Origin of the sequence: Bradyrhizobium rifense, from assembly GCF_008123425.1 — a bacterium.
GTDB classification, from domain to species: domain Bacteria; phylum Pseudomonadota; class Alphaproteobacteria; order Rhizobiales; family Xanthobacteraceae; genus Bradyrhizobium; species Bradyrhizobium rifense.
This window is the reverse complement of sequence record NZ_VSSS01000004.1, coordinates 1-56,307: the sequence shown is the minus strand read 5'-3', so window position 1 is coordinate 56,307 and position 56,307 is coordinate 1. Positions and strand designations below refer to the sequence as shown.

The 56,307-nt window shown below is 64.5% G+C and carries 54 protein-coding genes (1 of these 54 only partly in view); 32 read left to right on the top strand and 22 right to left on the bottom strand.

Annotated features, from left to right (window positions below; all coding sequences use genetic code 11):
• Positions 1-1,389: the 3' portion of an Rne/Rng family ribonuclease gene (locus FXB40_RS01470; protein ID WP_283812862.1), read on the top strand. Its footprint begins 915 nt before the window's first position; only the last 1,389 of its 2,304 coding nucleotides appear in the window; its start codon lies off the left edge, out of view; it ends in the stop codon at positions 1,387-1,389.
• Positions 1,390-1,458: 69 nt separating this feature from the next.
• Here FXB40_RS01470 and FXB40_RS01465 read toward each other — a convergent pair whose 3' ends face one another.
• Complete coding sequence (locus FXB40_RS01465; protein WP_148770442.1) at positions 1,459-2,139, bottom strand: helix-turn-helix domain-containing protein; 681 nt, start codon at positions 2,137-2,139, stop codon at positions 1,459-1,461.
• 209 nt (positions 2,140-2,348) lie between these two features.
• Here FXB40_RS01465 and FXB40_RS01460 point away from each other — a divergent pair, with 209 nt between their 5' ends.
• The 3 genes from FXB40_RS01460 to FXB40_RS01450 are packed head-to-tail and all read left to right on the top strand — an operon-like array spanning position 2,349 to position 6,359.
• Complete coding sequence (locus tag FXB40_RS01460; protein WP_148770440.1) at positions 2,349-3,845, top strand: amidase; 1,497 nt, start codon at positions 2,349-2,351, stop codon at positions 3,843-3,845.
• 50 nt (positions 3,846-3,895) lie between these two features.
• Positions 3,896-5,110, top strand: coding sequence for an MFS transporter (locus tag FXB40_RS01455; protein ID WP_148770438.1), 1,215 nt, complete (start codon positions 3,896-3,898; stop codon positions 5,108-5,110).
• A gap of 16 nt (positions 5,111-5,126) precedes the next feature.
• Complete coding sequence (locus tag FXB40_RS01450; protein WP_148770436.1) at positions 5,127-6,359, top strand: NAD(P)/FAD-dependent oxidoreductase; 1,233 nt, start codon at positions 5,127-5,129, stop codon at positions 6,357-6,359.
• On the opposite strand, the gene FXB40_RS01445 is transcribed toward FXB40_RS01450, so the two are convergent.
• Both FXB40_RS01445 and FXB40_RS01440 read right to left on the bottom strand, forming a co-directional pair.
• Positions 6,356-8,440, bottom strand: coding sequence for a tetratricopeptide repeat protein (locus FXB40_RS01445; RefSeq protein ID WP_187436592.1), 2,085 nt, complete (start codon positions 8,438-8,440; stop codon positions 6,356-6,358). The genes FXB40_RS01450 and FXB40_RS01445 overlap by 4 nt on opposite strands.
• Positions 8,441-8,501: 61 nt before the next feature.
• The gene (locus FXB40_RS01440) at positions 8,502-9,335 is read right to left on the bottom strand and encodes a helix-turn-helix transcriptional regulator (protein WP_148770434.1); all 834 of its coding nucleotides are present in this window, start codon (positions 9,333-9,335) and stop codon (positions 8,502-8,504) included.
• A 103-nt stretch (positions 9,336-9,438) separates the two neighbouring features.
• Between FXB40_RS01440 and FXB40_RS01435 the strand changes: the two genes are divergently transcribed.
• Positions 9,439-10,323, top strand: coding sequence for an SDR family oxidoreductase (locus tag FXB40_RS01435; RefSeq protein ID WP_148770432.1), 885 nt, complete (start codon positions 9,439-9,441; stop codon positions 10,321-10,323).
• 33 nt (positions 10,324-10,356) lie between these two features.
• Here FXB40_RS01435 and FXB40_RS01430 read toward each other — a convergent pair whose 3' ends face one another.
• From FXB40_RS01430 to FXB40_RS01420, 3 genes are all read right to left on the bottom strand, one after another.
• Positions 10,357-11,691 carry a dicarboxylate/amino acid:cation symporter gene (locus tag FXB40_RS01430; RefSeq protein ID WP_148770430.1) on the bottom strand — a complete coding sequence of 445 codons (1,335 nt, stop codon included), beginning with the start codon at positions 11,689-11,691 and terminating at the stop codon, positions 10,357-10,359.
• An 84-nt stretch (positions 11,692-11,775) separates the two neighbouring features.
• The gene (locus FXB40_RS01425) at positions 11,776-12,333 is read right to left on the bottom strand and encodes a biotin transporter BioY (RefSeq protein ID WP_148770501.1); all 558 of its coding nucleotides are present in this window, start codon (positions 12,331-12,333) and stop codon (positions 11,776-11,778) included.
• 90 nt (positions 12,334-12,423) lie between these two features.
• Positions 12,424-13,611, bottom strand: a complete 1,188-nt coding sequence (locus FXB40_RS01420; protein WP_148770428.1) for a pyridoxal phosphate-dependent aminotransferase — start codon at positions 13,609-13,611, stop codon at positions 12,424-12,426.
• 177 nt (positions 13,612-13,788) lie between these two features.
• On the opposite strand from FXB40_RS01420, the gene FXB40_RS01415 reads away from it, so the two are divergent.
• The 10 genes from FXB40_RS01415 (at position 13,789) to aat (ending at position 23,666) form a co-directional block, all read left to right on the top strand.
• Complete coding sequence (locus FXB40_RS01415; RefSeq protein WP_148770427.1) at positions 13,789-15,192, top strand: M48 family metalloprotease; 1,404 nt, start codon at positions 13,789-13,791, stop codon at positions 15,190-15,192.
• Between the two features lie 96 nt (positions 15,193-15,288).
• Positions 15,289-16,056, top strand: a complete 768-nt coding sequence (locus FXB40_RS01410) for a DsbA family protein (RefSeq protein WP_148770425.1) — start codon at positions 15,289-15,291, stop codon at positions 16,054-16,056.
• Between the two features lie 212 nt (positions 16,057-16,268).
• A complete protein-coding gene (locus tag FXB40_RS01405; protein ID WP_148770423.1) occupies positions 16,269-17,081 on the top strand; it encodes a DUF1236 domain-containing protein in 813 nt (270 codons plus the stop codon).
• A 256-nt stretch (positions 17,082-17,337) separates the two neighbouring features.
• Positions 17,338-17,805: a type II 3-dehydroquinate dehydratase gene (aroQ, locus tag FXB40_RS01400; RefSeq protein ID WP_148770421.1), complete on the top strand. Its 468-nt coding sequence runs from the start codon at positions 17,338-17,340 to the stop codon at positions 17,803-17,805.
• 37 nt (positions 17,806-17,842) lie between these two features.
• Positions 17,843-18,334, top strand: coding sequence for an acetyl-CoA carboxylase biotin carboxyl carrier protein (gene accB, locus FXB40_RS01395; protein ID WP_148770419.1), 492 nt, complete (start codon positions 17,843-17,845; stop codon positions 18,332-18,334).
• A gap of 73 nt (positions 18,335-18,407) precedes the next feature.
• Positions 18,408-19,766 carry an acetyl-CoA carboxylase biotin carboxylase subunit gene (gene accC / locus FXB40_RS01390; RefSeq protein WP_148770417.1) on the top strand — a complete coding sequence of 453 codons (1,359 nt, stop codon included), beginning with the start codon at positions 18,408-18,410 and terminating at the stop codon, positions 19,764-19,766.
• 104 nt (positions 19,767-19,870) lie between these two features.
• Positions 19,871-21,388: a sensor histidine kinase gene (locus FXB40_RS01385; protein WP_148770415.1), complete on the top strand. Its 1,518-nt coding sequence runs from the start codon at positions 19,871-19,873 to the stop codon at positions 21,386-21,388.
• Positions 21,385-21,825: a response regulator gene (locus FXB40_RS01380; protein ID WP_027530890.1), complete on the top strand. Its 441-nt coding sequence runs from the start codon at positions 21,385-21,387 to the stop codon at positions 21,823-21,825. Before FXB40_RS01385 ends, FXB40_RS01380 begins: the two co-directional genes overlap by 4 nt.
• The gene (locus FXB40_RS01375) at positions 21,822-22,925 is read left to right on the top strand and encodes a sensor histidine kinase (RefSeq protein ID WP_148770414.1); all 1,104 of its coding nucleotides are present in this window, start codon (positions 21,822-21,824) and stop codon (positions 22,923-22,925) included. Before FXB40_RS01380 ends, FXB40_RS01375 begins: the two co-directional genes overlap by 4 nt.
• A 60-nt stretch (positions 22,926-22,985) precedes the next feature.
• Positions 22,986-23,666, top strand: a complete 681-nt coding sequence (gene aat, locus FXB40_RS01370) for a leucyl/phenylalanyl-tRNA--protein transferase (RefSeq protein ID WP_148770412.1) — start codon at positions 22,986-22,988, stop codon at positions 23,664-23,666.
• A gap of 7 nt (positions 23,667-23,673) precedes the next feature.
• Here aat and FXB40_RS01365 read toward each other — a convergent pair whose 3' ends face one another.
• A complete protein-coding gene (locus FXB40_RS01365) occupies positions 23,674-24,732 on the bottom strand; it encodes a DUF2155 domain-containing protein (protein ID WP_187436591.1) in 1,059 nt (352 codons plus the stop codon).
• 208 nt (positions 24,733-24,940) lie between these two features.
• Between FXB40_RS01365 and FXB40_RS01360 the strand changes: the two genes are divergently transcribed.
• Positions 24,941-25,888 carry an alpha/beta hydrolase gene (locus FXB40_RS01360; protein WP_148770408.1) on the top strand — a complete coding sequence of 316 codons (948 nt, stop codon included), beginning with the start codon at positions 24,941-24,943 and terminating at the stop codon, positions 25,886-25,888.
• Between the two features lie 14 nt (positions 25,889-25,902).
• Complete coding sequence (locus FXB40_RS01355) at positions 25,903-26,910, top strand: Na+-dependent transporter (RefSeq protein WP_148770406.1); 1,008 nt, start codon at positions 25,903-25,905, stop codon at positions 26,908-26,910.
• Here the strand turns inward: FXB40_RS01355 and FXB40_RS01350 are convergent.
• Positions 26,907-27,845 carry a GlxA family transcriptional regulator gene (locus tag FXB40_RS01350; protein ID WP_148770404.1) on the bottom strand — a complete coding sequence of 313 codons (939 nt, stop codon included), beginning with the start codon at positions 27,843-27,845 and terminating at the stop codon, positions 26,907-26,909. The two genes, FXB40_RS01355 and FXB40_RS01350, sit on opposite strands and share 4 nt — an antisense overlap.
• Positions 27,846-27,936: 91 nt before the next feature.
• Here FXB40_RS01350 and FXB40_RS01345 point away from each other — a divergent pair, with 91 nt between their 5' ends.
• Positions 27,937-28,623 (top strand): DJ-1/PfpI family protein, encoded by a 687-nt coding sequence (locus FXB40_RS01345; protein ID WP_148770402.1) that lies wholly within the window; start codon positions 27,937-27,939, stop codon positions 28,621-28,623.
• A 333-nt stretch (positions 28,624-28,956) separates the two neighbouring features.
• Here FXB40_RS01345 and FXB40_RS01340 read toward each other — a convergent pair whose 3' ends face one another.
• Complete coding sequence (locus tag FXB40_RS01340) at positions 28,957-29,367, bottom strand: NADH:ubiquinone oxidoreductase subunit NDUFA12 (RefSeq protein ID WP_148770399.1); 411 nt, start codon at positions 29,365-29,367, stop codon at positions 28,957-28,959.
• A gap of 246 nt (positions 29,368-29,613) precedes the next feature.
• On the opposite strand from FXB40_RS01340, the gene FXB40_RS01335 reads away from it, so the two are divergent.
• Positions 29,614-30,207 carry a BA14K family protein gene (locus FXB40_RS01335; RefSeq protein ID WP_148770397.1) on the top strand — a complete coding sequence of 198 codons (594 nt, stop codon included), beginning with the start codon at positions 29,614-29,616 and terminating at the stop codon, positions 30,205-30,207.
• A 49-nt stretch (positions 30,208-30,256) separates the two neighbouring features.
• On the opposite strand, the gene FXB40_RS01330 is transcribed toward FXB40_RS01335, so the two are convergent.
• Positions 30,257-30,526, bottom strand: a complete 270-nt coding sequence (locus FXB40_RS01330; RefSeq protein ID WP_148770395.1) for a hypothetical protein — start codon at positions 30,524-30,526, stop codon at positions 30,257-30,259.
• Between the two features lie 257 nt (positions 30,527-30,783).
• Here FXB40_RS01330 and FXB40_RS01325 point away from each other — a divergent pair, with 257 nt between their 5' ends.
• Both FXB40_RS01325 and FXB40_RS01320 read left to right on the top strand, forming a co-directional pair.
• A complete protein-coding gene (locus tag FXB40_RS01325; protein ID WP_148770393.1) occupies positions 30,784-31,197 on the top strand; it encodes a response regulator in 414 nt (137 codons plus the stop codon).
• Positions 31,194-33,452 carry a CHASE3 domain-containing protein gene (locus tag FXB40_RS01320; RefSeq protein WP_187436590.1) on the top strand — a complete coding sequence of 753 codons (2,259 nt, stop codon included), beginning with the start codon at positions 31,194-31,196 and terminating at the stop codon, positions 33,450-33,452. Before FXB40_RS01325 ends, FXB40_RS01320 begins: the two co-directional genes overlap by 4 nt.
• 22 nt (positions 33,453-33,474) lie before the next feature.
• On the opposite strand, the gene FXB40_RS01315 is transcribed toward FXB40_RS01320, so the two are convergent.
• Genes FXB40_RS01315 through FXB40_RS01300 form a run of 4 tightly spaced genes read right to left on the bottom strand, consistent with a single transcriptional unit; the run spans position 33,475 to position 38,522 of the window.
• Positions 33,475-35,472 (bottom strand): 3-hydroxybutyrate oligomer hydrolase family protein, encoded by a 1,998-nt coding sequence (locus FXB40_RS01315; RefSeq protein WP_148770391.1) that lies wholly within the window; start codon positions 35,470-35,472, stop codon positions 33,475-33,477.
• Positions 35,473-35,478: 6 nt separating this feature from the next.
• Entirely contained in the window at positions 35,479-35,808 is a 330-nt protein-coding gene (locus FXB40_RS01310; protein ID WP_148770389.1) for an AtuA-related protein, read from the bottom strand.
• A 57-nt stretch (positions 35,809-35,865) separates the two neighbouring features.
• Positions 35,866-37,200: an acyclic terpene utilization AtuA family protein gene (locus FXB40_RS01305; protein ID WP_148770387.1), complete on the bottom strand. Its 1,335-nt coding sequence runs from the start codon at positions 37,198-37,200 to the stop codon at positions 35,866-35,868.
• Positions 37,201-37,211: 11 nt separating this feature from the next.
• Positions 37,212-38,522 carry a CitMHS family transporter gene (locus tag FXB40_RS01300; protein WP_148770385.1) on the bottom strand — a complete coding sequence of 437 codons (1,311 nt, stop codon included), beginning with the start codon at positions 38,520-38,522 and terminating at the stop codon, positions 37,212-37,214.
• Positions 38,523-38,636: 114 nt separating this feature from the next.
• On the opposite strand from FXB40_RS01300, the gene FXB40_RS01295 reads away from it, so the two are divergent.
• Entirely contained in the window at positions 38,637-39,548 is a 912-nt protein-coding gene (locus FXB40_RS01295) for a LysR family transcriptional regulator (RefSeq protein ID WP_148770383.1), read from the top strand.
• A 45-nt stretch (positions 39,549-39,593) separates the two neighbouring features.
• On the opposite strand, the gene FXB40_RS01290 is transcribed toward FXB40_RS01295, so the two are convergent.
• Positions 39,594-40,490 (bottom strand): DMT family transporter, encoded by an 897-nt coding sequence (locus tag FXB40_RS01290; protein ID WP_148770381.1) that lies wholly within the window; start codon positions 40,488-40,490, stop codon positions 39,594-39,596.
• A 760-nt stretch (positions 40,491-41,250) separates the two neighbouring features.
• On the opposite strand from FXB40_RS01290, the gene FXB40_RS01285 reads away from it, so the two are divergent.
• The 5 genes from FXB40_RS01285 (at position 41,251) to FXB40_RS01265 (ending at position 48,712) form a co-directional block, all read left to right on the top strand.
• Positions 41,251-45,018, top strand: coding sequence for a vitamin B12-dependent ribonucleotide reductase (locus tag FXB40_RS01285; protein ID WP_148770379.1), 3,768 nt, complete (start codon positions 41,251-41,253; stop codon positions 45,016-45,018).
• Between the two features lie 165 nt (positions 45,019-45,183).
• Positions 45,184-45,810: an Abi-alpha family protein gene (locus FXB40_RS01280; protein ID WP_148770377.1), complete on the top strand. Its 627-nt coding sequence runs from the start codon at positions 45,184-45,186 to the stop codon at positions 45,808-45,810.
• A gap of 293 nt (positions 45,811-46,103) precedes the next feature.
• Positions 46,104-46,619, top strand: a complete 516-nt coding sequence (locus FXB40_RS01275) for a ParB N-terminal domain-containing protein (RefSeq protein WP_148770375.1) — start codon at positions 46,104-46,106, stop codon at positions 46,617-46,619.
• 150 nt (positions 46,620-46,769) lie between these two features.
• Positions 46,770-47,771 carry a hypothetical protein gene (locus FXB40_RS01270; protein ID WP_148770373.1) on the top strand — a complete coding sequence of 334 codons (1,002 nt, stop codon included), beginning with the start codon at positions 46,770-46,772 and terminating at the stop codon, positions 47,769-47,771.
• Positions 47,772-47,914: 143 nt separating this feature from the next.
• Positions 47,915-48,712, top strand: a complete 798-nt coding sequence (locus FXB40_RS01265) for a transglycosylase SLT domain-containing protein (RefSeq protein WP_148770371.1) — start codon at positions 47,915-47,917, stop codon at positions 48,710-48,712.
• Between the two features lie 3 nt (positions 48,713-48,715).
• On the opposite strand, the gene FXB40_RS01260 is transcribed toward FXB40_RS01265, so the two are convergent.
• The 4 genes from FXB40_RS01260 to FXB40_RS01245 all read right to left on the bottom strand — a co-directional run bounded on the left by FXB40_RS01260 (position 48,716) and on the right by FXB40_RS01245 (position 51,260).
• Positions 48,716-49,225: a GDSL-type esterase/lipase family protein gene (locus FXB40_RS01260; RefSeq protein ID WP_148770369.1), complete on the bottom strand. Its 510-nt coding sequence runs from the start codon at positions 49,223-49,225 to the stop codon at positions 48,716-48,718.
• Positions 49,226-49,431: 206 nt separating this feature from the next.
• The gene (locus FXB40_RS01255) at positions 49,432-50,442 is read right to left on the bottom strand and encodes an acyl-CoA desaturase (RefSeq protein WP_148770367.1); all 1,011 of its coding nucleotides are present in this window, start codon (positions 50,440-50,442) and stop codon (positions 49,432-49,434) included.
• Between the two features lie 225 nt (positions 50,443-50,667).
• A complete protein-coding gene (locus tag FXB40_RS01250; protein ID WP_148770365.1) occupies positions 50,668-50,862 on the bottom strand; it encodes a hypothetical protein in 195 nt (64 codons plus the stop codon).
• A gap of 116 nt (positions 50,863-50,978) precedes the next feature.
• Positions 50,979-51,260, bottom strand: coding sequence for a hypothetical protein (locus tag FXB40_RS01245; protein ID WP_148770363.1), 282 nt, complete (start codon positions 51,258-51,260; stop codon positions 50,979-50,981).
• A gap of 168 nt (positions 51,261-51,428) precedes the next feature.
• Here FXB40_RS01245 and FXB40_RS01240 point away from each other — a divergent pair, with 168 nt between their 5' ends.
• The gene (locus tag FXB40_RS01240; RefSeq protein ID WP_148770361.1) at positions 51,429-51,644 is read left to right on the top strand and encodes a hypothetical protein; all 216 of its coding nucleotides are present in this window, start codon (positions 51,429-51,431) and stop codon (positions 51,642-51,644) included.
• Between the two features lie 106 nt (positions 51,645-51,750).
• Here FXB40_RS01240 and FXB40_RS01235 read toward each other — a convergent pair whose 3' ends face one another.
• The gene (locus FXB40_RS01235) at positions 51,751-52,575 is read right to left on the bottom strand and encodes an FkbM family methyltransferase (protein WP_148770359.1); all 825 of its coding nucleotides are present in this window, start codon (positions 52,573-52,575) and stop codon (positions 51,751-51,753) included.
• Positions 52,576-52,994: 419 nt separating this feature from the next.
• Positions 52,995-53,513, bottom strand: coding sequence for a hypothetical protein (locus tag FXB40_RS01225; protein ID WP_148770357.1), 519 nt, complete (start codon positions 53,511-53,513; stop codon positions 52,995-52,997).
• 240 nt (positions 53,514-53,753) lie between these two features.
• Here FXB40_RS01225 and FXB40_RS01220 point away from each other — a divergent pair, with 240 nt between their 5' ends.
• From FXB40_RS01220 to FXB40_RS01215, 3 genes are all read left to right on the top strand, one after another.
• On the top strand, positions 53,754-54,590 hold the full coding sequence (locus FXB40_RS01220; RefSeq protein ID WP_148770355.1) for a PhzF family phenazine biosynthesis protein: 837 nt from the start codon (positions 53,754-53,756) through the stop codon (positions 54,588-54,590).
• Positions 54,591-54,711: 121 nt separating this feature from the next.
• Entirely contained in the window at positions 54,712-54,885 is a 174-nt protein-coding gene (locus FXB40_RS47565) for a hypothetical protein (protein ID WP_018644642.1), read from the top strand.
• A gap of 44 nt (positions 54,886-54,929) precedes the next feature.
• On the top strand, positions 54,930-55,280 hold the full coding sequence (locus FXB40_RS01215) for a zinc ribbon domain-containing protein YjdM (RefSeq protein ID WP_148770353.1): 351 nt from the start codon (positions 54,930-54,932) through the stop codon (positions 55,278-55,280).
• 35 nt (positions 55,281-55,315) lie between these two features.
• Here FXB40_RS01215 and FXB40_RS01210 read toward each other — a convergent pair whose 3' ends face one another.
• Positions 55,316-55,816, bottom strand: a complete 501-nt coding sequence (locus FXB40_RS01210; protein ID WP_246207266.1) for a VOC family protein — start codon at positions 55,814-55,816, stop codon at positions 55,316-55,318.
• Between the two features lie 123 nt (positions 55,817-55,939).
• Between FXB40_RS01210 and FXB40_RS01205 the strand changes: the two genes are divergently transcribed.
• Complete coding sequence (locus FXB40_RS01205) at positions 55,940-56,209, top strand: hypothetical protein (protein ID WP_148770351.1); 270 nt, start codon at positions 55,940-55,942, stop codon at positions 56,207-56,209.
• Positions 56,210-56,307: the final 98 nt, after the last annotated feature.

The following is a 56,307-nucleotide window of genomic DNA, read 5'->3' as shown; positions in this document are numbered from 1 at the left end:
CTGGAGGCGTCCGAAGAGGTCGCCCGCCAGCTTCGCCTGCGCGACCTCGCCGGCCTGATCGTCATCGACTTCATCGACATGGACGAGAAGCGCAACAACCGTGCGGTCGAGCGCAAGCTGTCCGACTGCCTGCGGCAGGATCGCGCGCGCATCCAGGTCGGACGGATCTCGCATTTCGGCTTGCTCGAGATGTCGCGCCAGCGCATCCGCGCCAGCGTGCTGGAATCCTCGACCGATCCCTGCCCGCATTGCGGCGGCACCGGCCATGTTCGCTCGGTGTCGTCGGTGGCGCTGCAGCTGCTGCGCGGCCTCGAAGAGATCCTGATGAAGGGCGCGACCCACAACCTCGTGGTCCGCACCCGCACCGACGTGGCGCTCTATGTGCTGAACCACAAGCGCGGCCATCTGCGCGATCTCGAAAACGGCTTCAAGGTCTCGCTGTCTGTCATCGCCGACCCCAGCGTCAGCGGACCGCAGGCCTATGTCATCGACCGCGGCGAGCAGGTGCATACGCTCGAAGCCGCCAAGGCGTTGCTCGCAGCACAGGCGGCCGCAAGCCCGCCGCCGCTGGTCGAAGAAGCCTTTGACGACGAGGAGTTCGATTCCGAACTCGAATCCGAGGTCGAGACCGAGGAGACCGAGGGTCTCGCGGAAGAACAAGCTGCAGGCGATGCTTCGCCCGAGCAGGACGGCCAGCGCCGCAAGCGCCGCCGCCGCCGGCGTGGCCGCGGTGGTCAGCGGGACGGCGAGGCGCGCGAGGATGGCGCTCCCGCTTCTGCTGAAGGGGCCGTAGCGGTCGCAGGCGAAGGTGAAGAGGACGCCGAGGCCGAGCAGGACGGCGAGGAAGGCGAGGAGCAGGCCGCCCGTGGCGAACAGCAGGGCAGCGGCGACCGCCGTCGCCGGCGTGGTCGCAGGGGTGGACGTCGTCGGCGCGGTAACGGCGAGGAAGGTCTCGCCGGCTCTATCGGCGACGAGCTCACTGGCAATCCGCCGTCGGAAGCAACCGAAGCGGTCGCTGATTTCGACAGCTCCGGCAGCGAGACAGCGCCGTCGATTGCGCATTCGGACCATATCGCCCCGGTCGAAACGTCTCAGCCAGAGTTTCAGCTGCAGGCACCGGTTGAAACGCCGGTGCAGCCCGCGCCTGCTGCCGCTGTTGCCGAGGAAGAGCCCGCATCCGACGACAAGGCGGCGCGACGCCGCTCGACCGTCCGGGAGAAGGTGAGCTTCCTGTCGAGCAGCCCGAGCGAGCCGGCAACCCCGGTTGCGGCAGCGCCGGAACCAGTTGCTCCGCCCGCGCCTGAGCCCGCGCCGGAAGCGGCAAGCGAGACGTCGGCCGCACCGCGTCGCGCCGGCTGGTGGTCGCGCCGTTTCGGCGGCGGCGAATAGGACGAAACATCCAAATAAAAAAACGCCCGGCCTGGCCGGGCGTTTTTCATTTTATGCCACGCCTGAGTGTTACGGCGGCAGTTCGTCGCCACCGAGCGGCGCCACCTCGCGCGAAGCGATCTGGCGAAGCTGGTCGTAGAGATCGGGCGTCTCGCTGGTGCACAGACAGACGCCCGTGGCAGACGGGGCCTCGCCGGCGTTGAGGTAGGCGTGGCCCATGGTGCTGTCGAGATAGATGCCGTCGCCCTCGCCAAGGATCTCCGGCGCGTAGAACTCGGTGTGAACAGCGACGCGTCCGCGCGTCACCAGAAAATACTCTTCGCCGGCATGGCGCAGCAGCGGACCGAATTCGTCCAGCGAGCGCGCGCGGACCTCGGCCACGATCGGCACCATACGTTTGCCGATCAGATCGGTGCATTGATAGGTGTAGGTGTAGAATTTCGTGTTGATCAGCTGCCCCTGCCCGGCTCGGCTGATGCTCCGCCGCGCGGTGACCGGCCTGCCTTGCGCAGGCGCTGCGACCGCCGGATTGAACAGCTCCGCGATCTCCATTTTCAAGCCGGAGGTGAGCTGGAGCAGCTTGTCGTAGGTCAGCGACATCAGGCCGTTCTCGACCTTCGACAGGGTCGACAGCGCCATGCCCGTCCGCTCCGCCACCTGCTTGAGCGTCAGGCCGCGCGCCTGGCGCGCAGCCTTGAGACACTGGCCGAGCTGGGAGTTGGCACCTTCGGGCGTCGTGATCTCGCTCATGCAGCAACTCTATCACGCCGTCGGGAAAAAATATTGGCCGATCGGCCTAATCTTTTCGGCGCAATCCACCACGAAATACCTCTCCAGGCTGCCTCCTGGGCATGAAGGCCAGGATTTGTGCATGAAATGCCCTGATTTGACGAATATTGGTGCGCCAAACGCACTTTCCGATATGCTAAATCGTTTTCATAATTTGAAAGGGCTTGGCATTGTCCGAACTTTGCGACACGAGTGCCGTCGAGCTGCGCCGCCTGCTGGCCGCACGGGCGATCTCGCCCGTCGAGCTGCTCGACGCCTGCCTGTCCCGCATCGCCACCACCAATGCCGCCGTCAATGCGGTCGTGACGCTCGACGAGCCTGGTGCACATGCCGCCGCGAAGAAGGCTGAAGCCGGCATCCTGCGCGGCGAGGATCACGGCGCGCTGCACGGGCTTCCCGTCCTGATCAAGGATACGCAAGACACCGCCGGGATGCGCTCGACCTACGGCAGTCCCCTGTTGCGCGACAATGTCCCGGCCGCCGACCAGGGCTCGGTCGCGCGGCTGCGGGCGGCGGGCGCCATCATCTTCGGCAAGACCAACACGCCGGAATGGGCGGCGGGTGGCAACACCCGCAATCCTGTCTTCGGTGCGACCGGCAATCCCTTCGATCCCATGCGGTCGGCGGCCGGCTCCTCCGGCGGATCGGCGGTCGCGCTCGCCTGCGGCATGGCACCGCTCGCTTCGGGCTCCGACACCGGCGGATCGCTGCGCAATCCCGCGGGCTATGCCGGCATCGTCGGCATGCGTCCCTCCTACGGCCTTGTGGCGAGCGAAAAGCGCGCCTTCGGCTGGTCCAATCTGTCGACCGACGGACCGATGGCCCGCAACGTCGCCGATACCGCGCTGATGCTATCGGTGATGGCGAGCGACGATGCCCGCGATCCGCTCGCCTACACGCTTCCCGGCGAGCCCTTGCGCGGGCGCGCCGAGCGCTGGTCCGCACCGCGCCCCGCGGAGCTTGGCAAGCTGCGCCTCGCCTTCACCGAGGATTTCGGCTTCGCGCCGACCGAACAGGCCATCCGCCGCGTGTTCCGCGATCGCGTGAAGAGGCTCGCACCGCTGTTCGCCGAAAGCCGCGAGGCGACGCCGGACTGTACCGGCGCAGACGATGCCTTCGCCGTGCTGCGCGCCGGCCTGTTCCTGGCGATGCACGGCAAGAACTACAAAGAGCGGCCCGAGATGCTCGGCCCCAATGTCCGCGCCAATGTCAAGGAAGGCCTGAGCTACACGCTCGAAGATCACGGGCGTGCCGCGACGACGCAGACGCGGATCTATCGCGCCTACCAAAGCTTCTTCGAAACCTGCGACGTGCTGATCAGCCCGACGATCACGCTCAGTCCGCGGCCGTGGTCGGAGCTCTATCCCGCCGAGATCGACGGCGCGCCGACGAAATCCTATTTCCACTGGCTCGCGCTCGCCTATGCCGTCACGCTGCCCGGCCATCCCGCGATCAGCATTCCGCTCGGCGTCGATGAAGCCGGCCTGCCCTTCGGCCTGCAGATCGTCGGCCCGCGCGGCGGCGATGCCATCGTGCTCGCCGTTGCCGCAAGCCTGGAGGCCGCATTCGCGGGCGATGCGCAATTGCGCCGGCCGGTGCCTGACCTGGCGCGACTTGCGACGGCACCGCCGCTGTCGTCCGCGCCCGGCTTCCTCACCTGGGAATAGATCAAGCAAGCAGGCATGACCGCCGGGTCGCCGGCAAAGCGGAGATCCGCATGGCCGAATTGTCGAACCGCAAGACCGGCATCATCGCCTTCGTCCTGCTCTATGTCGCCTACTGCATCTCCTACATCGACCGCGCCGCGATCTCGCTGGCGCTGGCGCAGATCGGCAATGACTTCAATCTCCAGGCTGCCGATCTCGGCATCGTCATCAGCGCGTTCTTCCTGGGGTACGCCGCGATGCAGGTGCCGGGCGGATGGCTCTCCGACCGCTTCGGCTCGAAATACGTGGTGATCGTCACCATCGTGATGTGGTCGATTTTCACGGCCTTCACGAGCCTGGCGTGGTCGCTGACCTCGCTGATCGCGATCCGCTTCATCTTCGGCATTGCCGAGGGCGGATTTCCGCCGGCGAGCATCCGCGCTATAGCGGAGCTGTTCAAGAAGGACAGCCGGCCCAAAATGTCGGCGCTGCTGCTGTCGTCGAACTATGCCGGCAGTATGATCGCGCCGCTGATCATGGCGCCGCTGATCCTCTGGCTGGGCTGGCGTCATGCCTTCAATACCATCGGCATCGCCGGCGTCCTGTTCGCGGTGATTTATTTCGTCTTCGTTCCGCATCTCGCTCGTATCGGAATGGGGCCCGTGACGGCGAAGCCCCGCGCGCCGATGCGCGAGCTCATGAAGAATCCGCTGCTGTGGCAGCTGATGGTCGTGTGGTTCGGCCTGAGCTGCGTCAACAAGGGCCTGGATTCCTGGATGCCGCTCTATCTGCTCCAGCAACGCGGACTCGACCTCAAGACCGTCGGCGTGGTAGCGCCGATCCCGTTCGTGATGGCGACATTCGCAACCGCGATCGGCGGCTGGGTCATGACCACGTTCTTTGCCGAGCGCGAGAAATATCTGCTGATCGGCAACTCCGCGTTGACCGGCATCTTCCTCTACGCCATGTACAAGGCGGAGACGATCACGGTGCTGATCGTCTATCAGTCGCTGGTCTACTTCTTCAAATCCTTCGTGCTGGCCGCGGTGATTGCGCTCCCGACCAAACTCCTCCGTGACGATCAGATCGGGTCGGGTGTCGGCATGGTCAATCTCGGCGGCCAAAGCGCAGGCTTTGTCGCACCGGCGGCGATAGGCTTCATCGTGACCGGGACCGGATCGTTCGATGCCGCCTTCGGGTTCCTGGTCGCAATGACCGCGTTGTCCGTCGTCGTCGCCGCCACCATCAACACGGCGCAGCCCAGGCTTGTGCCGAAGCCGGCCTGACAGGAGACTTCTGCCGATGCAAAGCGCAATCATTCTCGGCGGCGGCATGGTGGGCGTCGGTGCCGCCTTGCATCTGAGGCAACGCGGCTGGACCGTCACGCTGGTCGACCGCAGGGAGCCCGGCCGCGAGACCAGCTACGGCAATGCCGGGATGATCCAGGCGGAAGCGGTGCGGCCCTATCCGATGCCGCGCGATCTCGCCTCGCTCATAAAGATCGCGACCGGCCGCACCAACGACGTGCGCTACAGCTTGTCCTCGTTGCATCGCCACGTCGAGCCCCTGCTCCGCTATTGGTGGCATTCGGCGCCGAAACGGCATCGCGAAGCGATCGCGGCCTGGTCGCAGCTGATCGCCTACGCGACGCCCGAACACGACATCCTCATTCGCGAAGCCCATGCCGACAATCTGATCCGCCGCGCCGGCTATCGCGCGCTGTTTCGCGATGCTGCCGCGCTCGACCAGTCGATCAAGGCCGCGGAAGAAGACCGTCGCGAGTTCGGCGTGAATTTTCGCGTGCTCTCGGGCAGCGAGCTGACCAAGGCCGAGCCGATCCTGCGCGACGATCTCCCTGGCGCGATCCATTGGCTCGACACCTGGACCGTGTCCGACCCCGGCGCCCTGGTCACCGCCTACGCCAATCTGTTCGAACGCCTCGGCGGCACCATCGTGCTCGGCGATGCGCAGTCGCTGCAGCAGACCGCGACTGGATGGTCGGTTGACACCGACAATGGCCGTATCGATGCCGCCAACGCCGTCGTGACGCTCGGGCCGTGGTCGCCGGATCTCTTGCACAAGTTCGGCTACCGGATTCCGCTGGTGCGCAAGCGCGGCTACCACATGCATTACAGCGGCGGCGCCTCGCTCGATTTGCCGCTGGTCGACAAGGGCCAAGGCTATGCCATGGGCCCGATGGCCAAGGGCATCCGCATCACCACAGGCGCGGAGCTGACGGGCCCGGATGCACTGGCAACGCCGGTGCAGCTCGCCAGTGCCGAAGCTTCCGCGCGCGAGTTGATCGACCTCGGCAAGCGCGCCGAACCGGAGCCGTGGTTCGGCACCCGTCCCTGCACACCCGACATGGTGCCGGTGCTCGGCCGCGCCCCGCGTCACCCCGGCCTCTGGATGAATTTCGGCCACGGCCACCAGGGCTTTACGCTCGGCCCCGCCACCGGACGCCTGCTCGCGGAGATGATGAACGGCGAGACGCCGTCAATCGATCCGACGCCATACCGGCCGGAGCGGTTCTAGCCCTCCGCTTTCGCGGCCAGCACTGAGAGCGCGACCGTCAGACGCATCAGCGGGTCATCCCATTCGCGGGGGCGGCGCTGACGGAACAGCCGCATGGTCGGATACCACGGGCTGTCCTCGCGATCGCGCAGCCAGCGCCAGTCGAGCGCGTATGGCGTGAGCATCCACACCGGACGGCCGAGCGCGCCGGCCAGATGCGCAACCGACGTGTCGACGGCGATGACGAGATCGAGCGCGGCCACGGCTGCCGCCGTGTCGGCGAAATTGCTGAGCGCAGGCGCGAGATCGATGATGTCGTCGCCGAGCGCCGCCAGCACCGCAGCATCTTCCGCGCGCGGCTCCTTTTGCAGGCTGTAGAGCTGCACGCCGGGCATCACAAGGCGAGGCAGGACCGCCTCTGCCGACAGCGAGCGCTGCCCATCGCCCTTGTGCTTGGGATTGCCGGCCCAGACCACGCCGACCTTCAGCCGCGTCTCGCGACCGAGCACGGCGCGCCAGCGCGACAGCTTCTCGGGGTCGGGATGCAGATACGGAACGTCCGCAGGCAGATTGTTCAGCGTGGTGCCAAACAGGCGTGGCAGGCTCATCAGCGGCAATTGCAGATCAAACGGCGGCAGCGCCTCGCCGCGCGGAATCACGGTGACATCGGGCAATTGCCGCAACAGCGCGGCGAGCGCGGGCTGCACCTGCAGGAGGACCTTGCCGCCTTTACCTGTCACCATCGGCAGATAGCGCACGAAATGCAGGGCATCGCCGAGGCCGTATTCGGCGAACACCAGCAAGGTGCGCCCCTTGAGCGGCTCGCCCTGCCATTCCGGCTCACTGAAAGTCGGATCGCCGTCCGACAGTGTCTTGCACTTGCGGCGCCACCGATAGGCGTCGAACCCTTCGGTGAAACGGCCGTTCATCAGCAGGAAATGCGCGTGGTTGTATTGCGCGAGCGCCTGCTCCGGATCGAGCGCAACTGCGCGGGCCGAGACTGTCAGCGCCTCGTCGATCTCGCCGGCGTTGCGCAGCGCGACCGCGAGATTGGCGTGGCCCTTGGCATAGGACGGATCGGTCGCAATCGCGCACCGATGCGCGGCGACCGCATCAAGGACGCGCTGCTGCTTCTCGAAGATGATGCCGAGATTGGTATAGGCGGGCGCGTGATCGGACTTGAGCCTCAGCGCGTGCTCGCAAGCCGCAACAGCGTCGTCGAGTTCGCCGAGATCGGAGAGGCAGGCCCCGAGATTGGTGGCGACCATATGATCTGCGGGATCGCGCGCGAATGTTTGCCGGTAGATCTCGGCGGCCTCCTGCAAATGGCGGGCTTCATGCAACACGAGACCAAGCAGGCGCAGCGCCGCGACATTGTCGGGCGCGAGCGCAATGGCGCGGCGGTACTGGACGATGGCCTCTTCGAGCAATCCTTGCCGATAGAGCGCCGCGCCGAGATTGCAGATCAAGCCGACATCGTCGGGATCGAGCTGGAGCGCACGGCGATAGGCGGCCAGGGCATCGCCCAACCTGTTCTGGTCCGCAAGCACGTTGCCGAGATTGAGCCAGGCGCCGCGAAAAGCGGGCTCGCGCGCGATCACGGCGCGATAGGAATCCTCCGCCTCGATCAGCCGTCCCTGCTCCGCAAGCGCGACGGCGAGATTGAAGCAGGCGCGCGTCAGATGCGTATCGAGCGCGATCGCGCGGCGGTAGGCGGTCTCGGCCTCGCCGAAGCGCGACAGCTCGCCGAGCGCCACGCCGAGCTTGTTGTGCAGGCCGGCGTCATCGGGCCGCCCGCGCAGCGCGCGCTCGAACGCGGCCACGGCGCCTGCGTGCTCGCCTTTCACGGCAAGCGCATCGCCGAGCGTGACCAGCGCTGGCGCGTGATCGGGATCGATAGTGAAGACCCGGTTGAGCAGCGCGGCGCCGTCGGCGGCACGGTTGGTGACGAAGGCCGCGACGGCGGCCAGATGCAGCGCCGGCACATGGTCCGGCTCCGCCTTCAAAACCTCGGTGCAGAGCACGTCCGCCTGATCCGGCCGACCGGCCGCAAAATGCTCCGCCGCCTCAAGCACAATCCGAGTTACAGCCGCATTGCCCACGATACCGCCCGCCCCTTCGACATCAGAGATGCCGGTTAAACGCGCGAGGCCGCGAATTCCGTCAGTCGATATGGGTGGCAAGAACTTTTCGGATGCGCTCGGCGTCCTCCGACGTCGCCGGGTTGTAGACGACCATGCCGAGATCGGGCCGGCCGTCGACCGAGAAGGCCGAATATTCGAACGCGACCGGGCCGAGCACGGGATGGCGCAGATGCTTGACGCCCTCGCCATAGTTGCGGACGTCGTTGTCGGCCCACAGCTTCGCGAATTCGGGGCTGAGCCGGCACATCTCGTCGACGAAGTCGGCGACATGCGAGACCGCACCTGCCCGCGCCGCATCCGCCCGGAACGCCGCGACCACGAAGCGCGCGACACTGTCCCAGTCATATTGCGCGGCCCGGATGTTGGGCTCGCTGAAGATCAGCCGCAGGATGTTGCGCCGTTCGGGCGGGAGTTTTGAATAGTCGGTCAGCACGAGCGTGGCCGCGCGATTCCAGGCGACGACGTCCCATATCGCGGTCCTGATGATTGCGGGGCTGGTCTCCAGCGCATCGAGCACGCGCTGAAGCCGCGGCGAGACCCCCTCACTTGCCTGGTAGCGGACTTCGGGCGGACGGCCGAGCCCGATCAGAAACAGATGCTCGCGCTCGACATTGGTCAGCATCAGCGCGGCGGAAATCCGATCGAGCACATCGGCTGATGGCGCGCCGCCGCGGCCCTGCTCCAGCCAGGTGTACCAGGTCGGGCTGATATTGGCCCGCTGCGCCACCTCCTCGCGCCGCAGCCCTGGTGTTCGCCTGCGGCTGCCGCCAAAGCCGAAGGCGGCCGCGTCGAGCCGGGTGCGCCGGTCTTTCAAATAGGTCCCGAGCAGATTCTCGCTGGAGGTCTCGCTCATCCTGTTAGCTATTATACCCTGATAATGTCACTACTTTACCCGGATAATCCTAGCGCAGATGCTGCCTCCTACCAACCTTTTGCCGATCTTTGGAGAACTGCTCATGCGTGTATTCGTCACAGGCGCCACCGGCTTCGTCGGCTCCGCCGTCGTTGCCGATTTGATCGCCGCAGGCCACAGCGTCACCGGCCTCGCCCGAAGCGATGCCGGGGCGGCCGCCCTCACCGCGATGGGCGCCGCTGTCCATCAGGGGTCCCTCGAGGACCACGCATCCCTGCGCAGCGGCGCGGCCGCCTCGGACGGCGTCCTGCACCTCGCCTTCAATCACGACTTCTCCAAATTCGCTGACAATTGCGAGCTCGACCGCCGCGCGATCATGGCACTTGGCGAGGAGCTGAAGGGCTCAGAGCGTCCGCTCATCGTCACGTCAGGCGTGGCGCTGCTCGCGCCCGGACGTCTCGCGACCGAGGATGATGCGGCGGCACGCCACTTTCCGCGCGTCTCGGAAGCCGCGGCCGAAGACCTTGCGGAGCAAGGCGTGCGCGCCGGGATCGTGCGGCTGCCACCCACCACCCATGGTGAGGGCGACCACGGCTTCGTGCCGCGCCTGATTGCGATCGCGCGCGAGAAAGGTGCCGCTGCCTATATCGGCGACGGCAACAACCGCTGGCCGGCTGCGCATCGCGTCGATGCCGCCCACGTCTATCGCCTCGCGCTCGAGCAAGGCGCATCGGCCCGCCGCTATCATGCGATCGCCGAGGAAGGTGTGCCGTTCAAGGTGATTGCCGAGGTGATCGGCAAAAGGCTAGGCCTGCCCGTGGTCTCGAAATCGCCCGACGAAGCCGAAGCGCATTTCGGCTGGTTCGCGCGGTTTACCGGTGTCGACGTCCCGACCTCGAGTGCGAAGACGCGTGCGGCTCTCGGCTGGGCGCCAAAAGAAATCGGGCTGATCGAGGATCTCGACCAGCCCTACTATTTCAAGGCCTGACGGCGCAACGCGCCGCCAGATGCAGCTTGCAGATCAGTCCGTCGTGACCGCGGTCTCGAGGTCGGTCGGATCGATCTGCCGGCTCAGCCGCGCATTGAGCTTGTCGCGATCGAGCTCGCCCTCCCACCAGGCGACGATCACGCAGGCCACGCCGTTGCCGCAGAGGTTGGTCAGCGCGCGGCACTCGCTCATGAACTTGTCGATGCCGAGCACGATCGCCATGCCCGGCACGAGCCGCGGATCGACCACGGCGAGCGTCGCGGCCAGCGTGATGAAGCCCGCACCGGTGATGCCGGAGGCGCCCTTCGAGGTCAGCATCGCCACGACCAGGATCGTGAGCTGCTGGCCGAAGGTGAGATCGAAGCCGAGCGCCTGTGCGATGAACAGGGTCGCCAGCGTCATGTAGATGTTGGTGCCGTCGAGGTTGAACGAATAACCCGTGGGCACCACCAGGCCGACCACCGATTTCGAGCAGCCGAGCCGTTCCAGCTTCTCCATCAAGGACGGCAGCGCGCTTTCCGACGACGAAGTGCCGAGCACGATCAGCAGCTCGTCCTTAATGTAGGCCAGGAACTTGAAGATCGAGAACCCTGCAAAGCGCGCGATGGTGCCGAGCACGACGAAGACGAACAGCGCGGCGGTCAGGTAGAACGTCGCGATCAGGCCCATCAGATTGAGGATCGCGCCGGTGCCGAACTTGCCGATGGTGTAGGCCATCGCGCCGAACGCACCGAGCGGTGCGGCCCGCATCACGATCGAGATGACGCCGAACACCGCATGGGCGGCATCGTCGATGAAGCTGCGGATCACATGGCCGCGTTCGCCGAGGCCCATGATGGCGAAGCCGAACAGCACCGAGAACAGCAGCACCTGCAGGATCTCGCCTTGCGCGAAGGCGCCGACCACCGTGTCGGGAATGATGTGCAGGATGAAGTCGACCGACTTCTGCGCTTCCGCCTGCTTGGCAAAGTTGGCAACGGCATTCGCATTGGCCGCCGCACTGCCGAAGCCCGCGCCCGGCCTGACGACGTTGCCGATGATGAGGCCGATGACGAGCGCGAAGGTGGAGACGACCTCGAAATAGACCAGCGCCTTGACGCCGATGCGCCCGACCTTCTTGGCATCCTGGATGTGGGCGATGCCGGAGACCACGGTGCAGAAGATGATCGGCGCGATCACCATCTTGATCAGCTTGATGAAGCCGTCGCCGAGCGCCTTGATCCAGTCGTTGGTGGCAACCGTCGGCCAGAGCCAGCCGACGATGGCGCCGAGCACGATGGCAATCAGCACCTGGACGTAGAGAATTTTATACCACGGCTTCGCCGCGCTCGGTGCGGCCGGCGCGCCGGTCATCGTTGTCGTTGTCATTGTTTCCTCCCCCCTCAAAATTTAGAGCCAGCCAAGATCAACTTGGCCGGCTCTGTCAATTGGAACCATTGCGTATGGTGAGTTCTAGACGCGGCGGTCGACGATCCGGCGCACCGCCGGCATCAGCGCGGCACCCAGCGCGTTCTTGACCACCGAGGCCGCAATGAACGGCGCAACGCCGACCAGCCAGGCCTTATCCGCGCCAAGGCCGATGCCGTAGGCCAGCCAGCCGAAACCGACGATGAAAATGACGACGTGGCCGACCGCCATTGCCGCAAACAGCGCCACGACGTTGCGATCCCAGCCCCGTTCGGCGAACCAGCCGATGACGAAGGCAGCCAGCACGAAGCCGTAGAGATAACCGGCGGTCGGGCCGACCAGCGGTGCAATTCCACCGACCGGACCGGCGAACACCGGCAGCCCCATCGCGCCTTCGGCGAGGTAGGCGACCATGGTTGCGCTGCCAAGGCGCCAGCCATAGGCCGCGCCGATCAGCAGCACGACCAGGGTCTGCAACGTCATGGGCACGTAAGGCAGCGGCAGGTTCACCTTGGCCGACAGCGCCATCAGCGCGGAGCCGAGCGCCACAAGGACTGCGGCGCGCAAGGCGCCGACGGTCTCACCCGGTCGGGTCGGCCACATCACTGCGGCAAGAGGAGAATGCGACGTTGCGGCGGACTGGACGGTTCGGTCAGACAAGATGCACTCCGGAAGGCTGTTCGAAACAGGCGGCTATTTAAGCCAGTGAGCGATCCGGTCAACTGCCTCGCGCATCTCCGCAGCCGATCGGGCATAGGAGAATCGGATGAACGAGCGGCCGTGGATCGGATCGAAATCGACGCCCGGCGTTGCGGCAACGTGGGCCTTCTCCAACATCTGCTTGGCGAAGCCGAAACTGTCCGAGGTGAAGTCCGAGACGTCGGCATAGAGATAGAACGCGCCATCCGCCGGCAGGAACTTGCTGAGGCCCGCCTTGGGCAATCCCTCGATCAGGATGCGCCGGTTTTCCTGATAGCCGTGTTTGATCTCCTCCATCTCGGCCGCGCCGTCGAAGGCGGCTTCGGCCGCAATCTGCGACAATGACGGCACCGAGATCGAGAGGTTCTGCTGCAGCCGTTCGATCGGTCGCACCAGAACCTCGGGCACGACCATCCAGCCGACGCGCCAGCCCGTCATGCAAAAATACTTCGAGAACGAGTTGATCACGAGGGCGTGCGGCGACAGCTCTGCCGCCGTCACCGCCGGAAAGGCATAGTCGAGCCCGTGATAGATCTCGTCGGAGATGAAGCGGATGCCGGCATCCTCTGACGCCGCGATCAGCCCGGCGAGCGCCTCCCGGGACATCATCGTTCCCGTCGGATTGGCGGGGCTGCCGACCAGCACGCCCTTCAGCGGCGCCTTGCGATGGGCAGCCAGCAGCGCCTCACCGGTCAGCGCGTGACGCGTCTCATGGGTGGTCTCGATCAGCACCGGCTCGCAGCCGAGCGCAGTGAGGATGTGACGGTACGGCGGATAGCCCGGCACTGTCACCGCGACGCGATCGCCGGGCTCGAACATCGACAGGAAGGCGAGGATGAACCCGCCGGAGGAGCCCGTGGTCACCACGATTCGCTCCGGGCTGACGGTGCAGCCATAGGCATCGCGATAGTGCCGCGCGATGCGCTCGCGCAAGGAGGGAATGCCGAGCGCCGAGGTGTAATCGATCCGCCCCGCTTCGAGCGCGGCATGGGCGGCCGCGATCGCGGTCTTTGGCGCGCCGGCCGCGGGCTGGCCGACCTCCATGTGAATGACATGGCCGCCGGCTGCCTCGATCCGGGCTGCCGCGGCCATCACGTCCATCACCATGAAGGGCGGAACATCACTGCGGCGGGAGGGCTCGAGCCACTGCCCCACCCGGTTCCTCAATGTCGCATCGTGCATCGATTTCTGCTATTTCGCTGGCGGACCGGTCCGTTCGGTCCGGAAAACAGGGCTCTTGCGCCCAAGACTAGCCGCATTATACGGCTCATAAGGGCATATCGCGTATCCGGTCCGCCGCCAATCGCCAAAACCAATCACAAAAACTGCATTACAAGCCCGTTTGACCCAGACCGTTTGATGTTGCTCCAGATCGCATTGCGCAAGAAGGCCTCCGCCCTGACCGCCCTCGTCACGGCGGCTGCGATCGCGCTGCTGCCGGTCCCGGCGACGCAGGCACAGGAAGGCCGGGGACCGCCGGTCCTGCGCGACACCGAAACCGAGCAGCTGTTGCGCGAATATACGCGCCCGATCCTGCGCGCCGCCGGTCTGGAGAAGCAGAACATCCAGATGGTGATCATCAACGACAACTCATTCAACGCGTTCGTCGCCGATGGCCGCCGCATCTTCGTCAATTACGGCGCGATCCTGCTGTCGGAGACGCCGAACCAGCTGATCGGCGTGCTCGCACATGAGACCGGGCATCTGGCCGGCGGCCATCTGTCCAAGATGCGCGAGCAGCTCGCCAGTGCCCAGACCCAGATGATCATCGCCATGCTGCTCGGCGCGGGCGCGCTCGTCGCAGGTGCGAGCCGTGGCTCCAGCAGTAGCAATAACGGGCTCGCCAATGCCGGCGCGGCTGCGATCGCAGGACCGCAGGAGATGATCCGCCGCTCGCTGCTGTCCTACCAGCGCCAGCAGGAAGAGAACGCCGACCGCGCCGGGGTGAAATTCCTGACCGCGACCCAGCAATCGCCGAAGGGCATGTACGAGACCTTCAAGCGCTTCACCAGCGAGAGTCTGTTCGCGGCGCACGGCGCCGATCCCTACCTGCAGTCGCACCCGATGCCCGCCGAGCGCGTCGCGGCGCTCCAGGAATTCGCCAGCACCAGCCCTTATTGGGACAAGAAGGACGATCCCGCCCTCCAGCTCCGCCACGACATGGTGCGCGCCAAAATCTCCGCCTTCATGGAGCGACCCGAAACGGTGTACCGCCGCTATCCCCTGACCAATGACGGCATGCCTGCGCGCTATGCCCGCGCCATCAGCACCTATCTGCACGGCGATTTGCGCAGCGCGCTGACCCAGATCGACGCGCTGATCGCGGTGCAGCCGAACAACCCGTACTTCTACGAGGTCCGCGGCCAGGCCCTGCTGGAGAGCGGCAAGCCGGCCGACGCGATTCCGCCCCTGCGCAAGGCCGTCGCACTGTCGAACAATGCGCCCCTCATCGAGATGTTACTTGGGCAGGCTCTGGTTGGAACCGATAATAAGGCCTACACGGACGACGCCGTTCGGATTCTCCGTGCCGCAGTGGCACGGGAGCCCGAGGCCCCTCTCGGCTACATGCAGCTCGCGATGGCCTATGGCCGAAAGGGAGACTATGCCGACGCGGATCTCGCCTCCGCCCAGGCCGCATATCTGCGCGGCGACAACAAGACCGCTCGCGAGCTCGCCACGCGCGCGAAAACCCGTTTCGCCGTCGGCACGCCCGGATGGGTCAAGGCTGACGACATCGTGGCGTCGAAACCGCCACGCAACTAGCCCGATCACGACATCCGCCACTTTGACGTCACGACACTCCGATTAGGTCCGCCGGGACGTTTTTTCGAAACCTGCTCTGGATAAGAGGATTTGCCAATGCCTTCGCTGCGCCTGCTTGCTCCCGCGCTGTTTGCGCTCGCCATCTTCGGCGCAACGGGACCGGCTTCGGCCGACAGCTTCTCGGATGCCCAGCGCACCGACATCGAGGCGATCATCAAGAACTACCTCGTCAGCCATCCCGAGGTGCTCGAGGAGGCCATGACCGAGCTCAGCAAGCGCCAGGCCGATGCCGAAACGAAGAAGCACGAGGCCAGCATCTCGCAGAACTCGGATGCGATCTTCAACTCGCCGCGCCAAGTCGTGCTCGGCAACAAGGACGGCGACGTCACCTTCGTCGAGTTCTTCGACTACAATTGCGGCTACTGCAAGCGCGCGATGAGCGACATGCTCGACCTGATGAAGGCCGATCCCAAGCTGAAGGTGGTGCTGAAGGAGTTTCCGGTGCTGAGCCAGGGCTCGGTCGAGGCCGCACAGGTCGCGGTCGCCGTGCGCATGCAGGATCCCTCCGGCAAGAAATATCTCGACTTCCACCAGAAGCTGCTCGGCGGTCGCGGTGCGGCCGACAAGGCGCGCGCGCTTCAAGCGGCCAAGGAAGCCGGCCTCGACACCGCGAAGATCGAGAAGGATATCGCGAGCCCCGAGGTGCGCGCCACCATCGAGGAGAATTTCAAGCTCGCCGAAGCGATGGGCATGAACGGCACGCCGAGCTACGTGATCGGCAAGCAGATCGTGGTCGGCGCCGTCGGCCTCGACGGTCTCAAGGAAAAGATCGGCGTTGCCCGCTGCGGCAAAGCGACCTGCTGACCACACTCCACACCGCCGCTACACATGCGACGAGGCCGGCTGAAAAGCCGGCCTTTTGCTTTTGCGCCCAACCTTGGCGCAATCCTGCAAACTCATTCATCTGGCGTTCAACAAACAAATCCCGCGGAACAGCAGATGTTCCGGAACAAGTGACACCTCCTCCCGTTGTCGGCGCGGGCAATGACGCAAAAGAAACACGTGAGGAGAATTCAATGTCGAACCGCTTTATGATCTCGGTGGCCGCAATCGCACTGATCGCCGGCACCGGTCTGGCGAACGCACAAGGCACGATGAAGAACGACAACAGCGGCGCCGGCGCGCAGCCGACGCAGCAGCAGCCGACGCAGCATGCGCAGCCTTCGGGCGGTGCGGCTGAGCACGGCGGCGCCATGACCAAGGAGAAGGGCACAGTCGGCCAGGCTGGCGGCGCCATGAAGCCGGGCGAAGAGAAGTCGCCCGGTGCGATGGAGAAATCCGGCGCGGCGGAGAAGTCCGGCGGCATGGAAAAGCCCGGCGCGATGAACAAGAACGCGGCTGACGACAAGGCCGGCGCGGCGAAGGGTGAGCGCGCCCAGGGTGCGCAGGACAAGTCGACTCAAGACAAGTCGAAGAGCATGAGCTCTGACTCCGCGACCAAGTCCGACAGCAAGGACATGAAGGCCGAGGACAACAAGGCCGGCGCCGCCAAGAGCAACAATGCCGAGAACCGTCCGGGTGCGACCGACAGCAAGTCGCAGACCACGACCGGCAACGCCGCGACCTCGGCAACCGCCGCTCCGCCGCCGGAGAAGCGGACCCAGATCTCAACGGCGATCAAGTCCGAGAAGATCGAGGAGACGACCAACGTCAACTTCAACATTTCGGTCGGCACGGCCGTCCCGGCGAGCGTCCGCTTCCATCCGCTCCCGGCCCGGATTGTCGAGATCTACCCGGAATGGCGCGGCTATGACGTGATCTTCGTGCACGGCCAGTACATCATCGTCCGTCCGCAGACGCGCGAGATCGTCTACATCATCGAAGGCTAAGCCCATTCGCTGATGCCCAAATGAGCCCTTGCCGAGCGATCGGCAGGGGCTTTTGGCCGATTGGACGGCCTCCCCCGCGGGTCCTGCCCGGCAGCCATGCTTTGGACTGGTTAACAAGCAATTTCCGTAGTTTCCGCACAGGTTTTTGCGAACTGGATGAGGCACCTGAAGCGGTCCCGGAGGCCCTTCAAGGCTTCCCCTAGGTCACTTTGTTACCTATAACCCCCGCCACGCCGAAACACGCGCCGGGACACGAATGGCCGAACCAGCAACCGACACGATCCTCGTTCTCAACGGGCCGAACCTCAACATGTTGGGGACGCGCGAGCCCGAGAAGTATGGCCACGCGACGCTGGCTGACGTCGAGGCGCTGTGCAGGGAGACGGCCGCGACCTTCGGCCTCAAGGCTGACTGCCGGCAGTCCAACCGCGAAGGCGAGCTGATCGACTTCATCCACGAGGCGCACGCGCGCAAGATGAAGGGCATCATCGTCAATGCCGGTGGCTACTCGCACACCTCGATCGCGCTGCACGACGCGCTGCTCGCGGTGCAGATCCCGACCGTCGAAGTGCACGTGACCAACATCCACGCCCGCGAGAGTTTCCGCCACCACTCCTACACCGCGCGCGCGGCCTTCGCCTCGCTCTGCGGCTTCGGCATCGAGGGCTACCGCCTCGCCATCCAGGGCCTTGCCGCCAAGGTCGGCATCAAGCCCAAAGCCTGACGCTCCCTCCTCACACAGAACATTCGGATCAAAGAACATGGCGCGCCAGCCAGACGACAAAGCAGCCGCAAAATTTTCCAGCGAGGATTCCGCACTCGTCCGCGAGCTCGCTCTGCTGCTCGATGAGACCAGCCTCACCGAGATCGAGATCGAGCGCGCCGGCCTGCGCCTGCGCGTCGCCCGCAACATCAGCGTCGCCGCGACCATGCCCGTTCCGCTCGCGCATGCAGCGCCCGCGCTTGTCGCTGCGCCTGCCGCAGCACCCGCGGCTGCTGCTGCCGACATGTCGAAGCATCCGGGCGCCGTGACCTCGCCGATGGTCGGCACCGCCTATTGGGCGCCCGAGCCCGGCGCCAAGCCGTTCGTCGAGGTCGGCTCGAAAGTCTCGGTCGGCCAGACGCTCTTGATCATCGAAGCGATGAAGACCATGAATCAGATCCCCTCGACGCGCGCCGGTACGGTGACCCAGATCCTCGTCGAGGATGGCCAGCCGGTCGAGTTCGGCGAGCCGCTCGTCATTATTGAGTAACGGCATTCAATAAACGCTTGAGGGCGGCCAGCTGCCCTCGCCGCGTCCCGCGCGCCAGTCCCTTAAGGACACCATGTTCGACAAGATCCTCATAGCCAATCGCGGCGAGATCGCCCTTCGCATCCTGCGGGCCTGCAAGGAGCTCGGGATCGCGACCGTCGCCGTGCACTCCACCGCCGACGCCGACGCGATGCATGTGCGCCTGTCGGACGAGAGCGTCTGTATCGGGCCGCCGCCGTCCAAGGACAGCTATCTCAACGTGCCCGCGCTGCTCGCGGCCTGCGAGATCACCGGCGCCGACGCCGTGCATCCCGGCTACGGCTTCCTGTCGGAGAACGCGCGCTTCGCCGAGATCCTCGGCGAGCACAATCTGCAATTCATCGGCCCCAAGGCCGAGCACATCCGCCTGATGGGCGACAAGATCGAGGCCAAAAAGACCGCCAAGAAGCTCGGCATCCCCGTGGTGCCCGGCTCGGACGGTGCGGTCGGTCCCAACGACGATGCGATGGCGATCGCCAGGAAGATCGGCTTTCCCGTGCTGGTGAAGGCGGCTGCCGGCGGCGGTGGCCGCGGCATGAAGGTCGCGCAGACCGAGGCGGATCTCCAGATCGCGCTGTCGACCGCAGCCAATGAGGCGAAGTCCGCCTTCGGCGACGCCTCCGTCTATCTGGAAAAATACCTCCAGAAGCCACGCCACATCGAGATCCAGATTCTCGGCGACGGCCGCGGTGGCGCGATCCATCTCGGCGAACGCGACTGCTCGCTGCAACGCCGCCACCAGAAGGTCTGGGAGGAAGGCCCCTCGCCCGTGCTGGCTGCGGCTGCGCGCGCCAAGATCGGCGAGACCTGTGCGAAGGCGATGCGCGAGATGAAATATCTCGGCGTCGGCACCATCGAATTCCTGTTCGAGGACGGCGAGTTCTACTTCATCGAGATGAACACGCGCATCCAGGTCGAGCATCCCGTCACCGAGAGCATCACCGACATCGACCTCGTGCTGGAGCAGATCCGCATCGCCGCCGGCGGCGAGCTGCCGGCCAAGCAGAGCGAGATCCAGATCATCGGCCATGCGATCGAGTGCCGCATCAACGCCGAGAACCCGCAGACCTTCCGCCCCTCGCCGGGCCGCATCACCCAATATCATCCGCCGGGCGGGCTCGGCGTCCGCATCGATTCCGCGGTCTATCAGGGCTACACGATCCCGCCCTATTATGATTCCCTCGTCGGCAAGCTGATCGTCCACGGCAAGACCCGCGCCGAATGCCTGATGCGCTTGCGCCGGGCGCTGGACGAGATGGTGGTGGAAGGCATCGAAACCACGCTGCCGCTGTTCCGCGACCTGGTGCGCCAACCCGCCATCATCGACGGCGACTACCACATCCACTGGCTGGAGCAGTACCTCGCCGGCAAGACGGAACCGGCCGGGAAATAAAGCTCCGCCATGGAACCCTTTGGCCCCAATCGCATTATGGACGGTTGGGGACAGTTCCAAGGGGGCGTTTTGAACTCCGCTACACGTAACGAGGCGAGACCGTCGTGACGGCTGGGGAACAGCGGCGGCGCGCATTTTGGCAGATCCTGCTGTTCGCGGCAGGACTCTTGGTGCTGACCGTGATCAGCGCCGGCTCCGTCTATCTCGTCAACGAGGCCCGAGACGACAGCAAATGGGTGGTTCACACCATCGAGGTGGAGAACCAGATCAATGCTCTGCTGCTCGAAGTCCGGCGCGCCGAGAGCGCCCTGCGCGGCTATCTCCTGACGCTGGGACCAGAATTCCAGGGCGACCACGAGAAGGCCGTTGCCGCCATCATTCCTGCGGTTGACCGGCTCACGCACCTCATTGGCGACAATCCCGCACAGCGCGACGGCATCGAGAAGCTGAGCGCGGCGATCGAGACCCGCCTCGGCCAATTCGCGCGCGAGATCGACCTCATCAGGCAGGGCCAGCAAGCCCAAGCCACCGCGCTCGCTCGCGAGGCGGCTGACGGCAACACCACCGCCACGATCGGCGATGTCGCGACCGCAATGATCGCCGAGGAAGAGCGACTGTTCCGCCTCCGTTCGGCGAATGCCGACCGCAGCCAGACGCTCGCTGCGTCGATGACCGGCATCGGCTCGGGTCTCGTCGTGTTGCTGGCCCTGATCTCGGTCTGGCTGGTGCGGCGCTCTGCCCGCGCCCGCGACGACGCCGAGACACGCCTGCGCGACTCCAATCTCAACCTGGAGGCCACCGTCGACGACCGCACGGCAGACCTGCGCGAAGCCAACGACGAGATCCAGCGCTTTGCCTATATCGTCAGCCATGACCTGCGCTCGCCGCTGGTCAACATCATGGGCTTTACCAGCGAGCTCGAGGAATTGGGCAAGGACATCTTTCGGCGAATCGGAGGGCTCACGGGCGTGCCGGCAGGCGGCCCGCCCGTCGATATCGCTGACATTCCGCTCGACGGCCCCGACAAGCAGATGTCGGCGGACTTTTCCGAAGCACTCGGCTTCATCAAATCCTCGATCGCCCGGATGGACCGGCTGATCTCGGCGATCCTCAACCTCACCCGCGAGGGCCGGCGCGAGTTCCAGCCGGAGAAGATCGACACGCGCGACTTCATCGAGGGCATCGTGTCGTCGGTGGCGCATCAGGCGGCCGAGGCGCAGGCCGAGATTCATATTGAGCCGCTGCCGAATATCGTCAGCGACCGCCTTGCGCTGGAGCAGATTTTCTCCAATTTGATCGACAACGCGATCAAGTATCTGAAGAACGGGGTCCCCGGCGAGATCAGAATTCGCGGGCGCACCAAGCTCGGCTACGCTATCTTCGAAATCAGCGACAACGGCCGCGGCATCGATCCAAAGGATCATCAGCGGATTTTCGACCTGTTCCGCCGGGCGGGAACCCAGGACAAGCCCGGTCAGGGCATCGGTCTTGCCCACGTGCGTGCACTTGTGCGCCGCCTCGGCGGCACGATGTCGGTATCGTCGGAACTGAACGCGGGCAGCACCTTCACGATCACGCTGCCCATCTCGTGGAACGCCAGCAACCGGAACGCTGAGAAATGACACTGCCCGTCACCATCATCATGATCGAAGACGACGAGGGCCACGCCCGGCTGATCGAGCGCAACATTCGCCGCTCCGGGGTCAACAACGAAATCGTGTCGTTCGCCAACGGTACCGCGGCGATGAAGCATCTGTTCGGCGCCGACGGCACCGGGCTTGCCCAGAAGGGCAACGCGCTCCTGATCCTGCTCGACCTCAACCTGCCCGACATGAGCGGGATCGATATCCTGAAGCAGATCAAGGAAAACAAATATCTCAAGGCCTCGCCCGTGGTGGTACTGACCACGACGGACGACAGCCAGGAGATCAAGCGTTGCTACGAGCTCGGCTGCAACGTCTACATCACCAAACCCGTCAATTACGAGAATTTCGCCAATGCCATCCGGCAGCTCGGCCTGTTCTTCTCGGTTATCCAGGTCCCGCCCGCCGCCTCATGACCCAGCGCACGCCAACCCTGCTTTACATCGATGACGACGGCGCGCTGGCGCGCCTGGTCGATCGCGGCCTGACGCGGCGCGGCTACAAGGTCATCCATGCCGCAAGCGGCGAGGAAGGCCTCGAGCGCATCCGCAGCGCGGGAGCTGAGGGCGGTATCGATGTCGTGGCGCTCGACCAGTACATGCCGGGTCTCGACGGGCTCGATACGCTCGAGCAGATCATGGCGATCCCGGACGCCCCGCCGGTGGTGTTCGTCACGGCCTCGCAGGATTCCAGCATCGCCGTCACCGCGCTGAAGGCCGGCGCGGCGGACTATCTGGTCAAGGACGTCAAGGGCGACTTCATCCCGCTGCTGCACGTCGCGGCCGAAGGCGCGCTGCGCCAGGCCGAGCTGCAACGCGCGCGCGAGGAAGCCGAGGCCGAGATCCATGCCTCGCGCGACCGCTACGCGGCGCTCGCTGCCGAACGCGAAATGCTGCTGCGCGAGGTCAATCACCGCGTCGGCAATTCGCTCCAGATCATCGCCTCGCTGTTGCATCTTCAGGCGAGCTCCGCCGGACAGGACGAGGTCAAGGCCGCACTGACCAACGCGATGGGCCGCGTCGCCGCCGTCGCCCAGGTGCATCGCCGCCTCTACACCTCGCAGGATCTGAAGAGCGTGGTGCTCAACCAGTATCTGGACTCCCTGCTCGAGGATCTCCGCCGCTCCGCCGAAGGCAACCGGATGTCGCGCCTCACGGTGAAGGCCGAGCCGGTCGAGATCGACCCGGACCGCGCGGTCGCCGTCGGCATCATCGTCAACGAGCTGGTGATGAACGCGGTGAAATACGCCTATCCCGATGGCGCCGGGCCCATTCATGTCGAGCTCACCTCGCAGGGCGACGATCTCCTGCTGTCGATCACCGACGACGGCGTCGGCGACGCCGTAAAGGCCGATCCGCGCTCCACCGGCATGGGCCAGCGCATTGTCGCAGCCATGGCCACCAAGCTCGATGCCACCGTCGAGCGCGATCCAGAGCATTCCGGAACGCGCATCATCCTGCGGTTCCAGCGCACGCCGGCGGCCACCGGCAAGGCGAACACCGCCGCGGCGGGCTGATCCGCATCCGGAATTACCCCCCATCGCACGCGCGTCGCGATCCTGCTATGATCGGGTGCTATGACTTCGCGCGACTCCGCCTCGTCTGAAATCACGCCGGCCGTGCTGCTGCGCGCCTATGCCTGCGGCATCTTTCCGATGGCCGAGAGCGCCGACGATCCGACCCTGTTCTGGGTCGAGCCGGAAATGCGCGGCGTGATCCCGCTCGAGGGTTTTCGCGTCGCCTCGCGGCTTGCGCGCACCGTGCGCTCGGATGCGTTTCGCGTCACCGTCAACACCGCGTTCAAGGCGACCATTGCCGGCTGCGCCGCGCCGCAGGCCGGACGCGAGGACACCTGGATCAACAAGCGCATCCGCGACCTCTATGGCGGGCTCTACGAGCTCGGCCATTGCCACAGCGTCGAGGCCTGGCAGGGCGACGACCTCGTCGGCGGCCTTTATGGCGTGAGCCTCGGGCGCGCCTTCTTCGGCGAGAGCATGTTTCACACCGCGCGCGACGCCTCGAAGGTCGCGCTGGTGCATCTGGTCGCGCGGCTGATCCATGGCGGCTTCGAGCTGCTCGACACGCAATATGTCACCGAGCATCTCAAGAGCTTTGGCGCCGCCGAGATCTCGCGGCGGCGTTATACGGCGCTGCTCGACAAGGCGCTCGCCGGTGAGCCCGGCGATTTCCTGAGGCTGTCCGCGGGTGACGCGATCCCGGGCACACGCGCGCTCAAGATCATCGCCTCGCGGCAATAAATCAGGTTTACCGGCTACCGAACCCGGGGATACCGAACAGACCCGGCCGCTGCTCCGGCGGAGGCGGCGGTGGCGCCGGCTGCTGCTGGATCGGCGGCAGAGGCTGCGGCGGACGTTGCTGCACGGCCTGCTTGGGCGCGGCCTTCTTCTGCGCCGGAGGCGGTGGCGGCGGCGCGGCCGGCTTGGTCGCGGGATCGGGTGCGGCGGTCGCAATGGTCTGCTGCGGCTCTTTGCAGTCGGTGAGCCAGATGTCGTAGATCGGATGCTCGACGCCGTGCAGGCCGGGGCTTGCAGCATACATCCAGCCGGAGAAGATCCGCTTCACCTCGCCCTGCAAGGTGATCTCGTCGACCTCGACGAAGGCGTCAGTGTTGGTGGCTTCCGTTGCAGGCCGCGTATAGCAGGCGTCGGTCTTCACCCGCAGCGCGCCGAACTGCACGGTCTCGCCGATATCCTCGTCGAAATTGATGATGCGCCCGGTGATCTTGTCGAGGCCGGAGAAGGTCGCCTTCTTGTTCACGATCTTCTGAGCCGGCGGCTCGGTGACGACCTCGTCGCCCGGCTGGAGGCTCGCAGGCGCCTGCGGCACGGCGCCCTGCTGGGTTCCGCCCTTCTGCTGCGGCTGGCGAGCTCCTGGAGCAGCTGCGCCCGGCTGAGCAGGCGCGCCTGGTGGTGCGACAGCGACGGCCGGCGGCTGGTTCTGCGGCGCGATGGTGGTGCCCGGCGGCGGCGCCAGCGGCTGGGACTCGACCGGCCCGGGCATAACGTTACCCTGGCGGCTCGGCGGCGGCATCGGGCGCGACGGCAGCACCCGCCCCTGCGGCGGCAGCTCCGGCACCTCTTCGTCGTCGTCCGGGGTCGGCTGCGGTTGTGGCTGTCCGCCACGGGGGATCGTCCCCGGCGGCCGCAGCGGTGGCGGATCGGAGAAGATCGTGCCGATCTGCGCCTGCGCGGGCGTCGCCACCGTCAAAGCGGTAGCGGCCAAAAGCGCCGCAAGACCTGTCAGGGTAATGGTTCGAAACATAATCTCGCGCGGCTTCAACAGCGAATCGGGCTTATTCGACATTCTACAGGGGATACCGCCGCTCGCAGGCCATCCGGTTAACACGGCGAATACGGCGGGGAAAGGGCGGCATCCCTGCCCTGCCCGCCGCCGGCTGGCCATCCCGGCCCACCGATGGGATAGTCCGGAGGCTCCTCCCCGGGGCCGAAGCGGGCTTTGCCCCCGAGAACGACGCCTAACCATAACCAAAAACCCCGGAGGTCGCTCTTCCATGCCCGTCGTGCTCGATCCCGACGCCGCCGCCGTCTACAAGGCTTTTCAGGAGGCCGGCCGCCCCGCCTATGAGACGCTGACAGCGGCCGAAGCGCGCGCCTATTACGCTCAGGCCCGCTTTGCGACCAACCCCGAGCCGCCGGAACTTGCGCGCGTCGCGCCACTGTCGATCCCTGCGCCGCACGGGACGATCCCCGCGCGCATCTACGTGCCGAAAGAGCCGCGCCTCCAGAATGGCCTGGCACCTGCGCTGGTGTTCTTCCACGGTGGCGGCTGGGTGATCGGCGATCTCGACAGCCATGACGTCGTCTGCCGGCAGCTGGCCGATGCCGGCGCCCTAATCGTGATCGCGGTCGATTACCGCCTCGCGCCCGAGCACAAATTTCCCACCGCCATCGACGATGCGATCGTCGCAACGAAATGGATCGCCGCGCATGCGCGCGAGCTCGGCATCGACGCATCGCGCCTCTCGATCGGCGGCGACAGCGCCGGCGGCAATCTCGCCGCCGTCGTCGCCCTCGCCGCGCGTGACGGCACCGGCCCGAAGCTCGCAGGCCAGGTTCTGATCTATCCCGCCGTCGATTTCGCCATGACGCACGGCTCGCACAGCGAGCCCGAGACCAGCGTGCTGCTGACGCATACGGTGATCCGCTGGTTCCGCGACCACTATCTCAACGGCACCACCGACATTCACGACTGGCGCGCCTCGCCCGCGCGCGCGGAAAGCCTTGCCGGATTGCCACCGGCCTATGTGCTCACCGCCGGCGCCGATCCCCTGCGCGACGAGGGCGACGACTACGCTGCGCGCCTCAAGCAGGCCGGCGTGAGCGTGGCCTACAAACACTTCCCGGGACAATTCCACGGCTTCCTCACCATGGGCAAATTGCTGCAACAGGCCAATGTCGCCGTGAGCGCAATCGGCGCGTGGCTGAAAGAGCTTGGCTGAACTCCGTCATCCAAATGTCGTCTGCGCTCAAAACTACCTTCGCCCTTCCCCTCCGCGGCCTGACCTGGCTCGGCGGCCAGGGCACGCGTGCGGTGGCGGCCGTCGTGTTCATCGCGGCCGCCGTGCCGCCACTCGGTGCGCTGCTGCGTCCCTACGTCACCGAAGCGATCCTCGTTCTGCTCTGCATCTCCTTCATGCGGGTCGATCTCGCGGCACTGTACGGACATCTGCGCCGGCCGGCGCTGGTGGCGACTGCCACGGCCTGGACGACGATCGGCGTTCCGCTGATCGTCGGACTGATCGCGCACGCGACCGGGCTCAGCGACCGCGCGCCCGGCCTGTCGCTGGCGCTGATGCTCCAGAGCATGGCCTCGCCGATGATGGCCGCACCGTCGCTGGCGGCGCTGATGGGCCTCGATGCGACGCTGGTGCTGGTCACGCTGGTGGCCGCAACCGCGATCGTGCCCTTCACCGCCTCGCTGTTCGCGAGCCTCTTCCTCGGCGGCATGCTGAGCATCTCGCCACTCACGCTTGGACTGAAACTGCTCGGCATCCTGGCAGCGTCGCTGCTTGCGGCGAGCACCATCCGCTGGCTGTTCGGCGCCGAGGCGATCCAGCGTCACAAGCAGCCGATCGACGGCTTCAACATCATCATCCTGCTGATCTTCGCAGCCGCGATCATGGGCGATGTCGTAAGCGATCTGGTGGCGCAGCCGGTCTTCACGATCGGCCTCGCAGCTTTGTCCTTCGCGATCTATTTCACGCTGCTCGCCGTCACGACCTTGCTGTTCCGCCGCATCGGCTATGAGCGCGCGCTGGCGCTCGGGCTGATGGTGTCACAACGCAATCTCGGCCTGATGCTGGCCGCGACCGCCGGCGCGCTGCCGGCCACGACCTGGCTCTATTTCGCGATGACGCAGTTTCCGATCCATCTGTCGCCCTACCTGCTGACGCCGATCGCGCGGCGGCTGACGGCGCGGGCGGATACGACCGCAGCAGCGGCCGCAAAGAGCTCCACCTAACCCGCCCGCGCCGCGCGTCGCAGTGCCTGTGGCGGCTGGCCGAAGGCGCGGATGAAGGCGCGGCGCATGCGCTCGGGATCGCCGAAGCCGGTCGCCTCCGCCACGAGCTCGATCGCCTCGCGCGAGGACTGCACGCGTTCGCGCGCGACCTCGATCCGCAACCGCTCGATCGCCTTCGACGGCGTCGTGCCGGTCTCGGCGGCAAAGGCACGGGCGAAATGCCGCGCGCTCATGCCGGCGCGATCGGCGAGGTTTTCCACCGTCAGCGGCGCGTCGAGATTTTCCCGCGCCCAGGACAGCAGCGCACCGAAGCGGCCGTTCGGCGTCTTCAATTCCAGCAGCGACGAGAATTGCGACTGGCCGCCGCTGCGGCGATGGTAGAGCACGAGCTGGCGCGCGGTCGCCTGCGCGATCTCCTCGCCATGGTCCTCGGTGACCATCGCCAGCGCGAGGTCGATCCCGGCGCTGATGCCCGCCGACGTCCAGACATTGCCATCGCGGGTAAAAATCTGGTCGGGCTCGAACTTCACCTGCGGATAACGCGCGACGAAATCGCGCGTGCGGCCCCAGTGCGTGGTGGCGCGGCGGCCGTCGAGCAGGCCGGCCTCCGCCAGCACATAGGCGCCCGAGCAGACGCTGGCGACCCGCACGCCGCGCTTGGCCAGCCGCTGCACGAAGGCGAGCGTGGCCGGACAGCGCGCAGCCGCCGAGACGCCGGCGCCGCCCGCCACGACCAGCGTCGTAATCGCGTTCGCCGATTTGAAATCGCGCGCCATCATCTCGACGCCGGAGGACGAACGCACCGCGCCTGCGGTCACCGCCAGCACCCGCAGCGCCAACGGCTTGTCACTGGCGCGCGCGGCGATCTCGAACACCGAGATCGGGCCGGCCGCATCGAGCAGCTGAAAATCCGGGAAGATCAGGATGCCGATCATACTCATGTCCGAAAGTGAGGGAATTACGCCATTTTGGACAGGAGGGCATCATGCCATTTTGCTCCCGTCAAGCTCTTCATTGGAGGTTCTCATGTCGGCACCGCTCCAGATCGGTCTTTTGGTGTTCCCGCGCGTCACCCAGCTCGATTTTACCGGCCCGTTGCAGGTGTTTGCCAACGTCCCCGGCGCGAAGCTGCATCTGATCTGGAAACGGATCGAGCCGGTGCCGAGCGATTCCGTGCTGACGCTGACGCCGACCACGACATTCGCCGACTGCCCGCAGCTCGACGTGATCTGCGTGCCCGGGGGCGGCGGCACCGACGATCTGCTCAATGACGACGAGGTGCTCGACTTCCTGCGCCGGCAGGCCGAGGGCGCCAAATACGTGACATCGGTTTGCACGGGATCGCTGGCGCTCGGCGCCGCCGGCCTGTTGAAGGGCTATCGGGCCGCGACCCATTGGAGCGCGATGGAGATGCTCAGCCAGTTCGGGGCGACGCCGACCAAGACGCGCATCTGCGTCGACCGCAACCGCGTCACCGGTGGCGGCGTCACCGCGGGGATCGATTTCGCGCTGGCGCTGGTCTCGATCCTGCTCGACCGCACGACGGCGGAAGCGATCCAGCTTCAGCTCGAATACAATCCGGCGCCGCCGTTCAATTCCGGCTCGCCCGACACCGCATCCGCGGACGTGCTCGCCTTGCTCAGAGAGCGCGGCGCGTCACGACAGGCCCGCCGCCTCGAAGCAGTCGCGCGTGCGTCGGCGCGGATGATGTAACGCGCCCCACAACAGAAAAAGGCCGCCCGGTTTCCCGGGCGGCCTTTCCTGTCTCACGGCGGCGCACATTCTCATCGGGCGATTTCGGAGCTGCCAGACCGGGGGCCTATCTCCCGATCGAGTCCTGGTCGGCGGCCGCTGCATTTCGGGACAGTCGCGAACTGTTGCCCGAACCGAACGCGATGGTCTCCCATCTCCGTAAGATGGGTTCATTGAGCCGCATCGCTCGCGCAGGCGCAACGGCCCGACAGCCGGCATCCCCGCTGTTCCCGTTGTCCACAGCTGAGTTAAGCGGATGCGTGTGCATCCACCATGAAGGGGAAATGTGTCGGCCTAGCCAGGCGTCCAGGGCTGATAGTCGCCGGTCGCCTTGGGACGCTTGCTGCCGCTGGCGAGCGTCGAGCCGGCCGGACGGTAGGCCTTGGCCGTACCCGTCGGATTCGGCTGGTGCGGCTTCTCCCATTCGCGCGGCTGGTAGTTCTCCTCGGTCGGCGGCACGTCGACGACGTGATGCATCCAGCCATGCCAGCCCGTCGGGATGCGGCTTGCCTCGGCATAGCCGTTATAGATCACCCAGCGCCGCTCGAAGCCGAGCGTCGGGTCGATCTTGCCGCCCGCCGTGCGGTAGTAGCGGTTGCCCTGCTCGTCCTCACCGACCAGCTCCCCGAACCGGCGGGTCCAGAGTTGGGTGCCAAAGGTCTGGCCGTTCCACCAGGTGAAGAGCTTCAGGAAGAATTGTTTCATGCGGCAAGGGCCCTGCTTCGTGGGTCCTGATGCCATCCGGACGGCCAAATGTCCAGTTCGCCCGGTGCGGCCGTGCCCCACGCCAAGCGCGGTGCCTCGGCCTGGGCTCCGCCGCAAAGCGAGCACGGTCCGTTCATGCCCGGTACAGCGACCGCGTGGAATTCTACCCTTTCACGCGCACACCGGCGTGAACCCAGGAACAACGGCCCTTTTGATGGGTTTGCTCTCTGGAAAAGGAGTTTGATCATGAGAAGTCTGAAAGTTTTGAGCGCTGCCGCAGCGCTGGCACTGGTGCTTCCGATGGCGACCCCGAGCTTTGCCCAGGGCCATGGCGGTCACGGCGGTGGTGGCGGCGGCCATATCGGCGGCGGTGGCGGCCCTCATTTCGGCGGTGGCGGCGGTGCCCGCATGGGCGGCGGCGGCTTTGCCGCCGGCCCCCGGATCGGTGGTGGCGGCGGCAATTTCGCGGCTGCCCGCCCGATGGGCGGGCCCGCCTTCAACGGCGGTGGCCGCAACTTCGCGGCGGCCGGCGGCAACTGGAATGGCGGCGGCGGCAACTGGCACGGCGGCGGCTGGCATCGTCACGGCGGCTTCTGGCCCGGCGTCGCGGCCGGCGCGGCGATCGGCGCAATCGGCTCGTCCTACGCGTATTACGGCGACGGCCCGTATTACGGCGATGGCTATTACGACAACAGCTACTATGACGACGGTGCGACCGTCGCCGTGGTGCCCGACAATGGTGGTGACGCGTCTGCCTATTGCGCCCAGCGCTTCAGGTCGTACGACCCGGCGTCCGGTACCTATCTCGGCAACGACGGTATGCGGCATCCCTGCCCGTAACGCGGTCTGAAGACCAACATCCGTGAGCGGCGCCGACCAACGGCGCCGCTCATTTATGTTGGCCGCCTCTCGGCGAGTTTCCGGTTTCGGACACGGATTGAGCGACCATCACGGTGCGGTCGTGAAGCCAGAAGCCGGCGAACAGGACGACGAGAACGATCGCATAGACCGCGCATGAGCGGCGAGCCCATCGTCGATACGTCTTGCGATCTTCCGCGCTCAGGTCTTGCACGTCTTGTCGCGAACGTAGCCCATGAAGCGCGAGTCGGGTCATCGCAGAACCTCCGCAGATCAGGTTCTGCAGTAGTTCGACCTGCATGCACGCGTCATCATCCCGTCGGGTGACGTACGCCCTGCCCCCAAGACGCTTCAACCAAGCAGCAGCTTTCATGGATCGCGTGGATTTGCTTCAACCTGTCATTGAAATCCGACGAAATTCACCTGCCACGCGGAACCCGCAGAGGCGCTATGCATTGCGGCGTGCATACCTATGTAGGTCCAATCCAAAATTGACCCGGCGCACGATTCGCCTATATCACCAATCGCTGTGGGGACTTCGATGTACTAGGAAGGGTCATGCCGCGTATTCTCGTGGTCGATGACGATCCGATGGTCGGCGCGACCATCGAGGTCCTCCTCCTGCGCCAGGGCTTCGACGTCACGCTCACCGACGGCGGCGAAACGGGGTTGGCTGCGCTGGAAGCGCAGACGTTTGATGTCATGCTGGTTGATATCTTCATGCCGCATATGCGCGGCTTCGAGTCGATCCGCATCTTTCACGAGCGTGCGCCGGCGATCCCGCTGATTGCCATGTCGGGCTATGCCTTCGCCTCATCCGCCTCGCCCTCCCCGGACTTCCTCCGGATGGCGCTGGAGCTCGGCGCATCGCGCTGCCTGCGCAAGCCGTTCACGCCCGAGACGCTGTTGACGACTATCCGGGAATGCCTCGGCGACAGCGCGCCGCCGAAGGACCAGAAAGAGGCCCCTTGATTCCCTCGCAGCGCGTCATTCTCGGTGCTGGACTAGCCATCCTCCTGCTCATCACCGCCGCCTCGATCGGGCTCGACGTCAAGTCGCGGTCGGACGCGGCATGGGTCAACCACACCGTCGAGGTGCTGAAGAAGATCTCGGACATCAACCTGCTGGTTCGCCGCGCGGAAAGCGCGCTACGCGGCTATGAGATCTACCGCACGGCAGGCTTCATCGACGAATTCCAGGCTGCCCGCAGCCGGATCGCACCGGCGCTCGGCGACCTCAAGCTTGCCATCCGCGACAATCCCGATCAGGTGACGCTGATGGAGGCTACGGAGCCTCTCATCCTTCGGCGCATCGAGGTCGCAGCAGAATCGCTTCGGCTGCGCGTCAATGGCGACAACGAGGGCTCCAACGCGCTGAGAGACCGCGGCGAGGGACGCGGCCTGATGGAGACGGTCACGGGAAATCTGGATCGGCTGGCCGCGGGCGAAGAGAAGCTGCGCGCCACCCGCGAAGCGGCCTCGCGCCGGACCGGCATCGTGCTGCTCGGCATCGACGTCATCGGCGCGCTGGTGATCCTGCTGCTGGCCGCCATGCTCCTAAGCGAGAGCCAGCGCACCACCGTGCAGCTTAAGAGCACACTGCTGGAAACCACAGCGGAGAAGCAACAACTCGAAGCGGCCGTTGCCGAACGTACCGAGCACCTCGTCACCGCCCATGACGAGCTGCGCCTGTCGGTCAACGTGCTGCAGAGCACGTTCCACAGCATGGCGGAGGCGGTGCTGGTGATCGACGCCGACGGCAATGTCCTTTTGTCCAATCCGGCCGCGGAGCGCATGCTGCTGCATCGCGCCGGCATGAACCTGCGCAATCTGCGGGCGATATCCGACGTCTTTCACGGCGACGGCGTCACGCCGCTCAAGCCAACCGAGCTGCCTTCCGCGCGCGTGCTGCGCGGCGAGCAGTTCGAAAATCTGGAGATGATCGTCCGCCCGCACAGCGACAATTCCGCGCGCCATCTCATGGTCAGCGGCCGGCCGATGCTGGATGCGGAAGGCACGATCTCCGGTGCCGTCCTAGTCTATCACGACGCCACGACGTCGCGCGAAACCGAGCGGCAGCTGCACCAGTCGCAGAAGCTCGATGCCATCGGCAAGCTGACCGGTGGTGTCGCGCACGACTTCAACAACATGCTGACCGTGATCTCGGGCAATACCGAAACGCTGGTGGCGGGCCTGAAAGGTCAGCCGGAGCTGCAGCGCACGGCGCGCCTGATCGACGACGCCGCCGAGCGCTGCGCCGAGCTGATCCAGCACCTTCTCTCGTTCGCGCGCAAGCAGCCGCTGCAGCCGCGCGACGTCGAGATCAACGCCGCCATCACCGACATCGCAAAGCTCCTGCGCCCCACCCTGGGCGAGCAGATCCAGATCGAAACCGTGCTCCAGCAGGGACCGATGACCTCGCACATCGATCCGTCGCGGCTCACCAATGCGGTGCTCAACATGGCGATCAACGCCCGCGACGCCATGCCGAACGGCGGCAAGCTCCTGCTCGAGACCCACCGCGTCGTGCTGGACGAGGCTTACGCGCAGGCCAATGCCGACGTGCGGCCCGGTCCCTACGTCATGCTCGCCGTCAGCGACACCGGCACCGGCATGCCGCAGAGCGTGCAGGACAAGGCGTTCGAGCCGTTCTTCACCACCAAGGAGGTCGGCAAGGGCTCCGGTCTCGGCCTCTCGATGGTCTACGGCTTCGTCAAGCAATCCGGCGGCCACATCAAGATCTACAGCGAGCAAGGCCACGGCACCACGATCAAGCTCTATCTGCCGCCGGGCGAAGGCACGACGGAAGCCGCGACCTCGATCGCACAACAAGCCGAAGGCGGCGCCGAGACCATCTTTGTCGTCGAAGACGACACGATGGTGCGCAATTTCGTCACCGCCCAGCTCCAGAGCCTCGGCTACAATACGGTCGCCGCCGCGGACAGCCGTGCCGCGCTGCAATTGATCGAGGCCGGCCAGGCCTTCGACCTGCTTTTCACCGACGTCGTCATCCCCGGCGGCATGAGCGGCCGCGAGCTCGCCGAGGAGATCGCCAGGCGCCGGCCGGGAGTCAAAGTGCTCTACACCTCCGGCTACACCGACAACGCCATCGTCCACCACGGCAAGCTCGACGACGGCGTGATGCTGCTGACAAAACCGTATCGGAGAAACCAGCTCGCGGAGATGATCCGGAAGGCGCTGAACGGCGGGGGGATGGGGGCGTCCTAAACAGGGGGGTGCCCGCGCGGACTCAATCCGGCACGAGAACCCGGCCATGATCGACGAGGATCCTGTCGCCCTCGGACGGGGCAGCCGATATTGACGGCACGTTGACGGACTGAAGCATGGGAGCTTTCCCAGGCTCGCCTCCGCGTGGCGTTGTCCGAACGACCTGGCTCGGAGGCAATGGCGTCTTTCGGGTCAAGTGGGCCCACATCAGGTCGAGGGCCCGCAGATGATAGAGGACGAGCGGAACCATTCTCGTGTCGAAGCCTGGCAGGTCGGTACCGAAATGCTCCGCGTTCGTGACCTCGATATAGCGCAGGTTCGCACTTTCCCCGTCAACGATATTGTTCAAGCCCAGATACGGGCGCGACGAGAAGCTGACGGGAACACGGTCGTCATTGCGGCCATGCACGATAATCGTCGGCAAGCCGTGCAATTGACCTGATGCCAAAAATTCATCGATACCGGTCTTCACGCGCTGCGATCCGGGGGAGTTTCCGGTCACGAGTTCACGAATACAGACGGCTCCATCCAGATTGAAATCCTGCCGCCCCGTGCTCGGCGATACCGAGAGCCAGCTGCGCCGTGCCCCCGTCGGATCGTTGTCGTTGACCACATCGATGGTTCCGGCCGGAGCACCTCCCGGCGCAACGGAGAAGATCGCAGAAGCCAGATCGGGAGGGACCGCAACCGGCCTTCCATCCGCATCCGTTGCAGCGTAGCTGTAGCCGCAAACACGGTCGCGGACGTCGAAGCGGCCGTGATCATTGACGTACTTGGTTGCGGTTGCGTCCGGTGCGACGAAATATCCGAATGCGTGACCGACGTCGGTCTCTTCGTCCCAACCGTAAGCATGCATGCGATCGAGTGCCTCGCGCGCTTGGGCGTCCAGGGTCGCAGACGTCAACAAGCCCTTGTCGTGAAGGGACTGGCATCGGTTCGCCGCGAATGGCACACGGTCCCGCAATGGAATATCAGTCACCGCGAGCACCGCGCATGGCTGATAGAGGTTCCCGAAGCTGAAATAATCGAGCAAGCTACGGCCTGTGCCTCGCCGCTCAAGAGTCCCTCGCTTCACGACCACCCTGTCGTCGGGCTTGAGCTGGACTTGCGGCTCGCGCGCGACGACACCGTCCAACAGGTGCGCTGCGTCCTTTTCTGCGCCGTAGAGGACGGCCCCGCCGCCGTTCGAGCTTCCCGTTGCAATAACGATCGTATTTTCACGGGTGAAGCCCGGGTCCCGCTTCACCAACTCGACAAATGCGAATTGCACCGACCGGAGCAGATCGGTGCCCCAATCCTTCTCGGGGTTCTGCTTCGAATGTGCAGCCTTGAATGCAACGCGATGAGGCCATGCAGCGAGGAACGAGGTGCGCGCCGCTTCGTCAAGATCGGCGCGGAAGTGCGCTTTCGATCCCGCCGCTTGTGCCGGCACTTGTGGGCCGTCGATCAGAATGACCGTATCGTTCTCGAGAAGATGGAAGCCGTTGCCATGTCCCTTATCGTTGTAGACGACGGCGCAACGATGACGCAGCCCCCAATAGCCGAAATCGACGATGTCGCGAAACAAGCTCGCTGAGCCTGCGACCGGAATTGCGATGAGGCATCGCCTCTCCGTCGAGAGGTCTGACGGAATCTGCAAGAGCATCGCGACGTTCTGCCTGCCGCCGCCATCGTCCGCATAGGCAAGGACTTCGTCGCCGGCAATCCTGCCCTCATCGTCGAATGATTGACCCGTCTCCTGATCGACATGGGGGCCGAACAGCCGGCCATAACCCTGCCCTTTGCTCGCGCGGTAGAATACCGAAGCGCGGCGCAGTTCTTGTGCTGTTGGATGCAAGGGATCAGCGAAACGCGGAGCAGCCCCGGTCATTGCCTCGGCACCCATTCCCGCGGTGACAAGATCGTCTGACGTGCCGTCATAATGTGTTACTTTTTCTTCGTGCAGCCAAACCGGAAGCTCACCTGCGCGAGCCACTCCGATCGACATCAGGACGATAGAAACGGCGCAGAAGATTTTCATCTTGGCCTACTCGTTCGAACCGGAGCGGAGGTCATCGGGAAGGTCCATGTTCAGCAGCGCCGAACTGAGCGACTTTCCATGCGCATCGATGGCCAGGGATCGCGTCACGCCGCCGCCAAGCGCCTCGGTCATGACGAAGTTCAGGGCCCCGATGCCGGGCAATTCGTATCGCGTCACCTCGCCATTGACGATGCCATCGAACAATTGCTTGACCCGATCGATTGTCGCGTACGTGCAGAGCACGTCGTAATCGTTCGGGTCGTACGCGATCAGGGAGACGTTTGACGTATTGCCCTTGTCCCCTGTGCGCGAGTGCGCGATGTCCCGTAGTTTCATGGAGTCATTCTCCCCTGTGGCAGGCGTGCCGTGTTCCCAGGCATCTTCTGCATGGGCTCACGCTTCGAAGTATTGGACGGCCGTCCTCACGTCAGCTTCTGGAATCAAAGTGGACGCCACTGCAACGACCTCGCGGGCCGACTTCCAGGCTCCGCCCCCTCCGGCCGGACCATTGGTGTAGAGGGTCTCCACCTCCTCACCGATGCGTCGGGCTTGGGCCAGCGTTTCGGTGCGTCCAATCACACGAACCCGCACTTCATAGGGCTGACATCCCAGCGATAGATTTTCGCCGTGGAGCGCGTTCGATCCGATGAGATCGCTCCTTAGCTCGCTCGTCTCCACGCCTGAGAGCGCAAGCCGTTCTCGAACGATCTCGATCGCCAGCCGTCCACGCTCAAGGGCGCCCGGCCCGGCATAGGAAATCTGGCCTTCGCCAACATAGCTGTCGATGTAGCCGACCGAGACTTTCAGTTCGCCGGTCTTTGGCGTGCCGCTCGCACCGATGACGTGGACGCGATCCTCGCCAATTTCTTCCACCTGGACGCGGGAGAAGTCAGCGACCACATCCGGTTGGAAATAGCGGGCGGGATCGTGGATCTCATAGAGCAATTGCTCCTTGACCGTCGCGGCCGTGACCCGTCCCCCGGAACCCGCCACCTTGGTGACGATCAAATCCCCGTCTTCCCGAACTTCGCCGATCGGAAAGCCGAGACGGGCCAGGTCTTTGACGTCCTTGTATCCGGGATCGGCAAAATATCCGCCGGTGACCTGACCCGCGCACTCCAGAAGATGGCCGACCAGAATGCCTCTTCCCAGCAACGGCCAATCGTCCATCGCCCAGTCGAACTCGTGGATCAACGGACCGAGGAAAAGCGAGGGATCGGCGGCGCGCCCGGTGATGACGACATCAGCCCCATCGCGCAGGGCTTGAGCGATCGAAGCGCCGCCGAGATAGGCGTTGGCGGAAGCTATTCGATTGCCGAGACCGTCGACGGTAAAGCCGTTATCGAGGTGGCGATCGGAGTTTTTCAAATCGCCGAGGACATCATCGCCGGTGACGGCGGCGATTTTGAGCCCACGAAGTCCCAACTGCTGCGCAATCGCCGTCGTAGCCCGCGCGGCGGATATCGGATTGGCGGCCCCCATGTTCGTAACGATGCGGACACCGTTCGCGCGACAGGCCGGCAGCACAGCCTTCATCCGCGCTTCCAGCAACGGATCGAACCCGGCGTTCGGATCCTTCAGCCTGGCGGCCTGCGCGAGCGCGATCGTGCGCTCGGCAAGACATTCGAACACCAAATAGTCGAGCTTGCCTTTCTCCGCGAGCTCGACGGCCGGTTCGATCCGGTCACCCGAATATCCGGCGCCTGCCCCTAGTCTGATCGTGCGCATTCGTCACCTCGCTACAGCGGGAAAATGCCGAGACAAACGCAAGCTATAGTCATCACCACCGAGGCCGCAAAGAGGAACGGTATCGTGAACCTCTGATGATCGGCCAGATCGATGCCGGTCAAGCCGACGACGAGAAACGTCGCAGGCGTCAATGGGCTCACGGGAAAACCGGTGGTCATCTGTCCCAGCAAGGCGGCTTGCGCGAGCTGAACTTTGGGAACGCCAAGCTGTCCCCCAACTTCGGCCAGGACCGGAAGAACGCCGAAATAGAACGAGTCCGGATCGAACAAGAGGCTGAGCGGCATTGCAACGATACCAAGCGCGATCGGCATGAATTTCGCCGCGCCCGGAGGCACGAATCCGACGGCATCCTGCGCCATCGCCTTCAACATCCCCGACCCCTGCATGATGCCGGTGAACACGCCCGCCGCGAGCAGGATCGAGGCCATCAATAGTGCGGCCCTCGCGTGCGCGTCCACGCGCTGCCGTTGATCGTCGACATTGGGATAGTTGATGAGCAGCGCCAGACAAGTGCCGATCATGAACACGATGGCAGGCGTCAGCCTGTCGCCCAGAGCGACCATCGTCGCGAGCACGATCACAGTCAGAACGATGTTGATCCAGAAGTTCCGCGGCCGTCGCAGCTTGAGCTCGGCTTCGCTCAGGGTTCGCTGAGCCTCCACATCGACCGATGCCCCGGCTTCCAGGCCGAGCCGTTTCTCCTCCCTGCGACCCAGCCAATAGGAGACGGCAAAGATGAAGACGATACCGGCCAACTGAACCGGCACCAGCGGGTTGAATATCTCCGGAATCGGCAGCTTGAGCGAAGCGGCGGCCCGTATCATGGGGCCGGTCCAAGGCAGGAAATTCACTCCGGCAGCCAGGGACGCCGCGCAGGCGAGAATGCGCCGATCGATGCCGAGGCGATCGTACAAGGGAAGCATCGCCGGAATCGTGATGAGAAAGGTGACAGCGCCCGATCCGTCGAGGTGGATGAGCAGAGCCAATAGGGTTGTGCCCATGACGATCCGCGTAGGCCGTGTACCGACGGTGCGCAGGATTCGGTCGATGATCGGGTCCAGCATGCCCGCATCCGTCACCACGCCGAAGAAGAGGATCGCGAACACGAACATGCCGACGACGGGCGCGAGGCTCTGGAGGCCGCTGACGATGAACTTGCTCGTATCCCAGCCGAAACCGCCGATCAGACAGGCGATCAGCGGTATGAGAATGAGGGCGATCAGCGGCGACATCCGCTTCGTCATGATGACCAGAAGCAGCACCGCAATGGTGGCAACGCCAAGCAACGCCAGATTGTGCATTTCCCCGCCTGATTGTTCTTTTCGGGGATCTCTCCCGAACACTTGCCGCAAATTGAACGCGGCGCGTGCCATTAGGCAATTGAAATGATTCAATGGCAGCGATAGAGAAACTCTATGGATATAAACGTGAGGCAACTCCGGTCCTTCGTCGTGGTCGCGAAGTTGGGCAGCTTCACCCAGGCGGCGTCGGCGCTGCATGTGTCGCAGCCGACCCTTTCGGTCCAGATCCGGCGGCTGGAGGAATCGCTCGGGCTTCGGCTGTTCGATCGCAACCCGCGTTCGGTCGCGTTGACCCGCATGGGACGTGAGCTGCTGCCCGCGCTCGAACGGACCTTGCAGGATCTCGAATCCCTTCTCAGCGATGCCCGGGATGTCGCGAGCGAGCGACGAGGCGTCGTCCGCATGGCGGCCCTGCCGTCCTTCGCTGCCGGAATACTCCCCGACGTGATCGGCGGATTCCGGGGGCAGAACCCCGGTGCTTCCTTCGCATTGAAGGACGTCATTGCCAGTCGCGTGCTGGCGCTTATTCGCTCGGAAGAGGTGGATCTCGGTCTGACGGGCGGAGACGTGTCGTTCCCCGATATCGAGACCCTCTTCACCGCGCGCGACGAGATGAGCGTGGTCTACCCCGAATCTCATCCGATCGGAGCTCAGCGTCGCATCACCGCGCGCGTGCTGGCCAAGTATCCGCTGGTCATGATGGACCAGGGCACCAGCGTGAGGGCAGTCACCGATCTCGCCTTCAACCGCGCAGGGCTGCTGCCGGCGCCGGCGTCGGAAGCCACCTATATGATGACGGCGATCGGCATGGTGCGCGCCGGCATCGGCCTCACCATCCTGCCGACGTCAGCGCGCGAAATCTTTGCCGAACCTTCGCTGCGAAGCCGCAGGATCAGCGACAACAACTTCGCGCGGCCCGTCGCGCTGATCAAGAAGGCGCATCGAACACTTCCGCCACTCAGTCGATTGTTCGCGGAGTTCCTGCAAGCCAACAGGCGCGGCCTTTTCGCGGCAAGCCGACCTTGACGCCATGGCGGGAATTCGATGCGGGCCGAGCGCTCGATCGGCGCCCTACCGCGTCGCCAGCAGCACCGCGGCAAGCGTGAAGACCAGCCCGGCGATCTGCCCTGCCCCGAGCGGCTCTCCCAGCGCGAGCGCCGACGCCACCACGCCGATCACCGGCACGGCCATGGTCCCGATCGCGGCGACCGAGGCCGGCAGGCGCGCTAGTGCCGCGAACCAGCTGACATAGGCAATGCAGAACTGCACCACGGTCGAATAGATCAGCAGCCACCAGCCGATTGGCGTCACCTTGTCCAGGTGCGAGGTCTCGATCAGCAGGCCAACGATCGAGACCGGCAGGCAGCCGATCCCGATCTGCCAGGCGGCAGCCGTGATCGGCGGCAGATGGATCGGGTATTTTTTGGAGAACACCGTGCCGACGGCAAAGCCGATCGCGCCGCACAGCGCCATGATGATGCCCGGCAGCTTCTCGGCGCTGGCGGCGATCCCGTTGCCACCCATGATCGAGGCGAGGCCGGCAAAGGCCATCACCAGCCCGAGCGTGCGCAGCACCGTCGGCCGCTCCCCCAGCACGGGCCAGGCGATCAGCGAGGCCCAGACCGGCATGGTGTAGGCGATCAGCGCCGCCTCGCTCGCCGGCAGCCAGAGCAGCGCCAGCCCCATCAGCACCATCCAGCCGGTGACGTTGAGGACCGCGGCGGTCGCCAGCCGCGGCCAGATCTGGGCTGCGACCTTCAGGCTGTCGCCGCGGACCAGGGCGAGCGCGGCCAGCAGCACGGCGCCGAGCACGCCGGTCACCCCGCGCAGGGTCAAAGGCGGCAGCTCACCGAGCAGGAACTTTGTCACCGGCCAATTGAAGCCCCAGCCGATCGAGGTGATCGCGAGGAACATCAGGCCGGCCGGGGCGATGCGTGGCCGCAGCACCGGTCGAGTCGAATCAAGCATGTGGGCAGTCCGGCAAAATCGAGGTCAGTTTGGCGCGGATTCGCCCCCGCGACCACCACCTCGGCGGGTATGCCTGCCCTCTCCTTCCGTACCACTACGTGAGTCCCGTTGGCGCAACCCCGGACCTCAAAAATATACCAGCCCTGTGAACAGCGGGATGAAGGGTCCGTATGGTCACGGGATGCAAATTTTTTTGGTTGGGAATCCCTGAGGACTCACTGATACTTGGCTCAACAACAGGTGAGGGCTTGCCCCCTGTTATCCCCCGCAATCCACCATATTTAGTATTTGATTCAGGAACTCGCACTAGTTCTTGACGGGCGCAACGGAGAGTCCTAGCTTTCGGTCCGTTCGGCGCGAGTGAGTTTGCGTCCCGCCGGCACTCCCCCAAAGGGTCCGCAAAACTGCACTCCGCCAGGCCAGACGAAGGCAGCGGGATGAGGGCTTGTCTGCCCGCAGACAGCGGACTTTTCGGGCGCCAGAACGGGCCGGCAACAGGCTCGGATGGCAATTGGTTGAAGTGGCGTGTGGGGCGTTGAACGCATGTCGGGCTCATCCCCTTGGGGGCGGATGGATCTGGACATGCCGGCCGGTGAAAGGTGCTCGCACCGATCCACCGCCGGGAGAAACTGAGCCGGATCCACCGGCTGAACTGCGAAGCCTTTGGGCCGAAGAGGTCCTTGGAGGAATCGCGAACCGAAATATCGATCCGGTCGCCTTGCGGAGGCGCTCCGGCTAAAAATAAGGACGGGGCAAGACCATGCGGATTGAGCGGCGCCACACCACTTCGGGACAGTCACCTTACGCCGGGATCGATTTCCGGCTGACCACGTCGGAGATCAGGAATCCCGACGGCTCGGTCGTGTTTAAAATGGACGGCGTCGAGGTCCCGACCGAATGGTCGCAGGTCGCCTCCGACGTGCTCGCCCAGAAGTATTTTCGCAAGGCCGGCGTCGCCGCGCGCCTGAAGAAGGTCGAGGAAGAGTCCGTCCCCTCCTTCCTGTGGCGCTCCGTGCCCGACACTGACGCCCTTAGCCTCCTGCCCGAGAAAGAGCGCTATGTCAGCGAGCTCTCGGCCAAGCAGGTCTTCGATCGGCTGGCCGGCTGCTGGACCTATTGGGGCTGGAAGGGCAAGTACTTCTCCTCCGACGAGGACGCCCAGACCTTCTATGACGAGCTCCGCTACATGCTCGCCATGCAGATGGTCGCGCCGAACTCGCCGCAATGGTTCAACACCGGTCTGCACTGGGCCTATGGCATCGACGGCCCCGGCCAGGGCCATTATTATGTCGACCCTTTCACCGGCAAGCTGACCAAGTCCAAGTCGGCCTATGAGCACCCGCAGCCGCACGCCTGCTTCATCCAGGGCGTCGGTGACGACCTCGTCAACGAGGGCGGCATCATGGACCTCTGGGTCCGCGAAGCCCGCCTGTTCAAATACGGCTCCGGCACCGGCTCCAATTTTTCGCGCCTGCGCGGTGAGGGTGAAAAACTCTCCGGTGGCGGCCGCTCGTCCGGCCTGATGAGCTTCCTCAAGATCGGCGACCGCGCGGCCGGCGCGATCAAGTCGGGCGGCACCACGCGCCGCGCCGCCAAAATGGTCGTCGTCGACGTCGATCACCCCGATATCGAGACCTATATCGACTGGAAGGTGAAGGAGGAGCAGAAGGTCGCGGCCCTCGTCACGGGCTCCAAGATCAACCAGAAGCACCTCAAGCTGGTGCTGAAGGCCTGCGTGAACTGCGAAGGCTCGGGCGACGATTGTTTTGATCCCGAGAAGAACCCTGCGCTCCGCCGCGAGATCAAGCTCGCGCGCCGCAGCCTCGTGCCTGACAATTACATCAAGCGCGTCATCCAGTTTGCGAAGCAAGGCTACAAGGACATCCAGTTCGACGTCTATGACACCGACTGGGATTCGGAAGCCTACCTCACCGTGTCCGGCCAGAACTCCAACAACTCCGTCTCGCTCAGGGACGATTTCCTGCGCGCCGTCGAAACCGACGGTGACTGGAACCTGAACGCCCGCACCTCCAAGAAGGTGACGAAGACGCTGAAGGCGCGCGACCTCTGGGAAAAAATCGGTTACGCCGCCTGGGCATCGGCCGACCCGGGCCTGCACTTCAATACCACGATGAACGACTGGCACACCTGCAAGGCGTCCGGCGACATCCGCGCGTCCAATCCATGCTCGGAATACATGTTCCTGGATGACACGGCGTGCAACCTCGCCTCCGCGAACCTGCTGACGTTCTACAACGTCACCACGAAGCAGTTCGACGTCGCCGGCTACGAGCACCTCTGCCAGCTCTGGACCATCGTGCTCGAAATCTCCGTGATGATGGCGCAGTTCCCGTCGCGCGCGATCGCAGAACTCTCCTACGAGTTCCGCACGCTCGGCCTGGGCTATGCCAACATCGGCGGCCTCTTGATGACCATGGGTCTCTCTTATGACTCGAAGGAAGGCCGCGCGCTCTGCGGCGCGCTGACCGCTGTGATGACCGGCATCACCTACAAGACTTCGGCGGAGATGGCGGCCGAGCTCGGCACCTTCCCCGGCTACAAAAAGAACGCCCAGCACATGCTGCGCGTGATCCGCAACCACCGCCGCGCTGCCCACGGCCAGTCCAACGGCTACGAGGCGCTCAGCGTCAACCCGGTGCCGCTCGACCTCGTCTCCTGCCCGCAGGCTGATATCGTCTCGCGTGCGCAGGCGGCCTGGGATGCGGCGCTCGAGCTCGGCGAGAAGCACGGCTATCGCAACGCCCAGACCACGGTGATCGCGCCGACCGGCACGATCGGCCTGGTGATGGATTGCGACACCACCGGCATCGAACCCGACTTCGCGCTCGTAAAATTCAAGAAGCTCGCCGGCGGCGGCTACTTCAAGATCATCAACCGCGCGGTCCCCGCAGCGCTGCGCGCGCTCGGCTATCGCGAGAGCGAGATCGCGGAGATCGAAGCCTACGCCGTCGGCCACGGCTCGCTCTCCAACGCCCCCGGCATCAACGCCTCGACGCTGAAGGTCAAGGGCTTTACGGACGAAGCCATCGCCAAGGTCGAGAAGGCGCTGCCGACCGCCTTCGACATCAAGTTCGCCTTCAACAAGTGGACCTTTGGCGAGGATTTTATCCGCGATCAGCTCGGCATCGGCGCTGAAGCCATCGCGGCCCCCGGCTTCGACCTGCTCCAGGCCGTGGGCTTCACCAAGCGCGAGATCGAGGCGGCCAACATCCACATCTGCGGCGCGATGACTGTCGAAGGCGCCCCGCATCTGAAGGCGGAACATTACTCCGTGTTCGATTGCGCCAACCCCTGCGGCAAAATTGGAAAACGCTATCTGTCGGTCCAGAGCCACATCCACATGATGGCGGCGGCCCAGCCCTTCATCTCGGGTGCGATTTCCAAGACCATCAACATGCCGAACGACGCAACTGTCGAGGACTGCAAGTCCGCCTACATGCTGTCGTGGAAACTGGCATTGAAGGCCAACGCGCTCTATCGCGACGGCTCCAAGCTCAGCCAGCCGCTCAACTCGCAGCTCATCAGCGATGACGAGGACGAGGACGATGCGGTCGAGAGCCTCTACGAGAAGCCGATGGCGGCGCGTACCGCCCAGGTCTCGGAGAAGATCGTCGAGAAGCTGGTCGAGCGCATCATCGTGATGCGCGAGCGCGAGAAGATGCCGGATCGCCGCAAGGGCTACACCCAGAAGGCGGTCGTCGGCGGCCACAAGGTCTATCTCCGTACCGGCGAATATGACGACGGCCGTCTCGGCGAGATCTTCATCGACATGCACAAGGAAGGCGCAGCACTCCGCTCCTTCATCAACAATTTTGCGATCGCGGTATCCCTCGGTCTGCAATACGGCGTGCCGCTCGATGAATATGTCGATGCCTTCACCTTCACCCGCTTCGAGCCGGCGGGCCCCGTGCAGGGCAACGACAGCATCAAGTACGCGACCTCGATCCTCGACTACGTCTTCCGCGAGCTCGCGGTGAGCTATATGTCGCGCTTCGATCTCGCCCATGTCGATCCGACCGAGTCGAATTTCGACGCGCTCGGCAAGGGCGTGGAAGAAGGCAAGGAGCCGGACGAGGCCCACCACGCCACCAAGCTGGTGTCGCGCGGCCTCACCCGCTCCCGCACCGACAATCTGGTGGTGATGCGCGGCGGCTCGGCCGCAGTCGTCTCCGGCAGCGACAACGCACCGAGCGGCGGCAGCAAGGTCACCGCGCTGGCCTCCCACGGCGCGAGCGCGCGGGTCGGCGATGTCCTGGAAGGCGCAGTCGCGCTGAAGCAGGAAGTGGCCCACGACCTCTCCCCCACGGAGAAGTTAGAGGCCCTCCAGTGGAGCAAGGCCGGCAGCGCCGCAACCGTCGCGGCTCCCTCGAAGGCCGAGCGCCGCGCGGAAGCAAAAGCAAAAGGCTACGAAGGCGAGATGTGCAGCGAGTGCGGCAACTTCACGCTGGTGCGGAATGGCACCTGCATGAAGTGCGATACTTGCGGCAGCACGACGGGGTGTTCGTGAGAAGGTGATTCCCTCTCGTTCATAGCGCATCCATGGAAAGCCGCTCCTTTGAGCGGCTTTTCTTTCATCCAACAGAGCAAACGCTGCGGCCCCCTATGGCCGCGGTGATGAGTTTCGCAAGGCACAAATCATCCTACGATCCTGCTGGATAAAGAAGAGGACCAAATGGCTGATCGCCCAGAGCTACCATACGAAAAGGCGATTGAAGAATCGGCAAAGGCGACCGGGAAAGCGCTCGATGTCGTTCAGTCGATGAGTCCGGCAATCGCGAATGCCTACAACTTTCTAATCGGCGATCGCATCGGTGCAGCCCGTGAACGGAATTTAGATGCAATCACTCGCAAGACGCGGAAAATACTTGAGGAGCGGAAGGTCCAAGAGACCGCGCCCATCCCAGAACAGATAGGCGTCCAACTCCTCGAAGAAGGGCAAGGCGAAACCCGTGAGGCCATTCAGGATCTTTATGCCGCACTGTTAGCCAACGCAATGGACGAGAAGTTCGCTGGCGATGTCCGACCGGAATTCATCCAGACTGTCAAACGATTGCAGCCGATTGACGCGCTAATTCTTAGAACAATCATGCTGCATCATATGGAACCTTCTAATAGGGTGTTTGGAAGCAATCATATCTACGAAGCTCTCAAGGGTTATCGACCAAGCGCGATTGAAGTGAGCCTTGGGAATCTACAAAAATTGGGCTGCTTGGGTTCGCACCCCCAAGGCATGCTTATGTCTCACTTCGGGATGGAATTCATGACTGCGTGCGATCCGCATACTACTAGTAACTCGTAGCAATTTGCGGCGACAGTGCACTCAACTCCTAGGGACCAGCCGGTGCATTTCCGCGGCAGGGTCCCGGGAATTGCGGTGACGGTGCACTAAATTCGTTCGCTACCGCCGAATTTTAGGCGTTGAGTGGGCGACGTCACTTGAGTGCGCTGTCGCCGCAATCGCAGATCGGTTCCGGCTTCGATGCTCATCAATACTCTGCCGCCGAAATTGCCTTTGCGGTCGAGCCCTTCCCGCCTAAACTCCCAGCCCCACCGGCATGGGTACCGGCGGGCCGGTAGAAGCGGAGTCAGATTATGCCCAAACCGGAAAGCTTCCCGATCGAGAAGATCTTCGTTCCCACGAAGCAGAAGAAAGCCATCAAGCCCGAGATCGTCGGGGAGATCGCGGAAAGTATGCTGGAGATCGGACAACAGGCCCCCATTTCCGTTCGGCACGACGGAGACCGCCTCGTTCTGGTCGAGGGACTGCATCGGCTCGAAGCCTGCAAGGCGCTTGGCGAGACAACCATACTCGGTGTCCTGGTCGCGGCGGAGCTTGCTCAACACAAGCCGCTGCTGTCCGAAGGGCCCGAAGTCGAGGCAGAGCGCATCAAGATGGCGCGATTGAGAAAGCTGCGCCTCGAGAAGGAAGCCGCGGAGGCATCGACTTCTGCCTTGAAGAGCGTCAACGAAACGGAAGCGCCGCGAACCCGTCCGACGAAAGGCGTCCGCGACAATCCGAAGGCGTTACCGGGCCGGACTGCGAAATCGACACCGAAAACATTGTCGGACTGGATCACGCAGCAAAAGGGCAGCGGCGGCCGCTATTGATTGCCGGCTCCAAATTACGGCGACAGTGTCGGAGCCTCGCCCCACCCCCGCCCCCGCCATAATTTCTCCTTCGCACGCGCGTTGTGTTGGACAGTGGCGAGGCCTATCCTTCCAGCGATCGGACTGCCGCACTCCCATTGACCCGACTGGATGGAGAGCGCATCGGTGCCTGAAGCGACCGACCCCAAGCCTGATAGCGAAAAGCCTGATGTCCCCAAGCCGGACGTGGCGCGGGCCGATAGCGGGCTGGCGCGTGCCTTTGACCAGATCAAGAGCGCCGAGCAAGACCTTGCGCGGCTGGACCGGCTGGTTTCCGGAATGGAACACGGCAACGACGGCCCGCGGGCCTCGCGGGCAAGTGCCGGTGCGGAGGCAGCCAAGACTGCTGAGAACAAGAGTCCCGAAGACAAGGCTCCCAGGGACAAGGCGCCGACGCCGGATACCAAGGTTCGCGCTCAAGGCCTGAAGGGAGATCGGCCCATGTTACGCGCTTTGGTTATCCTCGTGCTGGCGATCGGCATTCTCGGTGCCGCCTTCGCTTCGCACTATCGCGACGAGGCCAGGTCGATCGTGGCGCGATGGGCTCCGCCGACCGCGACTGCGTCCCCGCAAGCATCGACGGCCGAAACTCCGGCGCAACCGCCGGCCGTGCTACTGGCTGCTGCGGATCAGCCAACTCCGGTGCCTGCGCAGCCGGTCGCCAAGGACACGGAAAGCGCACCAAAACCTGACGCTGCAAGAGCTGGCGCCCCAGCGCCTGACCAGTCGTCGTCCGATCTCGCGCAATCGCTCAAGACCATCACAGGCGAGCTTGCGAGCATCAACGGAAAACTCGAGCAACTGAAGAGCCGCAACGAGCAGACGCTGCGCGAGCAGGCCGACACCATTCAACAGCTCAAGGCGGCGCAGGAGAAGGATGCGGCGGACAATGCACGCCTCGCCGCGCAGGTCCAGGCGCTGCAAACGCAACTGACGACGTCATCCTCATCTGCCCCCGCGAAACCCGCCGTGCGGAGCGTGATGAACAACGACACGGCTGCGCCAGCACGGCCGCACGTCCAAGCGGCCGCACCACGGCGGCCCAGGCCGCCGCCGCGAGGACCCTGGATGCCCCGATACATGGCGGATCCTTACGACGATCCGTATTGGTAGGCCCGCAGGGCGGATTGAGCCGATGGCTCGGAACTCCGCTCGCTGGCCAACCTGTCTGCTCCCCGTCAGCCCGTTGACCTCGATGGGCGTCCTTGCATCGGCGTTCACGGCCACAAGCCTTGGTGCTATCCTGCACAAGACCCATGCCAAGGAAAAGCAAGCGCCTCCTCCCTCTCCTTCGCAGCGTCCGGCGGGGTGCTCGATGGGTGCGAAAGACCTTTGCACGCGCACCGCGGATGGTTCGGATCGCGAGCATCGCGGCGATCCTTCTCGCCACCATCGCGCTCCTAAATCTCGCCTATCACGTCATCCGCAAGCCGACCGAACTGTTCGTCCTCGTCGGCAATTCCCTCGACAAGGACCCCGCAGAGAACTGGCGCCAATACGGCCCGCTCTTCCGCAGCTTCTCCACCGCGACGATCACGCCCGAATTGCTGGCAGCCCTGGCGCAGGTCGAGAGTTCCGGCAATCCGGTGGCGCGCACCTATTGGCGCTGGCGGTGGAGTTTTAATCCGCTTGCGATTTACCGGCCCGCCTCCTCTGCCGTCGGGCTCTACCAGATGACCGATCCGGCCCTCAGCGAGGCCGCGCGGTTCTGTATCCGCGGCAATGTGGTGACGGACAGCGGCTGCGGTTCTACCTTCCTCTACACCCGCGCGATCCCGAGCCACGCGATCGAGCTGGCCTCGGTGTATCTGGATCGCCAGGTGGCTGACGTTCTCGCCCGCGCCGGCGATGTGAAGGCCACCGCGCAGCAAAAGCAGGATCTCGCCGCCTTCATCCATCTCTGCGGCGGGGGTCCCGCCACCGCTTATGCGCGCCGCCACTTTCAGATGATCGCCACCGAGCGCTGCGGCGATCACCTCGTCGCAAGCTATGTCGCGCGGGTCAACGCGATGAAGCGGCAGTTTCAGCGCCTTGCGGCGGACGACGACAATTAGCGGCTACCTCGCCACGCCGACCACCGCCGCCGCCATCTTCCTGTTGCCCTCGACGCTCAGATGACGCCCGTCGGGACCGACACTGCCCGGTTGCCGCCAGACTGACATGTAGGTGCCCCAGACGTCGACGACGCGGATGCCGCGTGCCTTCAACTGGCTCTTGATGGCCGCGATGTTCTCCATGGCTTTGACCGGGCTCATATTGTGCCTGACATCATTGGCCGGATTGTCGCAGAGAAGAACGAGCTTCGTCCCTGCCGGGACGGCGGTCGGCGTACGTGCAAGTGTCGCATCGGTGGTCTCCCCCCACACGCCGGCATTGGCGACGTGAACCTGAGACCCCTTGGCGCGCAACAATCCCTCCAGCAAGGCCGGCCACATCTCGGATTCGGAGACGTTGCCGTGGACCGCGCTATGGCCGAGCGCCACGATCTGCGCGGACGCGGGATTAACCGAGGCGACAACGACGGCTGCAACAGCAAGGAAGAACATTCGGAAATTCGAACAATTCATCGCGCCCTCCAAATATTTTCAAAATCGCTTACACGGAGCTGAATGAATGCCCCGTCGGGATCAGCAACCAATGTTCGCTATTCCGTCTGCGTTTGGCAACTCCCGGAGATCCGTAGCCCGGATGGAGCGCAGCGAAATCCGGGGCCGGTATGTCTCGGGGCGATATCCCGGATTGCGCTTCGCTCCATCCGGGCTACAGGAGTCGATCAGACCGTCGCTTCCGTATCCGGCACTGAGCCTTTTCCGCCGTCCGAGCCTCGCTGCCGGCTGCCGGCCGCAAAGATGTCGTGCACGAGGCCGAGCTTTCCGAGCCCCAAAATGATCAGGCCGTTGATGTCGATCTCGTACCAGGCGTGCGAGAGGTAGGCGTCGCGCGGAAAGCGGTGATGGTTGTTGTGCAGTCCTTCGCCGAAGGTGAGGATCGTGGTCACCAGCTCGTTGGTGGTGCCGTCGTTGAGCTCATAGCGACGGTAGCCCCAGCGACCGTCGCTATGGCAGACCGAGTTGACCATCGAGGTGGCCATGGTCATGAGGTAGCTGCGGAACAGACCTGAGAACAGCACACAGCCGATCATCGTGTGCACGCCGCCAAACGCGTAGCCGATGCCGCCCGGAATGATGATCGCCGACAGCGCGTACCAGTACCAGCGCGTCCTGGTGAAGAACATCGCGATCGGGTCGGCCAGAATATCCCTGGCGTAATATTCGGAATCGGTGGTCGCCTGGTCCCACACCCAGCCGCCCTGCGCGTGCCCCATCCCCTTGGCAAAGCCTTCGATGCGGTTGCCGAAGCCGTCATAGTAGGGGCTGTGGACGTCGCCGGGCTTGTCGGAGTGAAGGTGGTGCCGCCGGTGGTTGCTCACCCATTTCAGGATCGAGCCCTGCACGGCCATCGTGGCGATCGCAGCGAGGATCGTCCGCATCACCGGACCGCAGCGGTAGCTGCGGTGCACGAAGTAGCGGTGCATGAAGCCGATCCCCATCGTGGTCAGCATGAACATGCCGGCGAAGACCGAAATCTCCACCCGTCCGATGCCTTGCCAGAAGGCCCAGATCAGCGCGCCGATCGAGCCCAAGATCATCATGGCGAACGAGATGTAGGAATCGCGAAACTTTGCGTCGACCACCGGACCGTCGACCAGCACGCCCGGCGGCATTTTTGGCGCCAGTTCCCGGTCGGCACCCTGCTCCGGAACCACGCCCTCGATTGCAGTCATTTCAGTCTGTCCGTCGATGGAAAACCAGCGCTTCTGCAACGCAGGGTACAGACGGGCGTTATTTTGAGCAACCCGTGGAAATCGCGGAGGTTAACGCGATGAGGCGGCAATTTCAGTGCCGTAGGGTCGGTAAAGCGAAAGCGTGCCCGCCACATCTGTCGTCCTCAGCGCTTCAAGCCTGATGCGAAAAAGGCCCGGCGAAGAGCCGGGCCTTTTGTTGTTCAGCTACTTCTGCTGCTGGCTCTTCGCATGAGCCTGGTCGGTCTGTTGATGAGCCGACTGAGAGTGCTGTTTTGCACTCTGGGCCTGCTCCTTGCCCTTGGCGTGATCGCCCTTGCCGTGATGCTCGGCTGCGGACCTGTGTGCCTTTGCGGCATTCTCGTGATGCTCGGCAGCCTTGTTATGCTCGTCGCGGGCCATTTGGGGCCTCCATCATTCGCTCCCAGCAGCAACCAAGCCTGCCCTGTGCCGATCGTTCCTGCCGCGATGGCGCAGACCGTGAAGTTAATCCGATCACCTCAGCGTGTGATCGGCATTCACCACCAATACGGCCACCGCCATCCCTCGTAACGAACATATGACGGCACGAACGGCGGGCCGTAGGCATCCACCCGGTCGTCCTCGGGCCGATAGCGATAGCGTGGAACAACATTGTAGTCCCACGGCGTCGGCCGGAGCACGGGTGCCGTGACGATGAGCCTCTCTTGCGGTGCGCGAACGACGACGGCCTTCCGCGTCCTGGCTTCAGCACCTGGCATCCCGAGGCTGCACAGCACCGCGGCCGTACCGAGCGCACACGCAACAGTCCTGATATTCATGCGTTGATCTCCTTGCCCGGGAAGAGTGCAAAAGGACGCAAAGCAAGGCAAGCGAATTTCGATCACGATTGGCATGAATGACGGACGGCGGCTCTGGCGGCTTCAGCCGTCTCTTGCTGAACTTTCCCGGCAGTCAGCCGTTCTCTGTACCAACGGAGGACGGCGATAATGGTGATTGATTTGCGGGCTGTGGCGATCGCGGCGAGTTTTATCCTGGCGTCCATGGCCGTGGCCGCCGCCGAAGGCGCGCAGGAGCAGCCTGCGAGGGTCGCCGCGAGCGCGACCGAAATTACCGCTACGCCACGTCCGATCCGCGTGATCCTCCCGGCGCCCTGGGAACCTGCCCCCGCGTCATCCGGCACACAGGCCATGGTACAGAAATAAGTTCGGCGGAGCGTCACTCGCCGCGTTCGCCGCACAACGGGACCTCATCCTGAGGGCCCGCCGTGGGCGGGCGTCTCGAAGGATGGGCCATAACCGGGCAGTCAGCCTAGGCCGCGTGAGTCTGCGGGCCGGCGCTCCGCGATACGTTGATATCCTTCAAGCACACATCGCTCGGATCGATGGCGAGAATGTTGATGCCGAGACCCATCAGCTGGTAGCCGTTGTCGACGAGCCATTGCTCGAGCTGCCGGATATCCGTCTTGATCTTTTCGATCAGCAGGATCGGGCGGTATGCCTTGATCGTCTCCCGAGCCCCTGCAAGGGCCTCCATCTCCATACCCTCGATGTCGATCTTGATGAAATCGACCCGCGGCAGATTGAGCTCGTCCAGCGTCATCTTCCGGATCAGAACGGTGTTGTCGGCATAGTCGATCTGCTGGCCGATGAATTCGGTGTTCGGGCGCTGCCGCAATTCCAGGCTGCCGAAGCTCGATGGCATAAAATAGTTTGGATTTGGCACCTGCATCGTGCCGGCTTCGGAGGACACGGCCGCATGCACCGCCAGCGCATTGAAGCAGTTGTTGATGGCAATGTTGCCGGCCAGCGCATAGTAGATCCGCTCCTGCGCCTCGATCGCGATCACCGAGCCCCAGCCCGTCATGGCCGAGGCCCATTCGATGGTGTGCACGCCGATATTGGCGCCGCAGTCGATCGCGATCACGCCGTCACCGTGGTGCTTCCGCCGCAAGGCCAGCAGTTCGAGCGCGATCTTGACTTCGCCGGGATCGAACGCGGCGGCCTCGAGGATCTGATGCCCCACGCCGTAGCCGCGGTCCGGGGCGACCATGCGATAGTCGAAGCGATTGACGATCATCGTCCCATGGCTGGACGAGGCCATGACAAAGGCCAGCTTTTGCCCCGCGATCGGCATTGCAGAATCTCCTCGAGCTGAGAGTAGAGGCCACTATCCCCATGCCGGCTTATGCGAGGCTTGTCCCAATCCGCAGGATGGGTGGCAGCCGAGGGGCAATCCCGCCGGTGTCTGGATTGGCGACGTCTTGCCGGATGCAGCGAAGATGCAGGCGCTACAAACGCAACTGACTGCTGCATCCGCGAAACCCGTCGTGCAGAGCGTGATGAACAACGATCCGGCTGCGCCTGCGCGACCGCACGTCCAAGCGGCCGCACCAAGGCAGCCCAGGCCGCCGCGAGGATCCGGGATGCCCCCGCCCTATATGGTCGATCCCTACGGCGATCGGGATTGGTGAGCCGTTAGGGCGAAAGCGATACCCATCACCTTGGCTTCGCCGAGGTGATGGGTGTCGCAAAGGGGTAAATCCATCCTGCGGATTACCGCTCCGTGGCCGGTATCTCGTACACCGACACCGTGGCGGCGATCCCAGTCAGCTGGCGCTCTTGCGTCGCAAGCTCCTCATTGGAGGACTCGCCGACCGAGACGTCCTTCATTCTGCGCTTGACCTCTTCGCATGTCTTGCGGACGTCTTCGGTGAAGAGCGCACATTCTTCAATGCGCTTGAAGATCTTCCGTCCTTCGTCGCGATACCCAGCAGCTGTTTCGCGCATGAAGGCAATCGCATCATGAACCTGGGCTGTCAGCGCTTCGCACTTTTGCGCGGCGTCGATCAACTCGGTGCCCATGGCCTCGATCTCTTTTGCAGCGGACTCATAGTCGCGAATGACCGCCTCTGCACTGAGCGCACCGACGCGCGTGACGCCCTCGGTGTGCTCGACGTAATCAGGTAGAGAAATTGAAGCGATCGAACTTCCCGTGCGAACCGATGCAATATCCGCCTCGAGTTGAACCAGGTTCACGCCTTCCCGTCTGCGCAATTGTTCAACACCTGCCATGATTGATCCTCCCAATACGCACCCGAACCCCAAAGGACATTCAGTGTATTACGGGGATAAGCAGCATTCCTAACCCGATCTGTCGTTGACAGCCCCAGCTTTGCCATTTTGTCCCAGCTGCCAACGCGGCACGCAGCGATAATGGAAGTCATAAGCGCTCAACCTCTCATGATTGCGGCTCGCGAAGATGATAGGTTTCGCATGAGCGCAACCCAACCTGCGGCAAATGAGATCACTCCCATGACACCAGTGCTTCGTATCGCGGCCTTCTCCGACGGCAACACAGGCGGCAATCCTGCGGGCGTCTGGATCGGCGATGCCTTGCCGGATGCCGCAGCGATGCAGGCGATCGCGGCCGAGGTCGGCTTCTCCGAGACCGCCTTTGCCGCGCCCGAGGGTGAGGCATGGCGCGTCCGCTATTTTTCGCCGTTGATGGAGGTGCCCTTCTGCGGACACGCCACCATCGCGCTCGGCGCCGCGCTCGCGCATCGCTACGGCGATCGCAGTTTTGGGCTGAATCTGAACGATGCCGTCATTTCGGTCTCGGGGCAGCGCGACGGCAACACCATCGCAGCCGCGTTGCAGTCACCGCCGACGCGCAGCGCGCCGCTCGATGCGTCGCTGCGGGATGCGTTGCTGGATCTGTTCGGCTACGCCAGCGGCGATCTCGACCCAAAACTGCGGCCTGCAAAAATTCACGGCGGCGCCGGTCATGCCCTGCTGGCGTTGCGATCGCGCGAGGCGCTGGCGCGCATGAATTATGAGTTCGAACGGGGCCGCGCGCTGATGGAGCAAGCGGGCCTGGTCACCATTGCGCTGGTGAAGGTGGAGACGCCGCGCCTGTTCCACGTGCGCAATGCCTTTGCGGCCGGCGGCGTGGTCGAGGATCCCGCAACGGGCGCAGCCGCCGCCGCGTTCGCAGGATACTTGCGCGACATCGGCTGGCCGCACGGCGGCGCCATCGACATCGTCCAGGGCGAAGACATGGGCGCCCGCTCGCTGATCCGCGCCGAGATCGGCGCGGCCAAGGGCGGCTCGATCCGGGTCTCGGGCACGGCGCGGTTCATGGACGCCTGATTCAAAACCGACTAGCGATATAAGCGTAGGTCGGCGCGCGCGGAGAACAATTGATCTGCGTCAAGTGGCCGGCGCGATGCTCATAGGAAGAGATGCAGCGCAATCTCCGGAAAGGATCACCATGAACGGCAATCGGTATTATGGCGTCCGCGTCGAGGGCGCGAAATACGGCGTGGGCTTCGGCTCGGCGCTCGCCATCGCGATCTCCTACACCAACAACCACTCGATTCTGTGGGCGATCATCCATGGGATCCTGGGTTGGCTCTACGTGATCTTCGTCGCGTTGTTTCGCTGACGCCCCGCCACTGTCCTTGCCTAGCTCCGAGATCGAGACCCATCATGACCGACGCCACCAAATGCCCCAACTGCCAGTCGGAGCACGCCTATCAGGATCGCGGCCTCTGGATCTGCCCGGAATGCGCCCATGAATGGAGCCCTGCGGGCGATGCGGCCGCGCAAGCTCCGCAGGAGGCCGGCGTGTGCGATGCCCATGGCAACGTGCTCACTAACGGCGACAGCGTCATCGTGATGAAGGACCTCAAGGTCAAGGGCTCCTCGTCGGTCGTCAAGGGCGGCACCAAGGTCCGCAACATCCGTCTTCAGGAGGCGACCGACGGCCACAACATCGCCTGCAAGATCGACGGCATCGGCGCCATGAACCTGAAGTCGGAGTTCGTGAAGAAGGCCTAGCCGCGCGGACAGCAGCGCAGCTCCATCTCGCGATCTTACCCGCCAAGCAACGCGTCGTACCCCTCCGCGCTGAACGCCAGCAGACAAAACCCGTGCCCGAACGGATCGGCCAGCATCGCGATCCGTCCATAGGGCGCATCGCGCGCAGGCGCCTCCAGGATCGCGCCGGCACGAACCGCGCGCGCCACCGCGGCATCGACATCGTCGACGACGACGTCGAGATGCAGCGGCGTCCAGTGCCGGTTATAGCGGCGGCGGTCGCCACCCGCGCCAAACGTGCCCGCCTGCTTGGTCAGCAGATACACCGGCCCCGGCCAGCCCAGGAGTTCGACGAAGTCAGCGCCGAAGCGGCGGCCGACCGTGAGCCCGAACGCGGCGGTGTAGAAGGTCGTGGCGGCTTCGACATCGGGGACATCGATGTTGAGCAGGACGGTCATGGCGTCATCGGCTCCGTGGTGGCGCGGGTCGGCCTCAACTACCACTTCGGCGGCCCCCTCGTCGCGAAATCCCTGAACGGCGGATCGTAGCACTGGCATCACCCCGCTCCCGCCGCCGTTCGCAGCCGCGGGATTTGGTGCTATGCTCCGGGCGGAGCGGCCGGCCGTCTCGCGTCAAAAACGTGTGCGAGGTTCAAGGCTCGGCTGACGCAGGAGCGCATGATGAAGCATCTTCCACGCCTTTTGCTGGCCTTCACGGCCCCCGCGCTGCTGCTGGGCGCGGTCAGCGCCGCCAACGCCGACGGCCTCTGCGGCCCCGGTTGCCACCCCACAATGACAGGCGCCTGCGTGGTCGATGGCTGGGGCACCGGCGCGCGTGTCTGGAACGAATGCCCGGCCACCGCGCGTCCACGCCCGCCCTGCGGCGGATCGGACTACGTCTGGAGCCCGCGCAAGCAGGCCTGCTTCCCGAAGGCGAAAGACTGGAGCTAAAGCGAGCGCAGCCCGGATGGAGCGCAGCGCAATCCGGGCTACGGGCTGCCATCCATCGCACCTGCCGATCCTGCCATCATGCGCCTGTTTTGCCCGAC

Coding starts and splice junctions, on each gene's coding strand:
- FXB40_RS01465 (WP_148770442.1), bottom strand. CDS start 2,139: ATGAGCGAGATCACGACGCCCGAAGGTGCCAACTCCCAGCTCGGCCAG.
- FXB40_RS01455 (WP_148770438.1), top strand. CDS start 3,896: ATGGCCGAATTGTCGAACCGCAAGACCGGCATCATCGCCTTCGTCCTG.
- FXB40_RS01450 (WP_148770436.1), top strand. CDS start 5,127: ATGCAAAGCGCAATCATTCTCGGCGGCGGCATGGTGGGCGTCGGTGCC.
- FXB40_RS01440 (WP_148770434.1), bottom strand. CDS start 9,335: ATGAGCGAGACCTCCAGCGAGAATCTGCTCGGGACCTATTTGAAAGAC.
- FXB40_RS01435 (WP_148770432.1), top strand. CDS start 9,439: ATGCGTGTATTCGTCACAGGCGCCACCGGCTTCGTCGGCTCCGCCGTC.
- FXB40_RS01430 (WP_148770430.1), bottom strand. CDS start 11,691: ATGACAACGACAACGATGACCGGCGCGCCGGCCGCACCGAGCGCGGCG.
- FXB40_RS01425 (WP_148770501.1), bottom strand. CDS start 12,333: ATGTGGCCGACCCGACCGGGTGAGACCGTCGGCGCCTTGCGCGCCGCA.
- FXB40_RS01420 (WP_148770428.1), bottom strand. CDS start 13,611: ATGCACGATGCGACATTGAGGAACCGGGTGGGGCAGTGGCTCGAGCCC.
- FXB40_RS01415 (WP_148770427.1), top strand. CDS start 13,789: ATGTTGCTCCAGATCGCATTGCGCAAGAAGGCCTCCGCCCTGACCGCC.
- FXB40_RS01410 (WP_148770425.1), top strand. CDS start 15,289: ATGCCTTCGCTGCGCCTGCTTGCTCCCGCGCTGTTTGCGCTCGCCATC.
- FXB40_RS01405 (WP_148770423.1), top strand. CDS start 16,269: ATGTCGAACCGCTTTATGATCTCGGTGGCCGCAATCGCACTGATCGCC.
- aroQ (WP_148770421.1), top strand. CDS start 17,338: ATGGCCGAACCAGCAACCGACACGATCCTCGTTCTCAACGGGCCGAAC.
- accB (WP_148770419.1), top strand. CDS start 17,843: ATGGCGCGCCAGCCAGACGACAAAGCAGCCGCAAAATTTTCCAGCGAG.
- accC (WP_148770417.1), top strand. CDS start 18,408: ATGTTCGACAAGATCCTCATAGCCAATCGCGGCGAGATCGCCCTTCGC.
- FXB40_RS01380 (WP_027530890.1), top strand. CDS start 21,385: ATGACACTGCCCGTCACCATCATCATGATCGAAGACGACGAGGGCCAC.
- FXB40_RS01375 (WP_148770414.1), top strand. CDS start 21,822: ATGACCCAGCGCACGCCAACCCTGCTTTACATCGATGACGACGGCGCG.
- aat (WP_148770412.1), top strand. CDS start 22,986: ATGACTTCGCGCGACTCCGCCTCGTCTGAAATCACGCCGGCCGTGCTG.
- FXB40_RS01365 (WP_187436591.1), bottom strand. CDS start 24,732: ATGTCGAATAAGCCCGATTCGCTGTTGAAGCCGCGCGAGATTATGTTT.
- FXB40_RS01360 (WP_148770408.1), top strand. CDS start 24,941: ATGCCCGTCGTGCTCGATCCCGACGCCGCCGCCGTCTACAAGGCTTTT.
- FXB40_RS01355 (WP_148770406.1), top strand. CDS start 25,903: ATGTCGTCTGCGCTCAAAACTACCTTCGCCCTTCCCCTCCGCGGCCTG.
- FXB40_RS01350 (WP_148770404.1), bottom strand. CDS start 27,845: ATGATCGGCATCCTGATCTTCCCGGATTTTCAGCTGCTCGATGCGGCC.
- FXB40_RS01345 (WP_148770402.1), top strand. CDS start 27,937: ATGTCGGCACCGCTCCAGATCGGTCTTTTGGTGTTCCCGCGCGTCACC.
- FXB40_RS01340 (WP_148770399.1), bottom strand. CDS start 29,367: ATGAAACAATTCTTCCTGAAGCTCTTCACCTGGTGGAACGGCCAGACC.
- FXB40_RS01335 (WP_148770397.1), top strand. CDS start 29,614: ATGAGAAGTCTGAAAGTTTTGAGCGCTGCCGCAGCGCTGGCACTGGTG.
- FXB40_RS01330 (WP_148770395.1), bottom strand. CDS start 30,526: ATGCAGGTCGAACTACTGCAGAACCTGATCTGCGGAGGTTCTGCGATG.
- FXB40_RS01325 (WP_148770393.1), top strand. CDS start 30,784: ATGCCGCGTATTCTCGTGGTCGATGACGATCCGATGGTCGGCGCGACC.
- FXB40_RS01315 (WP_148770391.1), bottom strand. CDS start 35,472: ATGAAAATCTTCTGCGCCGTTTCTATCGTCCTGATGTCGATCGGAGTG.
- FXB40_RS01310 (WP_148770389.1), bottom strand. CDS start 35,808: ATGAAACTACGGGACATCGCGCACTCGCGCACAGGGGACAAGGGCAAT.
- FXB40_RS01305 (WP_148770387.1), bottom strand. CDS start 37,200: ATGCGCACGATCAGACTAGGGGCAGGCGCCGGATATTCGGGTGACCGG.
- FXB40_RS01300 (WP_148770385.1), bottom strand. CDS start 38,522: ATGCACAATCTGGCGTTGCTTGGCGTTGCCACCATTGCGGTGCTGCTT.
- FXB40_RS01295 (WP_148770383.1), top strand. CDS start 38,637: ATGGATATAAACGTGAGGCAACTCCGGTCCTTCGTCGTGGTCGCGAAG.
- FXB40_RS01290 (WP_148770381.1), bottom strand. CDS start 40,490: ATGCTTGATTCGACTCGACCGGTGCTGCGGCCACGCATCGCCCCGGCC.
- FXB40_RS01285 (WP_148770379.1), top strand. CDS start 41,251: ATGCGGATTGAGCGGCGCCACACCACTTCGGGACAGTCACCTTACGCC.
- FXB40_RS01280 (WP_148770377.1), top strand. CDS start 45,184: ATGGCTGATCGCCCAGAGCTACCATACGAAAAGGCGATTGAAGAATCG.
- FXB40_RS01275 (WP_148770375.1), top strand. CDS start 46,104: ATGCCCAAACCGGAAAGCTTCCCGATCGAGAAGATCTTCGTTCCCACG.
- FXB40_RS01270 (WP_148770373.1), top strand. CDS start 46,770: ATGGAGAGCGCATCGGTGCCTGAAGCGACCGACCCCAAGCCTGATAGC.
- FXB40_RS01265 (WP_148770371.1), top strand. CDS start 47,915: ATGCCAAGGAAAAGCAAGCGCCTCCTCCCTCTCCTTCGCAGCGTCCGG.
- FXB40_RS01260 (WP_148770369.1), bottom strand. CDS start 49,225: ATGAATTGTTCGAATTTCCGAATGTTCTTCCTTGCTGTTGCAGCCGTC.
- FXB40_RS01255 (WP_148770367.1), bottom strand. CDS start 50,442: ATGACTGCAATCGAGGGCGTGGTTCCGGAGCAGGGTGCCGACCGGGAA.
- FXB40_RS01250 (WP_148770365.1), bottom strand. CDS start 50,862: ATGGCCCGCGACGAGCATAACAAGGCTGCCGAGCATCACGAGAATGCC.
- FXB40_RS01245 (WP_148770363.1), bottom strand. CDS start 51,260: ATGAATATCAGGACTGTTGCGTGTGCGCTCGGTACGGCCGCGGTGCTG.
- FXB40_RS01240 (WP_148770361.1), top strand. CDS start 51,429: ATGGTGATTGATTTGCGGGCTGTGGCGATCGCGGCGAGTTTTATCCTG.
- FXB40_RS01235 (WP_148770359.1), bottom strand. CDS start 52,575: ATGCCGATCGCGGGGCAAAAGCTGGCCTTTGTCATGGCCTCGTCCAGC.
- FXB40_RS01225 (WP_148770357.1), bottom strand. CDS start 53,513: ATGGCAGGTGTTGAACAATTGCGCAGACGGGAAGGCGTGAACCTGGTT.
- FXB40_RS01220 (WP_148770355.1), top strand. CDS start 53,754: ATGACACCAGTGCTTCGTATCGCGGCCTTCTCCGACGGCAACACAGGC.
- FXB40_RS47565 (WP_018644642.1), top strand. CDS start 54,712: ATGAACGGCAATCGGTATTATGGCGTCCGCGTCGAGGGCGCGAAATAC.
- FXB40_RS01215 (WP_148770353.1), top strand. CDS start 54,930: ATGACCGACGCCACCAAATGCCCCAACTGCCAGTCGGAGCACGCCTAT.
- FXB40_RS01210 (WP_246207266.1), bottom strand. CDS start 55,816: ATGCCAGTGCTACGATCCGCCGTTCAGGGATTTCGCGACGAGGGGGCC.
- FXB40_RS01205 (WP_148770351.1), top strand. CDS start 55,940: ATGAAGCATCTTCCACGCCTTTTGCTGGCCTTCACGGCCCCCGCGCTG.